Genomic DNA, 56312 nt, shown 5'->3' on the forward strand with positions numbered 1-56312 from the left:
CTCCACGGTGCAACCTGAACCGAACTCGAGGTCAAGGCCGATACGTCCGAGGAACGCGTTTTGCCGAATCGGCAAACCTACTTGCCAGACGGTTACGAGTGGGCCACAGTGGACGCATGACTACACACCTCGACCATGACGTCATCATCGTCGGCGGCGGCCCGGCTGGACTAGCAGCGGCGGTGACGCTCGGGCGTGCACGCCTGCGAGTCCTCGTCGTGGACGCAGGATCTCCGCGCAACGCGCCGGCCGAGCACGCCCACAACTACCTCGGGCTGGAGGGAGTTCCTCCGCTCGAACTCCTCGCTCGCGGGCGCACGGAAGCGCAGAGTTACGGCGCAGTGATCCAGGAGGGCACGGCGACGGCGGCAACCGCGCACGGCAACCACTTCACCGTCGAACTCGCCGACGGCGCCACCCTCGCCACCCGACGCCTGCTCGTGACTACAGGCCTGACGGACGAACTTCCCGACATCGACGGTCTCGCCGAGCGGTGGGGACGCGACATTCTGCACTGCCCCTTCTGCCACGGCTGGGAAGTGCGCGACAAGAAGGTCGGCATCATCGGGAGCCCCTTCGGCGTTCATCAGGCACTGATGTGGCGGCAGTGGGTCGACGACGTGGTGCTCTTCACCCGCGAATTCACGCCCACCGTAGACGAATCGAAGAAGCTCGCCGCGCGGGGTGTCACGGTGATATCGGATGCCGTACAGAAGATCGCCGTCGAGAACGATGCGCTCGTGGGCATCCAGTTGACCACCGGTTCGGTGGTTCCGGTGGACGCCGTTGTGACCAAGCCGACGTTCACCGCCAACGCCGGCGTTCTGGTGAGCCTCGGACTGGAGGTCACCGACATGATGATGGGCGACGTACCCGCCGGGGCGTCGTTCGTCGCGACGGATCAGACCGGCGCGACGTCGGTTGCCGGCGTCTACGCCGCGGGCAACGTCGCCGCCCCGATGGAGAACGTGATCGGTTCTGCCGCAGCGGGCGTCCGCGCCGCGGGCGGTGTCGTCGCGAGCCTCATCGAGGAGGACACTCGACTGCCCGTCGGCCCGGACGATTCGACCGGCGCCGCGAGCTAAGTGCGGTCGCGCAGCTCGTTCGTCAGCAGCATCAGGGCCGGTGCTGCCGACACGAGTTGCGCGGCAGCTTCGTCGGGAAGTCGGCTCAGCGCCTCGATGATTCGAGCCGACCATGCTGCTTCGATGCGAGTTCGGTTGCGCCGCATCCGATCGGTGACCTCGAGTTGCGTGACACGCCGGTCCGTCGGCGACGGAGTCTTGACCACGAGCCCACGTTCGACGAGGGTGCGGACTGCCGCACTGACGTTGGAAGGCTGCATCGCCAGCATGTCCGCGAGTGCGGACACACCGATGCCTGTGTTCCTGTCGATCTGCTTGAGCACGGTGACCTCGGGCGCGGGGAGCCGTTCGATGCCGAGCTCTTCCACGCGATCCGTGCGCTGAATGATCCAACTCAGATCGTGGAGCACCGAGGCGAGGACTGCGGGGTCGGTCGTATCCGTCACACCGCCATAATACATATAATTTTATAAGCTATTGTCGTAGCCGATGACTACCACCACGCCTTCCCGGACCGCAGCACCGAGCGCCGTACTCATCGGCGTACTCGCACTGCTCACCGCCGTACCACCTCTCGCGACCGACATGTACCTCCCCGGGTTTCCGGCGATGGCAGCCGATCTGAACACCTCGGCCAGCAGCATTCAGCTCACCCTGACCACCTTTCTCATCGGCCTCGCCATCGGACAGCTGATCATCGGACCCCTGTCGGACAAACTCGGCCGCAGAGTCCCGTTGATCGTCGGGGCCGCCGTGTGCCTCGCTGCGGGCATCGCATCCGCACTCGCGCCGTCGGTCGAGTTCTTGATCGCTGCCAGGTTCGTACAAGGGCTCGCCGGTGCAGCGGGGGTCGTGCTGTCGCGGGCGATCATCGCCGACCGCACCGAAGGAAGCCACGCTGCCAAACTGTTCGGGTTGATGATGATCATCGGCGGCGTCGCGCCGGTCATCGCACCGCTCATCGGCGGCGCAGTCGTCGACTCCCTCGGATGGCGCGGAGTCTTCTGGATCATCGCCGGACTGACCGCCGTGATGCTCCTGTGCGCCATCGCATTGGTTCCCGAGTCGCTGGACCGCGAGAACCGCCGCGGCGGAGGCATCGCTCAGATGATCAGCGGCATGGGAACGGTGGTGAAGAACCGCCGATACCTGTCCTACACACTGACGTTCGCCTTCGCGTTCAGCGTGATGTTCGCCTACATCTCCGCGTCACCCTTCGTACTACAGAACATGCTCGGCCTGTCGGCGGGTCAGTACTCGGCGGCCTTCGCCGTGAACGCACTCGGACTCATGGTCGGTAGTGCGATCACCGCGAAGCTCGCCGATCGAATCCCTCTGCAGCGCATGATGACCGCCGGAATTACCGCCCTCGTCGTCACCACCACACTGCTGCTCGTTCTCGTCATGGTCGGGATCAGCCTGTGGCCGACGCTCGTTCTGCTGTTCCTCACCCTGGTGGCCGAGGGTTTCGTCTTCGCCAACGCGACGAGCCTTGCCGTCGCACAGGTTCCGCAGCTTGCCGGCACCGGCTCGGCAGTGCTGGGAGCACTTCAATTCGGTTTGGCCGCAGTCATTTCGCCACTTGTCGGCCTCGGCGGCGAGGAGACGGCCGTTCCCATGGTGATCGCCATGTTCGTCAGCGCGCTCATCGCCGCCGGCGCCTGCTTCGCGAGCCGAAAGGACTGAGGAGACAGAGCCGTCCGAACAGGCGACAGAGGCGCAGCGCTCAGAGGGAGCCGAGAGCCGCCACCAACTGCTCCTCGACAGCGTTCTTCTCCAGGCCGAGGTCGGTGACCAGACCTGCGCCGTTCTCGAACTCGAGCATTGCCAGCAGCACGTGCTCGGTCCCGACGTAGTTGTGCCCCAGACGCAGTGCCTCGCGGAAGGTGAGTTCGAGCACCTTCTTCGAGCCTGCGTCGTACGGGATCAGCGCGGGGGACCGGCCTTCCGACGCGGGAAGCAACGCCTGCGCCGCGTCGCGCACCTGCTGTTCGGTCCGGCCGTCGGACAGCAGGAAACGGGTACCGATCGACTCCTTCTCGGTCAGCAAGCCGAGAACCAGGTGAGCGGGAGCGATCTCGGCATTGCCCGCGGCGTTCGCCTCGTTCTGGGACGCGACAACGACGTTCTTGGCCCGAGGGGTGAACCGCTTGAAGCCCTCGGAGGCGTCCATCGCGGAATCGGATCCGCCCGGCCCCTTCGGCACGAATCGCTTCTGCGCGGCCTGCTTCGACACGCCCATGCTCTGGCCGATGTCGGTCCACGACGCACCCGACCGGCGCGCCTGATCGACGAAGTGACCGATCAGGTGATCGGCGAGATCGCCGAGGGAATCGGCCGCGACGACCGCGTCGGATAGTTGCTCGAGCTCGTCGTCGTGCACTTTCTTGATGGCGTCGATCAGATCGTCGAGGCGGACAGGGAGTTGGATTTTCGTTGGTTCGACCATGCGTCAACCATAGGTTGACGATCGAGCATCGTCAACCCCCAGTTGACGATTTCAGGCGAACAGCCGCGCCGCAGCGACGCCCGCCTCGATGTCGACCTGCCGGGCCCCGAACATCGCCCGCAGCTGCTCCGACGTGACCGCCGGACCCGCAGCCACCGCGGCGGCCACCGCCGACGCGTCGACTACCGCGGTGACACCGTGGTCTCGTGCGATGCCGTTCAGGAACTCGGTCAGATGCTCGGTCGTCGCCTCCGCACTGACGGGCGGGAGATTCAGCATCACGAAACCGTCGGGAACGCTGTACTCGGCGCGTGACCAACGGCCGTGCTCGAAGACGTAGACGAACCCCAGCCACATGCCCGACCGCTGAATGTCCGCGATGTAGTCGGCCACCACGTCACCCGTCCAGGCAGGCAACCCGCGCAGAAGGTCCGTCTCGGGTTCACCGAAGTACTCGGCGGCCGCGCCGAAGTACGTTTCGCTGTACTCGTGGTCGTACCCCACGAGAACAGCCCGAGAGATGCCACTCGAACCTCCAGCGGAGGCGTCGGCGATTCTCAGTGCCGCCCAATTGCCCCCGCCGTCGTCGTAGTGCCACGTCCCACCGTTCACTGCACCGCTACCAGGGCGAGCGTGGCAGTGGTCCGGCCGGCCCTGCGCCGCCGTGAGGGCCGCACACGACGCCCACCGACCACGCATGTCCTCCGGCCCCGGCAGATCAGGATGCGGCAGACCAGGCATGGGCGAGCCGCCGCTCATGCCACGGGGGCCGTTCCGGCCATCATGATCTGCTCGACGGCGCTCATGAAGTCCTCCGGTGCCTGGATCTCCGTGGACGCGGCGATGGTCGTCGCCGCCGTCAACACCGGTTGATCGCGCTGGTCGAAGATCTCGTTCTCCACGACCATCAGATCCGCGCCCACGGCCCGGCGCGCCGACACCAGTGACACTTCGCAGCTCAACCGATCCCCGGCCAGCAACGGGCGATGAAAGGTGAATCGCTGATCCACCTGAAGGATCTGCGGCATCGCGTAGCAACTGAGCGTTTCCTCGAACAGCCGCCGCTGTGCCACGAACGCGATGAGCGACATGAAGGTCGGCGGCGCGACGAGGCTGCTGTGGCCGAGAGCCGTCGCCTCGTCCTGGTCGAAGTGCGCGGGGTGGAAATTCTGAACCGCGTTCGCGAACTCCGAGACCTTGGCCTTGCCCACCTCGTACACATCGTCGATTCGGTAACTCTGCCCGACCACGGCCCGTACCTGCCCAGGGACGTCCTGTGATGCGGCGTCGTCCTGCGATCCTGTGCCGTCCGATGCACTCATGGTGTCCGATTTTACGCGTCTGTCAGGAGTGCACACTCCCGACGGCTCCCCGGCGCAGGGCTTCCAGGCCCAGCGGTACGACCACTGCGATCACGACGTGCATGAGCGAGAGGGTGACCGTGCTGGCCGCGTCGAAGTCGGCGGCGAGGGTCATCGCGATGGTGCCCAAGGGAGCAACGACTCCGACGACCTGCGCGATGCGGATGACGGGAAGCCACTTCAGCGACACGAGGGCGGCGACGCCCATTCCCACGACCATGGGTACGACCGTCAACATGACGACTCCGCCCGGTGCGACCGCCATGGTGGTTCCGGCGTCGGTCAGTTCGAAATTTCCACCCGCCGCCAACCCGATCACCCAGAGCACGAGATTGAACACGAGTGCGAGCAACACGGAGAACAACACTGCACGCGGCCGCGACAACGACCGAGCAGAAATACCTGAAATCGACGTGGTCATGGGTGACTCCTGCCTGTACGCAAGGACCAGGGGCGCCTTGCTTCGACAGATCTGACCCGTACCGATCCGAGAACTCATCGCACACCGACGCGGGACTCGTGACGAGGTTCCCAGCACAGTGGAGGGGTCCTACAGTAATCTTCCCGACAGGGCGAACTTGACAGCCGGTTCGTGGACTACAGCAGCAGGTGAGGGGGCCTTCGATGAACACGAAGGCGCCGTCGATGCATCGAACGCTTGCCGGGGCGCCGAAGTTCGTCGGCTTCGCGAGTGTTCTCGCTGTCGGCGCCGTGCTGTTTCTCGTCGGTGACGCGTCGGTTCGGTCGATGGTTCTCGGCACGTTCGCCATCGGAGCCATCCTCGCGATCGGCGTCGGCATCCGCAGACACAAGCCGGCCGACGCCACCTCCTGGTGGTGCCTGTTCGGGACCGCAATCCTGTTCCTGCTGGGCGTCAGCCTCCGCGGGGACCCGAGTATCCATCCCTCGGGCGTGACGGCGCTGTCGAACACGTTCATGCTCGGCGGCTACGTGTTGATCGCCGTCGCACTGGCCCGCTGGATTCTCGAACGCCGCTCCCGCGACGACGTGACGCCGCTGATCGACGCGACGTTGACCGCGATCGGTGCGTTGTTCCTCTCGTGGGTCCTGCTGATCTCGCCCCTTCTCGACACCGAGATGGACACTGCCGTGGCCGTTCTCAACGGCATCTACCCTGCCGTCGACGCAGGCATGATCACGCTGACGGCGTATCTGTTGATGTCCTCCAAGCGCGGCAACACCTCGCTACGGTTGCTGATGCTCGCGTTGCTGTCGGTGTTCGTCGGCGACATCGCCTACGCCCACTTCCTGTCCCGGGCATCACCACTGTCACCTGGCCTGCTCGACGGCATCTACCTCGTCGGCTACGTCTCGCTCGGACTCGCAGCGCTGCACCCGCAGATGGCCACGATGGCTCAGCGTCAGCGTGCGACACCCCGTCATCGGCGTCGGTCCGCGTTCCTCTTCGTCATGCTGTTGGTGTGCGCGGCCATCCCCGTCCTCGGAACGTCGTTGTCCACCGCCGATCTCGCGGTCCGCTCCACACTGCTCTCGGCCATCCTCATCGGCAGCTTCCTCCGCGGCGAACGCGCCATGAGCCTGATGGAACGCAGCGAGGACGACGCCAGATATCGCGCAGCGCACGACGCACTGACCGGCCTACCCAATCGCACCATGTTGCCCGACGAGTTCGAGCGCCTCGGCGCGCGGGACGAGCCGGGCAGAATTTTCATCCTGTTCGTCGACCTCGACAACTTCAAGGTCGTCAACGACTCCTACGGGCACCGCGTCGGTGACGAGATGATTGCGGCGACAGCGCACCGAATCCGGTCCACGGTCCGCTCGGTCGACACCGTGGTTCGCTACGCGGGGGACGAATTCATCGTGATCGGCCGCTGCACTCGACCAGAGATGGAAGCACTGGCGAAGTCGATCGTCGACCGAATCGCCGAGCCGTTCGTTCTCAGTGCCGCCAGCGCGTACATCACCGCGTCGGTCGGCATCGCCGCGACCACCAACCGGGCGCATCGTCTCGACGACCTCATTCGCGAGGCCGACACCGCGATGTACCACGCGAAGTCGCAGGGCGCGTCGCGCATCGCGTACTTCGACGAGTCCCTACGGGCGTCGTCCACGGCCGCGATCGAAACGGCCACCGCTCTGCGCGGCGCCGTCCGGCGCGGAGAGTTGGTGGTCTATTACCAGCCGATCGTGATGACCTCGACCCGCGCCACCGTCGTCTACGAGGCTCTGGTGCGGTGGCAGCACGGTGGGCGACTGCGCGGACCAGGCGAGTTCGTCGCCATCGCGGAGTCGACCGACCTGATCGGCGAGATCGGCGCTGCCGTCCTGCGAACCGCCCTCACGGACCTGGCGGCATTGCGGGCGCAGGGCCAGGACGTCACGATGTCCGTCAACATCTCGCCCGTTCAGTTGCGCGACGAGTCACTGCCGGTGCTCGTCGGACAGTTGTTGGCCGAACTCGGATTGCAAGGCTCCGATCTGGCACTGGAAGTCACCGAGACGGCGTTGATCGACGACGTGTTCGCCGCGAAGAAGATCCTCGACCGCCTCGCTGCACTGGATGTGCTGATCGTGTTGGACGACTTCGGAGTCGGTTACTCCTCGCTCAGTCGCCTCCGTGAACTGCCCATTGCGCTGCTGAAGATCGACCGCTCGTTCATCGCCGAGATCGGAACCGATACGTCGGGCGGCTCACTGGTCTCCGCGATCGCCGCGATGGCGCGCGCACTACCCGTCTCCATCGTCGCGGAGGGCGTCGAGACCGAGCATCAGGCCCGCGCCATCGAGGCATTGCACTGCCGGTTCGCCCAGGGCTACCTGTACGGGCGGCCTGCTCCGCTGCAGCACTGGCTGAAGCAGGGCAGCGGCTCCGCCCCGTCGTCCGTGCCCGTCCAGTAGCACTCAGGCACCCCAGCACCGGCTATTTCAGTCGGTATCCCATCCCGGTCTCGGTGAGCAGATGACGCGGCCGGGATGGATCGTCCTCGAGTTTCTGGCGCAACTGGGCGAGATAGATTCGCAGATAATGCGTCTCACGTTCGTGCTTCGGACCCCACACGGTCTTCAGGATCTCGCGCTGGGACACCAGCTTTCCGCGGTTGCGGGCCAGTAGCTCGAGCACTCCCCACTCGGTGCGGGTCAGATGAACGACGTCCCCGCCGCGGGTGACGGTCTTCGAGGACAGGTCGACCGTGAACGAATCCGTCTCCACCACTGCGTCTTCCACCGCCCTCGGGCCTCGACGCAAGGCCGCCCGCAACCGCGCCAACAACACGTCCATCTCGAACGGCTTGGTGACGAAGTCGTCGGCCCCGGCGTCCAGTGCGTCCACGGTGTCGGCGGAATCCGTTCTCGCCGAGAGCACGACGATCGGAACGTCGGTCCATCCGCGCAGACCCCCGATGACCTCGACACCGTCGAAATCCGGCAGACCCAGGTCGAGGAGTACCACCTCGGGGTGGAAATCCGCCGCCACCCGCAGCGCTTCGGCTCCCGACGCCGCAGCCACGACGTCGTATCCACGCACTTTCAGGTTGATGCGCAACGCGCGAACGATCTGGGGCTCGTCCTCGACCACCAGGATGCGAATGCTCGGTGATTCGGTCACTGCGCACCCTTCGGGCTCGGCGACGGAACGGGCCGAGCTGCCGACGACGTCGGTTCCGGAGACATGAGCTGCACGGCCACCGTCAACCCTCCGCCCGGGGTGTCGAGGGCGCGGACGGTGCCGCCCATCGCTTCGACGAATCCGCGCACGACGGACAGGCCGAGGCCGACGCCTGCGCTGTTGTCGGTGTCCCCGAGTCGCTGGAAGGCGTCGAACATCGTCTGCTGAGCCGCTCGAGTGACACCTGGCCCGTTGTCTGCGACGGTGATCGTCGTCCCACCTCCGCTGTCCGTTGCACGGATGAACACGGTACTGCCGGGAGCGTGTCGGACGGCATTGCCCACGAGGTTGGCCAGCACACGCTCGAGCAGGCCCGCGTCGGCGAGTACACAGGCACTGCCGACGTCGGTGACCGTCGACGACGGGTCGGCCTCCACGCCGATCAGTGCCCGCTGCACCGCGTCCTCGACGTAGACCGGTGCGAGGGAGGGCCGCACCACACCTGCCTGCAGCCGGGAGGAGTCCAGCAGGTTCTCCACCAGAGACGTCAGCTGATCCGCCGACTCGTCGATGGTGGCGATCAGTTCGGCGGTGTCCTCGGCGGAGAACTCCACGTCGGTGCTGCGGAGCGACGACGACGCGGCTTTGACAGCGGCGAGCGGGGTGCGCAGATCGTGACTGACGGCGGAGAGGAGCGCGCGGCGCAATGCGTCGGCCTCGGCCAGAGCTGTTGCGCGACTGGCCTGCTGGGCGCGGCGGGCAGCGAGATCGACCAGGACGGCCACCGCCACTGCGACGACCAGCAGCACCACGGTGACGAGAAAGTTCTCGGGCTCGGCGATCGTGAGGCTGTAACGGGGTTCGGTGAAGAAGTAGTTGAGCAGGAACCCGGAGATCAGGGCCGACAGCGCTGCGGGTACGACGCCCCCGAGAAGGGACACGCACAGGACGACGACGAAGAACAGCGCGCTGATTCCACTCGAGTCGAAATCGGTTCCCAGCACGTCGATGAGTCCCGCCGCGGCACACGGAACCACCACTGCAGCAGTCCAACTCACTACTGCTCGTCGAACCGTGAGCCGAACGTTCACGGCCGTATCTCGATGTCGTCGACGTGCACGTCGACGTCGTCGCGCGTCAGCGACACACCGAGGATCTCGGCCACGATCGACATGGCGATGCGCGCCAGATCGTTTCCGACAGCTTGAAGGTCGCTGTCGTACGCACCGACCACCGAGAGCGAAACCCCGGTGCACTTGTGCTCGTCCGTGTGCACGGCGATCTCGGTCGGCTGACACCCGTGAACTCCGGACAGTGCCCGAAGCACTGCCGTGCGCACGACGTGATCGCTGACGCGCAGAGTGTCGGATCCACGGCCTTCCGGCGCCGTGGGGAACCGCGCATCCACCGGCCATGTCCGACGGGTCGTCGCACGGACCTTGGAGATGATGGAGTTGCTGATGTCGAACCAGCGCGGCTCCTCCGGCGCCTCCCGCAGCTCCCGCGCCGCGCGCTGCAACACCCAGTCGTCCGGTTCCGACGTCATAGCTGCATCACTGCCATGCCGCCAACCTTTCACTCAATGTTGCTCGGGCGCGAACCAGGTGACCGCGTACCGCGCTTGCCGACAGTGTCATGATCTGCCCGATCTCCGGATGTGTCATCCCCTCCACTTCTCGCAACAGCCAACACGCTCGCTGGCGGTAGGGCAGTTCGGCCAACGCACGCCCCAGATCCGCCATGAAGTCGTCGTTCGTGACGCTGACCTCGGGATCCGCGCGTGCATCCGTGCTTCGGCGCTCGAACACCCAGTCCTCGGCAGGTGCGACCGCACGCTTGCGCCGGTGATCGACGACCTTGTGCGAGACCATCGAGAACAACCAGGTCCGCAGTTTGGAGTCGCCCCTGAACGTATCCAATCCCTTCCATGCCGCGACGAAGGCGTCCTGGACGACTTCCTCGGCTGCACCGTGATCGGAGAGCATGTTGCGGGCGTAGCGGAACATCTCCGGGCCGTACCTGGCGACGATCAGCTCGAAGGCGTCGGTGTCGCCGAGTGCTGCATTGCTGACGAGCACGTGATCGGACAGCGGCCCGCCGTCGGACATGACACGGCCGGGTGGATCGTCGGTCATCGAACCGTGTCCGCCATCGGTGCCCCCGTCCTCGAAGTGCTCGTGCCACGTGTGTCCACCTGGACGAGATGCATTCGACACCGTTGTACCAGCGAACCATGGTTGTGATGCACATCACTATTTTCGGACGTGCGCTTTCTCGACTTCGCTACGACCTACTTGACGTCACAATCGATTCGCGAGAGGACAGAACATGAGCACCCAGACGCTGGACAAGTCGACAGACGCCGCATCCGGAACGGCTGCCAAGAGCGCGACCACCACGTCCGCACTGGTCAGCACCACCGGACGCACCACCATCGCCGACACCGTCGTGTCGAAGATCGCCGGCATCGCCACCCGCGAGGTCCAGGGCGTCCACGACGTCGGCGGCGGCACCTCCCGCGCCATCGGAGCGCTGCGCGAGCGCATCCCCGGTGCACGCGTCAACCAGTCGCAGGGTGTGTCGGTCGAGGTCGGCGAGCGTCAGGCCGCCGTCGACATCGACATCGTCGCCGAGTACGGAGTGTCGATCGCAGACCTGGCGTCGGGCATCCGTCGCAACGTCATCACCGCCGTGGAGCGGATGACGGGCCTCGAGGTCACCGAGGTCAACATCGTCGTGCACGACGTCTTCCTCGACGAGGGTGACGACGAGTCCGGGCAGGAAGTGTCCGGGACGCGAGTTCAGTGACATCAGGACCCGATATGAGCGCACCCGACGTCTCGGAAGTCATCGCCGACGTGGTGACGGCGACGGCGGGCGTCGCGGGTCTGCACGGCGGTATGTTCGGTGAAGCCGCGACATACCTGCCGGGCAGGCGCGTCTCCGGCGTTCGGATCCGTGAGGACGGCAGCGTCGACGTGCACGTGATTTTGCGTGCAGGCAGCCCGATTCCGGCCACCGCCGACGCGATCCGAACGGCCGTCGCTACCGTGGCCGACGGCCCGGTTCACGTCACCGTCGAGGACGTAATCCGCTGATGATGCGGTCCACTCACGCATGAGCCGTTCGGCCGAACACACCGCCGCTCGCCGCGCGGTGGCCAGGAAGCACCATCCGGACGTCGGCGGCGACCCGGCTGTATACGCAGCCGAACTCGCCGCCGTCGACCGAAGGTTCTCGCGCGCGCCCACCACGATTCGTCGGCGCACGTGGAAGCACCTCTACCGCAGGATCTTCGGGCCCGCAGGGCGGCTGCGGTCCAAACGTTACTTCGACATCTAGCCCTCACATCTAGCAGGAGCATCATCATGACGACGTCCACCATCGGTTTGTTCGTAGGACTTCTGTTGGCCATTGCGGCCGCTGCCGGCGGATTCACCGGGTTTCTCTTCGCCGTGATCCTCGCCGTCGTCGGTTTCGCCGTCGGCCGCTACATCGACGGCGAACTGGACGTGTCGATGTTCCAGAGCCGCGACGGGTTCTCGCGTGGCCGCCGCCATGACCGCTGACGAACGAGGCCACCTCGAGGTACGAGTTCGAGCCGTCACCCGCATCGCCGAGATCACGGCGAGCCGGGTGGACGGCGTGGAACCCGTCACCGGTGGCCTCACGTCGAAAGCCCTTCCGCGCGTGGAGGCAACTGTCCGAGACGGAAAAGTCCGGGCGACGGTCGAAGCCGCCACGCGATGGCCGACGCCCATCGCCGACGTCGCTGCGAGAGTGCGAACCAGCGTGGCGGACGACCTTCGACAATCGAGCGGGCTGGAGGTCGACACCGTGGATGTCGTGATGCGTTACGTTGCGCCGGAGAAAGTCACGAGTTCAGGAAGGCGAGTCGAATGACCACACAGGTATCGCCGAAGGCGGCGCCTCGCGCGAGTGCAGTCGCCGTGGTTCTCGCGCTGGCCCTCTGTGTCGTCGGCGTCGTTCTGGGTCGCGACGCGTCGATCGAGTTCGGTCTCGTCGACGGTGCACCCTGGATCGCGCCTGCGATCGACTGGCTACTCGGTGTCACCGTGCTCGGTGCGATGCTTCCGATCGGCATCGTCGCCGCGGTGATCGGGCTGGTCCTGCTCGTCTGTGCGGTGTTGCCGCGCAGCCGAACTCACCGACCGTCGGGTTCCGATGGCGTCTGGATCGCCAAGGGCTCGGCGCGGGTCCGAAGTTCGTCGATCGGTGTCGGCACCGCCGCTGTCGATCGTCTGGTCACCGCGCTGGTCGGCCTCGTTCTCGGCGCAGCCGGATTGGCGGCTGCCGCATGGGAACGCGACCGGCTGCCGCAGTTCGCGCACGACGCCAGGCGGACGGTCGAGTCGTGGAACCCCGCCGGGTGGGCAGACACGTCGTGGTGGCCGTGGGCGCTCACCGGCGCCACCGTCGTCGTATCCGTCGCCGGGCTGTACTGGCTGTGGGCACACCGGCCCCGGCGTGCCGCCTCCTTGATCGGCAGCGACGACGCCAGGGTGGACCTGACCTCCGCCGCACAGAACGCGGCCGCCGCATTGGCGTCGTCACCCGGGGTCGATGCGGCCAGTGGTCGAGTGGTGGACACCGGCACGGGCCGCCTCCTTCGAATCTCTGCCCGCGCGAGCGACGCGGGCACACCGTCCGCGGACCTCCTCGCGTCGGCCGTTGCTCTCCGCGAAACCTGTGCCGGCGCCATGTCCGGCCTCGAGGTGGACACCCAGGTGCTGATTCAGCCGGGTCGGGCCAGGTAATCGAGGGCGAGGGCATCCTGAGAATCGATCAGGTGCTCTGGGCAGGTGGGCGTCGACGAGAAGAGCCGTCGTTCGGGCTGCACTCTCAGGTTGGGCACGTACAGTCACGCCATCGTCCGTACAGCGTTCGCCGAACGCCGGCTCGCCACGAAGAGAGTTACCTATCGCCTCACCGACATCCACACACGACGCCCATCACGCTGCCGCAGGAATCGCGTGGGTCCTGTGCTTCGCCTACTTGCTCGCGGAAGTGTTCACCGCAGCAGCGTGGAGTACCCCGTACAGCTTCGAGGACAACTCGATCAGCTCACTCGGGGTGACGACGTGCCAGGTCGGTTCCTGCTCACCCCTGCACGACGTCATGAACGCCGCGTTCGTTGCCCTGGGAGTCCTGACACTCGTCGGAGCACTGTTCCTGCACCGCCACATCAGAAGTGGACGAGTGAAGAAGGCGATCCTGTCACTGGCCGTGATCATCGCGGTCAGCACCGCGGCGACCGGACTCTTCCCCGCCGACGACGGAACCATCCTGCACTGGGCCGCCGTGCTGCCCGGCTTCATCGCTCGGCACGTGGTTCTGGCGTTGATCGCCTGGCACTTCTGGCGTGAGCGACGAGTGGTCGCACTCTGGTCCGCAGTCTGCGCGCTCGTCGGTGTCGTCGGTGCGGTCCTGATGCTGGCGCAGACATTCGGATTCGGCCTGGGAGAACGCCTGGCGCTCTACCCGATGCCCACATGGATGGCCGTCACCGGCACAGCAGTACTCGTCGCGCTGGCCCGTCGAACGGTGTTACGGCGATTCGACGCACGATGGCTGCATGTCGTCTTCCGCGCGTCAGCCGAATCGAGCCCGAAGATCGGCGCCCGCAGCAGCGGCGCCGAACAACCAGCCCTGCCCTAGCGTCGCGCCGAGGCCGAGCGCCCGCACCCGATCCCGCTCGGATTCGATGCCCTCCGCAAGGATCACTGCACCGGTGGACGCGACGTACCGTCGGACTGCCGACAATGCGCGCATGCTTCCGAACGCACGGGGCCGGCGCAGCACCGACGCATCGAGCTTCACGATGTCCGGCTCTACGATCGGCAGCGCTTCGAGAGTGCCGCGGTTGGCACCGACGTCGTCGAGAGCGATGGAGAATCCCCGCCGTCGGGCCGACGTCACCATCGAGCGGAGCCTGTCCGCGTCTCCGACGAGACCGCGTTCGGTGATCTCGAGAACCACCCTGCCGTCGCCTTCCAGGGCGTCGAGGTGCGCCTCGGTGCGTTCGATGTCCGTGATTCCCGACGGCTCGTAGTTCAGGTACAACGCCAGTCCGCGCCGCAGATCCGCCGAGCGTGCTTCCTTCAACGCCGCGGCACGGCAGGCGAAGTCGATGTCCGACACCACACCACGCGTGCGCGCGAGAGCGAACACCTCGGCTGGATCGACCCCGACGACCGTCGGCCACCGAGCGAGCGCTTCGACTCCGACGACATCACCGGTCCGCAACGCGACCACCGGCTGGAAGCACGGAACCATGTCGTCGATCGCGACGAGTGCGGCGCGAGCGGACAGAGACGTGACCGGCGCCATCACACCGATCTCTTCGGGTCGAGCGAGTCCGCGATCAAGGCAGCATGGAGCGATCGGAGTCCGGACGACTTCATCGGATCGATGCCGGTGATCTGCTGAATTCTCTTCAACCGGTAGTCGACGGTGTTCGGGTGCACCACAAGCTGTTTCGCTGCTTTTTTACGGTTGGCCTCGGTGGAGACGAACACCTGAAGGGTCGGCAGCAGATCCGGTACGCGCCGCAGTGGATCCAGCATCCTCTCGAGGTGGCGACGGCCGACACCCGGCCGCGCGATCTGGAACTCCAACGCCAAGTCGGCGATTCGATACACGCCGGGTCGATAGTCCAAGCGCTGCACCAGCCTGAGCAACTCGTAGGCGTTCTCGGCGGCAGCTGCGATGCGCGACGCCACCGATACCGCCGCCGAGGCGGACACGGGGACTTCGCCCGCCTCCGTCAACCGGGTGATCAGGGATTCGACGACACCGGCCACCGGATCCGGCACGAGGATCGTTCCGCCGGTTGCACTGAGGATCGCCAGCGGCGGCTCGGCAGCGTGGAAGTCGGAGAGCGCGGACCGTATCCGTTGCAGTTTGCGCGTCGCCGCTGCCTCTCGCGCGACAGGGGCGCCCACCTCGTCGGCGTGCGGAGGAAAGTGCAGCGCGACGACTTCGTATCGCTCGGCGAGCTCGGTGCCGTACCTCTCGGCGATGGACGGGGCACTCCGGTCTCCGGTGAGCAGGGCGGTGACCAGTGCCTGCGTCTGGTCCTGACCCTGCGCGGCCACGGCCTTGTATTCGTCGAGATATCCCGAGGACACCGCCTCGGACACCACGTCGAGCAGACCGAACATCAGCACCGCGCCGTCGACGAGCGCGCCGTGCTCACCGTCCACCGCGCGCCCGGCGATCATGCGAAGGCATCGCGAGAACCCTTCGTGGAACGCGTGCTGGATGGCGGCCAGTGGAACGCCGAGTCGAGCCCACTTGCCCGCGGACCGGCGCAGACGGCCGAGCGCTTCGGTCGACGGTTGTACGCCGCTATCCAGAACGTCTGCCGCCAGCGCGACGCATTCTGCGGTCACCTCGGCGACGACAGTCCGGCCGGACCTCCCGGTCAGCTCACGACACTGGGTGGTATCGAGCACGTGGTCGATGATCTTCTGCGTCGAATCCCGCGCGACTCGAAGTTGATGGGATGCCGGACGTCCTCCCAGGCTCAGTCCCTCTGCCGAATCGGAGGACACCATCGTGGTTGCCATACGCTTCTCACCTTCCGAAACGTTCGGGGCGGCCGGGGCCTCCGCTGTTGTCGTAGAAGGTCACGATAGAGCAACAAACGGACCGAGAGAATGTTTGGGTGCCGAAACGCGGATCCAGAGTTGGATTCGAGGACTTGTACTCACCCCTTCGGCCCTGCAATTGTGACGAGTCCCCAGCAGAACTGGACATATTCACATTTCAACAACGCGCACGAGTTTCAGAATCACGGACCGAAGATGTCCGCAATCCGCTCTAGCTTGAGCTTCATGGACATCAGCGACTTCACCATCGACGTACCGCAAACGGACCTGGACGACCTCACCGCCCGCCTGACGCGCACCCGCTTCCCGAACGGCCACGCAACCGGATGGGGAACGGGGACCGACCTCGACACGATGCGCCGCCTCACCTCCTACTGGGCACAGGATTACGACTGGCGCCGCGTCGAAGCGCGACTGAACGAGTTCCCACACCATCTCGCCGACGGCACCCTGCATTTCATCCATGCCCGATCCGATCGTCCGGACGCCCGACCGATACTGCTGCTCCACGGGTGGGCAGACTCGTTCGCCAAATACGTAGGAATCATCGACGCGTTGCGCAACCCCGTGAACGCCGACGCCCCGGCGTTCCACGTGGTGGTGCCGTCCCTGCCCGGATTCGGGTTCTCCGAACAGCTGCCCGACGGCGACGCGGGTCCGGAGACCACGGCCGCACCGCTCGTCGCGCTGATGGAGACCCTCGGGTACGACCGGTACTTCGTCCACGGCGGCGACTGGGGCAGCGTCGTCGGCCAGGAAGTGGTGCGCGCGAACCCGGACCGCATTCTCGGATTGCACCTCACGGACATTCCGTTTCCCAATTTATTCATGGTCGACCGAGAGTCCGTCACCGACGACGAGAAGGCCTTCCTGGACGCGCTCGACTCGTGGAGCGAGAACGACGCCGCCTACGTCTCCATCCAGTCGTCGAGGCCCTTGACACTCGCCTACGGTCTCAGCGACTCGCCGGTCGGCCTCGCCGCCTGGATCGTCGACCACTTCGGTCGCCTCTCGGACTCCCTACCGAGCGACGAGGACCTGATCACCAACGTCATGACCTACTGGGTGCGCAACTCCATCCACTCCTCGACGCGCCTGTACAGCGAAGGCGCAGCCTGGGACGAGGAGAGCGGCGATCAGGACCGGGCAGATACCGAAGACTGGGCAGATACGGGAGACTGGGACCCGGTCATCCACGTTCCGACGGCAATCGCCGTGTTCCCCAAAGACATCGGCCGGCCACCGCGCGAATTCGTGGAGCGCTTCTTCGACGTCGTCCGCTACACGGTCCACCCTCGCGGTGGACACTTCGCCGCCCTCGAAGTGCCCGAACTCGTCGTCGCAGACATCCAGGCCTTCGCCGGGAATCTGGAGGTCGAGTAGGCCGGCGTACGGATTCTCGTTACGTGTCGATTTCGAGAATCCTCGATCGTCATGTCTACGTACAACCACGAAGATCCGGTACAAAATGGACATCGACGCTAGGAGAGACACATGCGCTACACCCTGATCCTCAACAATGCCGAGCCCGAGGAGGGCGTCCTCGACCAGGAGACGATCGCCCAGATGCAGGAGGCGTTCGGAGCGTACGGCCGCGCACTCGAGTCCGCCGGTGTGCTCGTCGCCGCGGAGGTTCTGACGTCCAGCTCGTCCGCCAGAACGCTGTCTCTGCGCACCGGCGAACTGCAGGTTCAGGACGGCCCCTTCGCGGATACGAAGGAAGGCGTCGGCGGTGTCTTCGTGATCGAGGTACCCGACGAGGACGCCGCGCTCATGTGGGCCGAACGGTGCCCCGGCGCGCAGTACGGAGTGCTGGAAGTTCGAGCGGCCGCCACCTCGTTCGTCGACGGCGCGTGGACCTGAGAGGCCGACCGATGAGTGCAGTGCAGGAGTCGGCCGAACATGCTGTGCGCACGTCGTACGGCCGGCTCCTTGCCCTCCTCGCATCCGCGGACGGCAACATCGTCGCCGCCGAAGATGCCCTCGCCGACGCCCTGGAACGGGCGCTGACCACCTGGCCACGCGACGGCGTGCCCACCGATCCCGACGCCTGGCTCCTCACCGCCGCCAGGAACAAGCGTCGGGACGTCTGGAAATCGGCGGCACATCGAACCTCGGTAGCGCTCGATCCCGTGGTCCACGCCGAATCGCGTCTCGACGACATCGATGTCGATGCGCTGCCGGACAAGCGGCTCGAGCTGATGGCCGTGTGTGCCCACCCCGACGTCGACCGTGCGGTCAGGACACCGCTGATGCTCGACGTCGTGCTGGGGTTCACGGCCAAGGACATCGCGCAGGCGTTCGCGCTACCCGCCTCGACGATGGCGGCACGCCTGGGCCGAGCGAAGAAGCGCATCCGGGATGCGCACATCCCGTTCGAACTACCCGATCGGAGTGCCCTGCCGGCACGGGTCGACGCGATTCGTGAAGCCGTGTACGGCGCGTTCGCGATCGACTGGAACGCCTCGGGATCCGAAGTGCGAGAAAACATGATCGGTGAGGCGCTGCACCTCGCCGAGACACTGTGTGCAGTGTTGCCAGAGGACGCGGAGGCGCACGGGCTTGCCGCATCGATCGGACTGTCCGCCGCTCGGATGCCGGCACGCTGCCGAGACGGGGTACTGGTTCCGTTGGCCGAGCAGGACTTTCACCTGTGGGACGCAGACCTGTTGCATCGCGGGGAGCAGCATCTCGTCGCGGCACACCGCCTGGTGGCCGCAGGCTCCAGTGCACTCGGGCGTTTCCAACTGGAAGCAGCTGCCTCTGCCGTGCACTGTGGTCGCCGAAAGACCGGCCGAACGGACTGGACCGCGTTGCGCGAATTGTATTCCGCACTACAGACATCGGCACCGACAGTCGGCAGCGCCGTTGCGCTCGCCGTCGTCACCGCAGAAACCGACGGCGCCCTCGCTGCACTCCGTCTGCTCGATCGAACGAACGGAACCGAGCGATTCCAGCCCGCATGGGCGGCGCGCGCTCACCTGCAGGCTCAGCTGGGTAACGTCGACTCCGCCCGATCCGCCTACGAGAAAGCCATCTCCCTCACCGCAGACCCTCCCACCCGTGCCTATCTGGACAAACAGTTACGTCGGCTGTGAAACCGAGGCGGATTCACAGTCCTTTCGTGCACCGCGATGATTTCCATCGCGCCGTCGAGTCCACCTCTGCGCAAGGACAAACATAGACCTTGGAGGTAACCATGACCGAGGCACATGTCACCGGAGTGAGAATGGTGGCGATACCCGTCGCCGACCAAGACCGTGCAATCGAGTTCTACTCCGTTGCACTGGGTTTGACGAAGTCCGCGGACCGTGTGATCGAGGAAATCGGATCGCGTTGGGTGCAGATGAGCGCTCCCGGTATCGAGATCGCGCTACTGACGGAGTACCCGGGATTCTCCGCGGGCCGCGATACCGGCGTGCGGTTGGTGACAGCGGACGCCAGAGCCCTGCACGCCCACCTCGTCGGGCACGGGGCGAAGGTGAACGAGCTTCTCCTCTGGGAGGGGCTGCCGCCGATGTTCGAGTTCGACGACATCGACGGCAACACCCTCTACGCAGTGCAGTGAAAACAATCGGCCTTGCTCCTAGGCTGCTTCGCGGTCCTCGTGCTGTTTCGCCTGCGTGAGTACGGCGGATCTGTCCGTGTACTGAAAATGCGGGCGCTTGTCTCCGATGTACGAGCTCATCCACGACACCACGGCCACGTAGCGGTTGCGGAAGCCCACCATGTACATCAGGTGCACCGCCAACCACATGACCCACGCGATGGGACCCGACATGTCGACCTTCCCGAACAACCGCACCACTGCGCTGAACCGGCCGACGATCGACATGCTTCCCTTATCGGTATACGCGAACGGGATTCCGGCGTCCACCTTTCCGGTGATGACCTTGGCAACGTGGCGGCCCTGTTGCATCGCCACGGGCGACTGACCGGGCAGACCGTTCAACGAGGTCACGTCGCCGATGGCGTAGATGTCCTTCGCCGTACCGACGGTCAGGTCGTCGTGGACGAGAAGCCTGCCGGCACGGTCGGTCTCGCAGCCGGTGCGTTCGGCGAGCGTGGCCGCCAGATCGCTGGCCTGCACGCCGGCCGACCAGATGACGGTCTTGGCGGCGATGGTCCGCGACGTTTTCGAGTCCACATCCTGAACCGTGACCGTGTCGTCGACGATGTCGGTGACCATGGCCCCGGTGACCACCTCGACGCCCGACTTCTCCAACTTGGCGCGGGCGTAGGTACTGAGCTTGCCGCCGAACGCAGGCAGCACGTCCTTGACGCCGTCGACGAGTGTCACCGTCACGTCGTCCGGATGGATGTCCGGGAAGGATCCGGCGAAGTACCGCTGAGCGAGATCCCTGATCTGCCCTGCCAATTCCACACCGGTGGCACCGGCACCGACCACGACGAAACTGAGCAGCTCCTTTCTCGCCTCCTGGTCGGAGGTGTGGTGCGCAGTCTCGTAGCAGCGCAGGATCTGCTCACGCAGAGCGACGGCGTCGTCGACGGTCTTGAGAGCGAACGTGCGGTCCTTGAACTCGTCGCGTCCGAAGTACGCCTGCGTCGCGCCCGTCGCGACGATCAATCGGCCGTACCCGATGGTGTGGCTACCGCCCGCGCCGATGTAGGTGACCTGGTGCAACTCGGGGTCGACGTCGACGACCTTGCCGAGCCGGACATCGGCCGATTCGTAACGGGCGAGGATGCGCCGGACGGGTGGAGCGATCTCGCCGGTCGACAGCATGCCGGTCGCTGCCTGGTAGAGAAGCGGTTGGAACAGGTGCTCCGTCGTGCTGGAGACGAGCGAGAACTTCACGCCGGCCTTGCCCAGAGACTTGGCCGCAGCCAACGCTCCGAATCCCGATCCCACGATGACGACCTCGTACGTATCCACTGGTTTTCCTTTCCAATCGAGCAACCACACTCCATGAAACGCCCCGGCCAGTGGTCTATCAACGGGTAATTTGGAATAGTATCGATGAGTAAAACTCATGAATGGAGCGCTGTGGAACTTCGGCAACTGAAGTACTTCCTCGCCGTGGGCGAGGAGCTGAGCTTCTCGCGCGCCGCCGAGCGGTGCTATGTCTCGCAGTCGGCGATCAGCCTCCAGATCGGCAAACTGGAACGCGAGATGGGCGAGTCACTGTTCGAACGGTCGTCGCGCTCGGTCCGATTGACCGTTGTCGGAACACAATTGATGTCCATCGCACGGCACATGGTCGAGCTCGAGCAGTCCGCGCTCGCGTTGACGGCCAGGCGCCGGAATCAGCTGCGCCTGACCGGCAACATGACGTTCGCAGCCAACGCAATCGCCGCGATCGTCCAAGTACGCGAGCGGCATCCGGAAGCCGAGATCGACTTCGTCCTGAAACGATTCGCCGAACAGATCGAAGCCGTCACGTCGGGCGACTGCCAGGTGGCCTTGATCCGAGGCAACGTCGAGCGCTCCGGTCTCGAGGTCACCGAGCTGTGGAAGGAGAACCTCGTCGTCGTACTCGCCGACAGTCACCCACTGGCATCCGGGCCGGATCCGCGACTCGAGCAGCTCGCTCAGTACCCACTGCTCCTCCCCAAGCGCAGCGAGCAGATCCTGCTGCATCGGGTGATCGAAGGAGCCATGAAAAGAAGTGGTCGACGCCTGGCCTTCGGCCCACCCGTCGCCATGGACCACACGGCAAGCGCGGAGTTGCTCAACCACCCCGAATGCTGGTCCATCATCTACGCGAGCACGGCCGAGAGCACTCCGAAGACCGGGCTGGTGTTCCGCACCGAAGCGCAGCGCAGACTGAAACTTCCCGTCTCCGCGGTGGTCGACTCGTCCATACCCCCGACGGACATTCAGAGGGATCTCATTGCCGCACTTGCCGATACGGCGCCGTCTCCGGTGCCACTCTGACGATCGGGGTCACAGGATGCCGGACTCGCGCATCTGCTGCACGACGAAGGCCCCGGAGTAGACGTCGATGTACGTCCGCTCCGTCTGAAGCGGCGAGAACGCAACACCGAACCGAACCGGGCCCGGCTCCGACCTCGACACCGCGATGTCGACCGAGTACCGACCGTCGGGGGTGCTCACATCACCGGCGCGATACAGGTAGTCGTTGACGCCCACCCGAACATCACGCTGCTCCGCCCTCTTTCCCGTACCGGTGATCTCCCGGAATGCGATGGGGTCCAACCCGACACAGGAGTAGACCCGCGCGAAGACGTCACCCTCCGGGTCCACCCAGCCTCCGCCGAGCGCCCCACCCGCCTGCGACAGCCACTCGTCGGACCACTCGGGAGCGGCCTCTCCCGTCACCCGCAGATCCGACGCCACCGCGTCGCTGCAACTGGGGTCGCCCGGCTGCGGCGCGGCGCACCCACCGATCGCAGCCACAGCGACCAGCACGAGCACAGGCGCGACAACATTCTTCACCGCTTCCACCACCTCATCCCCGACCGACGACGACACTCGTCACCGAAAACCATACCTGTCGGATTGTTCCTGAAGTGCGCCATGGCGTGAGCCGGCAGCAGCCAGCAACGCGTCGAGCCGTGGCTGCCACTCGGAACGATCGTCGGCGAAACATCTCGTCAACACCTCGATCATCGCTGAAGGCGCGACCGATGCGCCGGGCGAGGCACCGAGCAGGCCCGCGATCGATCCGTCCCTGCCGGTGACGATCTCCGTGCCGAACATCAGATCACCGCGAAATCTGCTGCGCGGCTTGATCAGCTGAGCTCGTTGACCGGCCTGAATCAGACGCCACTGCGCGGGGTCGGCAGCGGGGTAGAACGTTTCGAGCTCGGCAAGCTTGCGCTTCGACGACGCCAGAACCTGCCCGACGAGATAACGGACGAGGGGGAGGTTGCCGATACCGACCGACAACAGAACGGGCAGGTTTCGAAGACGGACGGTACCGAACAGATCGCGGAGGCGACCGTGTTTCAGCAGGCGGGTGCTGAAGGTCGCGTACGGCCCGAACATGAGCGACGTCGTGCCGTCGACATGCCTTTTGTCCAAGTGCGGCAACGACATCGGAGGTGCACCGAGCGACGGTCTGCCGTAGACCTTCACGCCGTGCCGCGCGACGACCTCCGGGGCATCGGTGTACAAGAACTCGGCGCCGAAGGGAAATACCCCGTACCCGCGTATTTCGGGAACACGAGCCTTCTGCAACAGACGCAGTGCGTACCCGCCGGCTCCGACGAACACGAACCGCGCGCGAACCTCGAACACCCGCCCGGTCGATCGGACTCGACCCGATAGATGCCACAGACCGTCCGACGTGCGGCGCAGACGCGTCACCTCGTGGCCGGTGCGGATCAAGCACCCACTCGCCTCCATCGTCCGGCCGAGCGATTCGGTGAGTGCGCCGAAATCGATGTCGGTACCACCGGCGTCCCACGTCGCCGCGATCCGCTCGTCCGGCGCGCGACCGTCGACGAGCAACGGCGCCCAGCCACGAATTCGATCACGATCCTCGGAATACTCCATACCCTGAAACAGAGGGTTCGACGTCAGCGTCTCCCATCTGCGTCGCAGGTAGTCCACATCGGCATCGCCGAACACCACGTCCATATGAGGCACTGCCTTCAGGAACGACGGATCGAGGTCACCGCTCCGCGCCAGCGAGTCCCAGAATGCCCTCGACACCGCGAACTGCCGCGCAACCTGCTCGGCCCGGGACGAGTCGTCGGCGTCGGGCATGTAGTTGAGTTCGCACAGACCTGCATGACCGGTACCCGCGTTGTTCCACGGACCCGAGCTCTCGCCGTCCAGCCGGTCGAGTCGCTCGAACAACGCGATCGACCTGTCCGGCAGCACCTTCTGGATCAGCGTTCCGAGGGTCGTGGACATGACGCCGCCGCCGACGAGCGCGACGTCCAGGATTTCCGCATGTGAAGTCATGCCGTCAATGCTGGCGGCGACGAGACCGTTCCGTCCAATGAGATGTTCGAGCAATTATCATCCGGAAATGGATGACTACTCGTTCGACCGCCCGGGGTCCGTAGCGCCTCTGCTCGCCGCCTTCGACGCCGTCGCCGCGGAAGGCCACGTCACCCGCGCGGCCGCCCGGCTCGACGTGCCCCAATCCTCGGTCAGCAGGCGGGTGCACAGCCTCGAGCGCATCCTCGGGTTGGCGCTGATCCAACCGGTGGGTCGCGGGGTCACTCTGACCGCGTCGGGCCGGGAGTTGTTCGACCGCACCCACCATGTGATGCGGGAACTCGACGACGCTGTCGCCGCGGTGCGGTCCGACGCCGATCCGGACAGCGGAGTCGTCGGGTTCGGATTCCCTCTGACGCTCGGATCGCGTTCGGTGGCCGCCCTTCTGACGGACTTTCATGCACTCGCCCCCCGCGTCAGGGTTCGACTGGTGCAAGCACACGGCGAAGCCCTCGCGGACATGATTCGCGACGGCCGACTGGATCTCGCCGTCATGATTCCTCCGCCCGACGACCTGGACGTGACGGTCCTGGGCAGCCAGCAGATCTTCGTCCACGTAGCGGCCACACACCCGTTGGCGTCTCGTCGGGCACTCGCGGTCGAGGATCTCGCCGACGAAGCCTTCGTGGCCAGCCCGCCGTCGTTCCAGCTGCGCACCCTGCTCGACACGTGGTGCGCGGAAGCCGGATTCGTCCCGCGGGTTCCCTTCGAGATCAGTGAGATCGACACCATCGAGGCACTCGTACGAGCCGGGCTCGGGATCGCGCTTCTACCGAAGCCGGAGGTCGCCGTCGCCGGCGTGACGACCGTTCCCCTGACCGGTGACCGCACTCGATCGGTCGGGCTGGCGACAGGCCGACGCCGACCGACAGCTCCCGTCGCGCGCTTCCATCGTCACGTCACCCGACAAGCGGATCACCTCGCACTTTAACCCTAAAGTTCCTCGTTAGGGATGTATGCGGTATTTTATGCACAAACAAGGAGTGCACATGACCGGGATATACAAGTCGGAGCAAGGCGCGAAACTGATACTTCAGCGATACGACGAAGTGCTCGATCACTGGCCCGTCCCTTCCTCCCGCCACCGCATCCCGACACAGGCAGGGGAGACCTTCGTCGTGTCGAGCGGACCCACCGATGCATCGCCGGTGGTTCTGTTGCACGGCTCGGGCGCCAACGCGAACACGTGGGCTGTCGACATAGCGACGTGGTCGACCGACCACAGAGTGCACGCCGTCGACTTGCTCGGAGAACCAGGGCACAGCGCTGGAACACGCCTTCCGTTGGATTCGGACGACACGGCAACGTGGCTCGACGAAGTCCTCGACCACCTCGGCGTCGACTCGACCGCACTGGTAGGAATGTCACTCGGAGGCTGGACCGCACTGGATTACGCGATACGCAGGTCGGCGCGCGTATCGCGGTTGGTAGTGATGTGTCCGGGAGGAATCGGCAAGCAGACATGGGGGTGGATACCCAAGGCAATGATTCTTCGGGCCTTCGGGGCCAGGGGCACACGCCGAACCGTCCGACTCGTCACCGGACTGGGCGGTGCGGAGACCGACCACATCCTCGGCGACGTGTCGTTGACCTTCACCCACTTCCGCCCCAGGACAGAGAAGCTACCGATCTTCTCCGACTCTGCACTGCAGGGCATTTCGATCCCAATGCAGGTCATCCTCGGCGCTGACGACGTGATGATGGACTCGACCGAGACTGCCGATCGTGTTGCGCGCTGCATTCCCCACGCCTCGGTGAACGTTCTCCCCGGCGTCGGGCACGCGATCCTGGGGCAGACAGATCCAATCCACGAGTTCCTGCGCACTGCGTGAGGACTCGGAGCCGGCCTACCCGAGAACTCCGATGTCAGAGAACATGACCCGAGGACAGCTCGATGCCTCGCCCGACCCGAACGACGCTTTCGCGCAGAACCAGATAGGCCGACTCCAGATCCACGTTCGTCGCCAGCAGCGTGCCGTCCGAGAATTGAATCCCACCGTGCTCACCGGAGGAAATCCGTACGACGGTCGAGCCGATTGCCGGTGAACCGGTCGGTGACGCAGGCGCGGCGGACGTTTCAGGCGCGTCCAGCGTCTCGATGATGCCTCCGGGAAGGCACAGCACCGTCGCACCGTCCGGCGCGGTGTACTCCCAGGACTCGACTTCCTCCCGGGGAGCTGCGGTGACGGCACTCCCGTCGTCGAACCGCAGCGTCAGCGTGCCGTCCGCGGCCAACTCGGACATCGTGCACCGAGTGGTGAGCAGGGACGTCAGTGCACGCAGCCCCTCGAACTGGTTGTCCTCGTCGAACCGTGTGTCACCGATGTCGAGCTGACTGAACGCCACCGCCGAACCGTCGTCGAAGCCGATACTCAGATCGAAGTCGAGGTGAACGTTCCGCACTGTTGCGTTCTGCACGTCGACACTCGTCACCGGGGAGGTCCACCGGACGCGAGGTGGACGGCGCGCTCGAACACGCCGGCCAGATCGGTTGTCTGCGGACCTGGTTCCAGTACCAGGGTGGTCGCACCAGCCTCTGTGTACTCGTCGAGGTCGTCCACCAGGTCCGACACGTACAAGACGATGTCGTGGCCCGGCCCACCACCGATGTGGCCGATCGCGTCGCGGACCTGCTGCGGCGTGGTGGAGCTGGTCAGTATCGTCCCGCGGCTCGTCTCGCCGCTCACAGCAAGGGTTTTGGGGCCCGTCGCACCGACCAGAAGCGGCGGAGGCTCCGCCGGTGGCCAATCCAAGCGGACGTTGTCCAACGAGACGTAACGGCCCCGAACGTCGACCGTCTCACCAGCCAGCAAACTCGTCAGTGCCGTCATCTGCTCGCGAAGAAGAGTCAGCGGGGACTGCACTCGCGCCCCCACCTGCCCCATCCAATCCTGCACACCGTGACCCAACCCGACCCGCGTCCGTCCCGGATACAGCCGAGCCAGAGCAGCGACCTCCATCGCCGTGGCCGCGACGTTCCGCAGAGGGGTGGGCAAAACTCCGATCCCGACGTTCAACCGTGGCGTCACCGCGAGAACAGTTGCGGCCATGGAGATTCCCCCGGAGAAGAAACAGTCCTCCCACAGCCAGATCTCATCCACCCCGGCCTCGTCGGCCGCACGCGCCGCGTCGACGATGGTCTCCGGCGGCAGTTCCGGCCTCAGCACAACACCGAATCGCGTCATCACATCCCTCTCTCTTCCACTTCATCCTCCACTCCCGCCCCACCGAAGGTCATTCCGCAGGCTCCACTCCCGCCCCACCGAAGGTCAGGATCGACGCCTACAAAGCAGAAGAACCCCGCCGACGGCAACGGCCACGCTGACCACGCCGGCGACCCCGAGCCACAGCGTCGCCCCGATCGCAGGGGAATCGGCCTCCAGCACGGTGGGAGTGCCGTAGGAGCACTCGGCAGCATCGAGCGTCGTACGATCGGTCGTCGGCGCCGTCGCCGAACAGCTGTTGACCTGCAAACGATCCCGCGACGACTCACCGCGTTGGGCGAAGAAGATGTACTCGTCACCGACCGCCAGCGTCGAGCCACACGCGGCCGACTCCGCGGCCGTCGACACCACGGCGTCGGCCTCCACGTCACCGTCGTAGATCTCGCTGACCCGAACGTCGTAGGTGAGTGTGCTGCCGTCGTCGCGGACATCGGTCGCCACCCCGACGAAGACCGCGCCGTCGGGAGACGAGTGCTGTCGAACACGGTCGCTCACCTGAGACAGGCCGTAGGCACACGTGCAAGCCTGCGCGACGGGGGGAGTGATGCCGGTCGCCAACCCTGCCGCCACGGCGCCGACCAACACGACTCGCCCTGCGATCCGCCCCGTACGCACGAGACCAGCGTCGCACGCCACGTCGGCGCAGTCCATGCGACCTACCGCGGACGGTCGGTCGTGAAACTCGAACCGCGACCCCAGACGAACCACACGATCGTCCCCAGAAACGGGAACGCCAGCACGATCAGGACCCAGATCGCTTTGCCCGCGGTCGTGTAGTTCTTCGACTGCAGAATGCTGACCAGGGCGGCGACGAACAACGCGAACGCCGCGACGACAAGTATCAGAATCAGAACCCCGAAACCGAGGCCGAAAACCGTGGTGGCCGTGTCGTCCTGCGCGCTGAGTTCCAGCAACATCGAACGTTCCTTTCGTCGAAGCGGTGATGTGCACTCCACCCTACGAACGCAGGCGCCGTCACACATCGTCGTTGCGATGTACATTCCGTACACCTTCGGAACGACTCGACCCCGACCTCGGGTGCTGTGGCACGATCGGACGAATGGGGCGTGACGACTTTCTGACGGCAATCGAAACCAATCCGGTGGTCGTCGAGATCCTCGAGCGTGGACCAGAACTCGGGCTCACCGACTGGTATCTGACGGCAGGTGGCCTGTTCCAGACCGTCTGGAACCACGTCGCCGGCTCCGATCCTCGAGCCGGCATACGCGATTACGACTTTCTCTACTACGACGGCACGGACCTGTCGTACGAATCAGAGGATCGCGTCATTCGACATGCGGACACTCTGTTCGCCGATCTGGGAGTCGACGTCGAGGTCCGCAACCAAGCCCGCGTTCATCTCTGGTACGAAGATCGCTTCGGCGCACCGGTGAAGCCGTTCCGAAGCACGGAGGACGGGATCGACCACTTCGTGTCCACCACCTGCTGTTTCGGGGCCCGCAGCGAGAACGACGGGACGACGACGGTGTATGCACCCCACGGATTCGACGACGTGTTCGCCGGGGTGATCAGGCCGAACCCGCTGCTTCCGATGCGGCACGTCTACGAGTCGAAGGCCGCCCGGTGGACATCGATCTGGCCGCATCTGACGGTTCTCCCGTGGCCGGAGTAGATGCGCCGTCCTACCCGTAGAAGGTCGCCGGGTCGAGGCCGTCGATCGGCAGCCGAGCAGCGTCGGCGTCGGGCGAGCTACTCACCCCGCGCAACTCGACCGCCGATACCGGGCGCTCGTCCATGCGTCGAGCAATCTCGAAGAACACCGCAAGCACGTGCACACAGGGACTGGTTCGTTTCGTGCAGTCGCAGTCGGCGGTCAGCTCGTCACGACTCGGACCGACGGGCATGCCTGCCTTCGACCATTCGGCGTGGACGGAATCCGGCACGTCGCCGGCGGGTAGACCGCGCAGCGCTGCTCGGGCCGACTCCGCAGCGTCGTCCGCCCAGAGGGGACAGTGCAGGCTGACGTGCTGGTCACGCGCCCCGAACACGGTTGCTCTGATCGACCCGGCCGAGATCACGACGTCACCGACCTTGTCGTTCCGAACCAGTGATCGAGCCCGAGGAAGAGCTGGATTCGGTCGGGTGATGGACGTCGGCTGCGCCAGCCGTACCCAGTCACGCCCCCACGCGGTGACCCCGAGATCGTCACTCATCGGCCCGCCCCGATCTCGAGCAGCTCGCGAAGCTGACCGTCCGACAGTTTCGCTAGATCGCCACCGATGTCGAGCGTCGCTTCGCTGGTCGCGATGTCCGCGAGGTCACGCTTGTGTCCGTGCATGTCGTCGATCGACTGCTCGAGGGTTCGTTCGGTGAGCAGTGTGTGCACCGTGACGGTCTGCGTCTGCCCGATTCGGTGAGCGCGATCGCTCGCTTGGCTCTCCACGGCCGGGTTCCACCACCGATCGAAATGAACCACGTGCGACGCACGAGTGAGGTTGAGGCCGAACCCGGCCGCGCGCAGACTCAGGATCAGAATCGGTGGGCCGTCGCCCGATTGAAACTCGTCGACCATCGTCTCGCGGGCCGCAGTGGACAGACCGCCGTGCAAGAACGGCACCGGATGTCCGGTGACCTCGTCACCGAGATGCCGGGACAACAACTCGCCGGTCCCGCGATACTGCGTGAACACGAGCGCCGCCTGCCCGTCGTCGACGATCTCCGACAGCATCTCCGTCACCCGATCGAGTTTGCCTGATCTGCCCTGGATTTCGGCACCGGTACCGTCGACGAGCTCAGGATGATTACAGATCTGTTTGAGGCGAGTGAGCAACGTCAGGATCCGTCCCCTGCGTCCGATCCCTGTCCCGAATCCTTCGGTCAACGAGCTGTCGAGGTGACGCCGATACAGTCGCTCCTGCTCCTGGGTGAGCGTGCAGACCACCGAATTCATCACCTTGGCAGGGAGTTCGGGTGCGACATCGACCTTGCGCCGTCGCAGAATATGCGGCCCCACGAGCTCACGAAGCCGACCCGCCGCGGCGTCGGACCGCTTCTGCTCGATGGAGACGACGAACCGTCGCCGGAAGCGCGCACGTGCTCCCAGAACGTCGGGTGAAGCGAACGCCATCAGGGACCACAGTTCGTCGAGTCGATTCTCCACCGGAGTACCTGTCATCGCGATGCGCAGGTGCGCCTGCAGCCTCCTGGCCGCGCGCGCCTGTTGCGAATCCGAGTTCTTGATCTGTTGCGCCTCGTCGAGAACCACTGTGTCCCAGTCTACTTCCGTGATCATGTCCGCATCGCTTCGCAGCGTCGGATAGCTGGTGATCACGACGGAACCCGGCCCGACGTGCTCGAGGCTCCGCGTCCTCGACGCCCCGTGATGAACGTGAACCTCGATGCCCGGCGCGAACTTGGTCAGCTCCCGAGCCCAGTTGCCGACCAACGACGTCGGGCACACCACCAGGTGCGGCGCATCGCGTCGCAGCGTGAAGACGGCGATCGCCTGCACCGTCTTTCCCAGGCCCATCTCGTCGGCCAGAATTCCCCCGCCGCTCGTTGCCACTGCGTTCATCCACGCGACGCCTGCCCGCTGATACGGCCGAAGTTCTGCCCGCAGAAGCGTCGGCTCACCCGCCCGCCGATGCAGCGCCGCGTCGACGGTGGACGCTGCAGACCAGATCGTCGTCGTGTCGAGTCCGACCGCCGCGTGTCCGGCAATCGGCACCGACGAGACGAGGCCCTCCACGTCCCCACCAGCCGCAGCCGCCACTGCTATGCGCGCCCAGACCCGCAGCGACCGACTCGCGCGATCTCCCGGTCGCCACGTGGTGAACGCAGTGAGCGCGTCCGGCGCGTCCACCAGTGCAACCGGGACCGACAGCGCCTGCACCGATCGGGAGGCGGCGTCGGGCAGTGCGATGGTCAACGACGCCGGCGTTCCTGCAGGTAGTCCGGCCGCGACGGCATCCTGAGAGGGGCTGCCCGTGCCCCACCAGGCAAACTTGTTCAACTCGATCGAGTAGCACGCTTGCAGTGTTCCGGGGAGGTTCGCATCGACCGATGGTTCGTGGGTTCGGGCGTCTACCGTCGTGAAAATGTTCGTGACCTCCGGTCAGGGCACTGTGAGGTCCGACAAACCGCGTCGGACCCAACCTGGTGGGCGGTGAGGGATGGCGGGTTCCGATCGTTCGGCGATCAGCAGTGGGACAGCGCGGTCGGCCACCATCCGTGGGCTGAAGACCGTCGAGAGTAGACCGAAGTGCCGGAGTGTGCAATTACCGATCCGTGCGGCCGGGGTACCTCACTTTTCTCGCATGTCACAGAGTTTCTCGCAGCGATGTACTTACCTGCCGAGTGCCCCTATAACTCTTCCTATGAACAATCCCTACACACCCGAGTCGGGCGAGGTGCCGAGGGAACTGGCGGGACGCGAGAAGTACCGGTCGGCGTTCATCTCTCTGCTCGACGGCCTCGAACGCGGTCATACCGCACGGTCGCAGCTGATCACCGGCATGCGCGGCACCGGTAAGACCGTACTGCTCCGCGAGTACGTCTCGATCGCGCGGTCGAGGCGTTGGGCGATCGTCGACATCGATGCGGTCCGACGGGACGACGACGGATTCCGACGACAACTGGCCTTCGAATGCCGCAGTGCCTTGCTGGCCGTATCCGCCCGCGGGCACTGGGGATCGGAGGCGAAAAGAGCGTCCGGCGTACTCGGCTCGTTCGCCTCGGTGCTCGGAGCGAGCAGCCCCCTCACCGCGGAATGGACCGAGACAACGCCCGGGGCAGCCGACACCGGGCAGCTGTCCGCGGACACGACGGCAACCCTCCTCGCGCTGGGAGAGGCCGCGCGTGCCCACGACACAGGCATCGTCTTCGTGATCGACGAGCTACAGCGGCTCACCTCGGCACAGCTCTCCGCGCTGATCGACGCGTTCCATCGTTGCTACCTGCGCGAACTGCCCATCACGGTCGTCGGTGCAGGGCTCACCGATCCCGTCGACGAGATACCGGAGGGCGCGCAGCCGCCGAACAGACCGACAGTGGACGAGGTTCGAGCGCGCGCGGACCGCCTGTTCGAATTCCCGGTTCTCGGTGCTCTCGCCGACGCCGATGCCGCCGCCACGCTGCGCAGTGGAGGGTCGTGGACGGACGGAGCGGTCCTGACCGCGTCGACGATCACGGGGAAATTTCCGGCGCTGCTGCACGCCCTCGGATTCGTCGTCTGGGACGCTCGCAACACCGACGTCGTCACCGAGGCCGACATCGAGAACGCCGTTCCCGAATACGAGAAGTTCGTCGACGAGAACTTCTTCCGTCGAGACCTCGGTCGCGTCGACGACGTGGACCTCGCGTACTTGCGCGCAATCGTGGATGCTCCCGCCGAGATCGACACCGCACGAGCCCTCGAACGTACCGTCGCGCAGTGCACGCGAACACGGGCGGGTTTGGTGGACAAAGGGCTGCTGCACATCACGAAAAACAACGAATCGGTCTTCACCACACCGCACTTCGAGAGTTTTCTGCTACGAACGATGCCGACACTGGAGGTACCTGCCCGCAAACAGCGCCGTCGACGCTACGACCCATGAACGGTCTCACCGGTTGGTGTACTCATCCGGGTCCTCTACTTGGCAGAAACGCAGCACGTTCGACGACGGATCGATCACGGTCACCGTCGGCCCACCCGGCGCATCGGTGTCCAGACCCGGCCGCATCGACCGATACTCGGCGGCGTCGAGCTGCCGATGGAACGCCCGAATGTCCTGAACCGGAATCCACACGACAGTCCCTGGTGTTCCATCTCCATGATGCTCCGACAGATCGAGCACCGAACCGGAACGACGAACCCTCATGTACAACGGCATCCCGGGCTCGAACCTGTGCTCCCACTCCACGTCGTAACCCAGATAACCGATGTAGAACGCCCGCGTAGCCGCGTCGTCGAACATGCGAAGAATCGGGATGCTCGGGCCCAGAGCGATACCTGCGTCACCGGGCCGTTTCTTCCACTTCACGTGCACTCACCTCACGTTCGCGTCGCCGGGACAACAGTACAAGCTTCTCGGCATGTCACGTCGAGCGCTGGATCCACCCGCTCTAGGCCCCGCTCCTGCCGGCGACGGCGACGATGGTCTCGGCCAATTCGCCCTTGGCCTGATCCGGGGACAGGTCACCCGTCGCGGCCGCACGAGACAGCGCCTCTGCCGCGCCGAAGATCGCGGTGATCGAGGGTACGGACACCCCCGTCGACGATTGGACGAACGGGGCAAGGATTTCGCGGCACCGCTGCGAATAAGCTTGGTCTGCAGCGCGTTTGACCTGCTCGAGCTCCGGCGATCCTTCCAGCGCAGCGAGTACTCCGGTGAGTTCACGGCCCTGCGCGAGCGTGCACCCGACGTACGAGTTGGCAATTGCCGCGGCACGGCCGTCGAGCGTCGCTTCTGCGTTGTCGAGGTACTCCTCGAGCATGGCCGCCTGACGGTCGTCGAACTCCTGGAAGAGCGCGGCCAGCAGCACCGCCCTGGACGCAAAATGGCTGTACACCACGGGTTTTGCAACTCCCGCCCGTTCCGCGAGCCGACCGAGTGTGAGAGCGTCGGCGCCCTCTGCTCGGACGAGCGCCCACGAGACCTCGATCAATTGGTCGTACCTTTCGGCACGCGACAACCTGGTCCGAGCCATCCACACACCTCCTTGCGCTATGTACCAATAGTAACCTACCTTTGGTACATAGCGTTCTTCGCCCAACGAAAGGATCTCCGTGAGCAGCCTCGTCGTAGTCTCCCATTCCGACCCGAACTCCCTCACCCACCACGTCGCACGCTCGACCATCGACGCACTCGTCGACGCGGGCGACACGGTGGAGTTCGCAGACCTCGCCGCCGAGAACTTCGACCCCCGCTTCACCCGGGCCGACCTGGACCTCTTCCGCGGAACCGGAACCCTCGACGCCGATATAGCGTCCGAGCAGGCCCGCGTCGACCGCGCGGACCACCTCGTCCTCGTCTTTCCCATGTACTGGTGGTCCATGCCCGCTCAGCTGAAAGGCTGGATCGACCGCGTGTTCATCAACGGATGGGCCTTCGACGACAGCCCCGACACCGGGTTCGTCAAGAAACTGGGTCGACTCACCATCCACCTCGTCGCCGTTGCAGCCGACGACGCCGACAGCTTCGGGCGCCACGGCATCGACCAGGCCTTCGCCATCCAGATCGAACGCGGCATCGTCGAATACGTCGGGGCAACACTCGGATCCTCGACCTTCCTCCACGAATCCGAAACCAAGAGTCGCGAAACCCTTGCCGCCGAGGTGAACGTCATCGCCGACGCTATTGCAACCCGAGTGTCAGGGCGTGCCACCGTCGATGCATAGAGGTCAGGGGCTGGGCAGCGGCATGGATTGCCCGATACTTCGCCTGTTCGACGGGATCCCGCCGATTCGGCCGGGTATCGGGCAATCCGTGTCGGGCCTTTTCACGGGCTGATGTGTTTCACTGATCAGGTGACCACGTTCGTACAGCTTCGGTGGCGGCCCTGAACCCGCGGCCCTGACCTGTGCACTCCTTCGGCCGCCTCATGTCGGCCGACGATTCTCACCTGTACGTCGCGTGCGTGGTCGACGCCTGAGGTGGCCCCCATCCCGAGAGGACCACCCCATGACCCTCGACGTAGTGATGACCGCCAGATCGTTCGACGAATATCGTGCGATGTTCGGCCTGACCGACTCCGATCTGTCCCGTCGCATCCTCGACTGCCCTGCGGGCGCCTCCGGGTTCACCTGCGAGGCAACCGACCGCGGCAGCGACGTAACAGCCTGCGACGTAGCGTATTTCGCGGACGACCCGGAGGGACTCGCGTCCGTTGCACTGTCCGAGACTGATCGCGGGCACGCATACGTACTCGCGCACGCCGACCACTACGCGTGGACGTTCTTCGCTGGACTCGACGAACACCGACTCGCCAGACACACCGCTGCGCAACAGTTTTCGGCCGATATACGACGGCACCCCGGCCGGTACGTTCCCGGGCGGCTACCATCGTTGCCGTTCAGCGATGCCAGCTTCGATCTGGTGCTCAGCTCCCACCTACTGTTCAGCTACGCGGACACCCTCGACGCCGCGTTCCACCTCGATACGATCGTCGAACTCATGCGAGTCACGTCCCACGAGCTGCGAATCTTTCCGCTCGTCCCGGTCGGGTCGTCGGAGCCCTATCCTCGGCTCGCCGAGTTGCTCGACGAACTGCGCAACCGAAACATTCACTGCCGCACAGCGAACGTCGACTACGAGTTCCAACGGGGCGCCACGCAGATGCTCGTATGCCACCACGGCCCGTCCAGCTGAACACCCAGCGCGGCGATCAGCCCCTCGCCATGTCCACGAAACGCGACAGGTGCAGCTGGTGAGCCACTGTGATGGTCGCCGTCGGACCGTTACGGTGCTTACCCAGAATGAGGTCGGCCTCGCCGCCACGGGGGTCGTCGCGTTCGATGGCGTCGGGGCGGTGCAGGAGGATCACCATGTCGGCGTCCTGCTCGAGCGATCCGGACTCACGGAGGTCGGACACCATCGGCTTCTTGTCGGTGCGCTGCTCAGGACCACGGTTGAGCTGACACACGGCAACCACCGGGCATTCGAGTTCCTTGGCGAGAAGTTTGAGCTGACGGGAGAAGTCCGAGACTTCCTGCTGACGCGACTCGACCTTCTTGCCCGACGACATCAGCTGAAGGTAGTCCACGACAATCAACTTCAGACCGTTGCGCTGCTTCAGACGCCGAGCTTTGGCGCGAATCTCCATCATCGTCAGGTTGGGGGAGTCGTCGACGAACAGCGGCGCCTCACTGATCTCGCTCATCCGTCGGGCAAGCTTGGTCCAGTCGTCGTCCGTCATCTTTCCCGAACGCATGTCACCGAGCTTGATCTTGGCCTCCGCCGACAGCAGACGCATCACGATCTCGGTGCGGCTCATCTCCAGCGAGAAAATGACACTGGGCATACCGTGCTTGATCGAGCACGACCGCATGAAATCCATACTCAGGGTCGATTTGCCCACACCAGGCCTCGCCGCGACGATGATCATCTGACCAGGGTGAAGACCGTTCGTAATTTCGTCGAGCTCGGCGAATCCGGTGGGCACACCGAGGGAGATACCGCCGCGACTGGCGATGGAGTCGATCTCGTCCATCGTCGGCTGCAGCAGCTCCTCCAAGGGGAGGAAGTCCTCGGAAGTACGACGCTCGGTGACCTCGTACACCTCTGCCTGCGCACGATCCACGACCTCGGCGACGTCCTGGCCGTCCGAACCCGCGTACCCGAACTGCACGATGCGGGTGCCGGCCTGCACGAGCCTGCGCAGGATCGACTTCTCGGCCACGATCTCCGCGTAATAACCGGCGTTCGCCGCAGTGGGAACAGTCTGCGTGAGTGTGATCAGGTACGGAGGACCCCCGATCCGCTTCAGGTCACCGCGACGATCCAGCTCCGCCGAGACCGTCACCGGGTCAGCGGGCTCCCCGCGGCTGTAGAGGTCGAGAATGGCGTCGTACACGCTCTGATGCGCCGGGCGGTAGAAATCGCCGGGACGGAGCACCTCGAGCACGTCGGCGATGGCGTCCTTGCTGAGGAGCATGCCGCCCAGAACCGACTGCTCCGCCGCCATGTCCTGCGGGGGTTGACGACCGAAATCTTCGCCCGGGGCTTCACTGGGCGGCGGCTCGGAGGAGTAGTCCGATTGCCCTCGATCGTCCACAACTGCCACGTGAAGTCGACCGTCCTTTCCCCGTACGAAACCTCGCAGCCGACTACCGCACGACTACGTACCGACACAATTTCTACCCCTCGCCACCGACAAGAATCCCGCACGCGCACCCACGATCGGGCACCTCCGTGCGTCACCCCTTCTGCCGGTGGAGACACGCTGCTGGGACGTTAGGCGCAATCGTTTCCCGTCACAACACAGCCTGTGGATGAACCTGGGGATCGAATGTGGATAGTGCTGAACAACTGTGTTGACCATCTGGGGATAACCTGGGTATAACTTTCCGAATATCGACCATTCCACCAGTTCAAAGGGTGTACATAAACTTTCTGTCCTGTGTATGAATTATTGCGCGGCGTGTCGCCCAAGTTGACAACTCGGGCGTGTTGAGTAAATGCGAAGTGAACAAACCAGTGATTCACGTCACAGTGTCTGGGAACACTCACAAAACCAGTCGTCAGCCCGGTTTCGCTGCATCCCGCCCGAATCCGCGCCCGCCGCACGCCACCCCACCCCGCCTGCCACACCGCCGTGCACCGCCCCCTCTCGGACCGCCCCGCCCCCCGGCTCCCGCCCCGGACCGAACGTGGCGTTCAGTCACTCCAAGTGACCGAACGGCACGTTCGCTCACCAATCGGGCGGACGACACACGCCCCCATCCGCACCCAATGTGGCGTTCAGTCACTCCAAGTGACCGAACGGCACGTTCGCTCACGAACCGGGTGGACGACACACGCCCCCATCCGGACCCAATGTGGCGTTCGGTCACTCTGAGTGACCGGACGGTACATTCGGTCCGAAATGGGGGCGTAGGGCGTGAGACGCGCTGGAGGCCGAGGGCCGGGCGGGTCAGGCGGGCTGGATTTCGGCTGTGTCGAGGACGGTGATGTCCTTGGTGCTGATTTGGAGGACGCGGGCGGTGGGGATGTCGAAGAAGAGCCCTGTGACCCTCAGTTTCCCCTCTGCGGAGGCGCGGCCGACGACGCGGTGTCGGGTGAGGGTCTGTAGCTGTACTGCGACGTTGACCATGGCGAGCTGGTCGCCTTCGGAGAAGCCGAGTTCTGCGGCTGCGCGTCCGACGGGGTGCCCGCTGCGGTAGGCCTCGAGGCTTGCGAGGCCGTGTTCGAGCCATTCGACGACGCGTTCGTCGCCTGCTTTGTCCGGTCCGGCGAGGACAGCTTTCATCGCACCGCAGCCGGAGTGGCCGCAGACGACGACGGAGCTGGTGCCGAGGACGTCGACGCCGTAGGCGAGCGAGGCTTCCACCGAGGTGTCCTGACCCTGTGCGGGGATCATGTTGCCCATGTTCCGCACGGTGAAGAGGTCGCCCGGTCCGCTGCTGGTGATGGTGTTGGGCATGACCCGCGAGTCGACGCAGCACAGGAAGAACGTGTCCGGGTCCTGGAATTCGGTGAGGCCCTGCAGGTGCGGCTTGATGGCCTCGGCGTGGGTCCGGTGGTACTCGGCGACGCCGGACAGGACCGGTCGCAGTGCGGGCGGGTTGTCGTCGACCGCACTGTCTTCCTTCAGCTGCCATGCCGACCACGGGGCCAGCGAGCCACGGACGCTTGCGAGTCCGCGCTTCGGCGGTGCTTCGGCTGCGGCTGCGAGCGAGGCGGATCCGTTCTCCTCGATCTGCACCGTGCCGCCACCGAGCTCGTGCTGACGTACCCATTCGTGCAGATGTTCGTGCACTGCGTGGTCCAGGAAGTCGACGGCAAGTTCCATGTTGACCTTGGAACCGCTTGGTACGGAGGACAACACGTGGGTCAGGCGAGGAAGCGACAGGAAACTCAGCGAACCTTGCATGTGTACGCGCCAGGAACCGTCGACTGTCTCGTCGGCGTGCACGTGCGCCCACACGACGCGACGGAGAACCAGGAAGATGGCGAGCGCCAATCCGATCAGCACGCCCTCCAGCAGGTTCAGTGCAACCACGCCGAGAACGGTGACCGCGTACACCGCGATGTCACCCGTCTTGCGGGCAATCCTGATGTCTGCCAGCTTGATCAGCTGCACGCCGATCATGACCAGTAGACCGGCGAGTGCGGCGAACGGAACCAGCTCGACGACCGAGATGAAGAGAACGGAGAAGACCAGGATCCACAGACCGTGCAGGATCGCCGACGCACGCGACTTGGCACCGGCCTTGACGTTGGTGGAACTGCGCACGATCACACCGGTGACGGGGAGGCCACCTGCGGCACCGGAGACCATGTTGGCCGCACCCTGTCCGAGCAGTTCACGGTCGAAGTTGGTGCGCGGTCCGGTGTGCATCTTGTCCACCGCGACGGCGGACAGCAAGCTCTCCACGCTGGCGATCAACGCGATGGTCAGAACACCGGTGGCGATGCCTGCCCACTGGCCTTCGGGAAGCGCGGGGAGGCTCAGCGCCTCGATCAGGTTGCCTGGCAGATCGATTCGTTCGACGTTCAGATCGAGAACAACGGACAAGGCGGTTGCCGCGACGACGGCCACGAGTGCACCGGGCACCTTCGACACTGCACCCGGCAGCCTCGGCCACAGCAACATCAACGCGATGACGACGCCACCGACGAGGATCGACGGCCACTGGCCGTCGGCAACCGACGTGGGGATGGCCAGCAGATTCTCGACCGCGGAGCTCTCGGATTCACCACCGAGCAGAACGTGAATCTGTTGCAGCGCAATGGTTACACCGATTCCGGCAAGCATGGCATGCACAACCACCGGCGAGATGGCGAGCGCGTGCCGGGCAATTCGGCTCAGACCCAACAGGATCTGCACCGCACCTGCTCCAACGGTGATGAGGCACGTTACGGCCCAACCGAATTGATTGACGAGCTCGGCCACCACCACGGTCAGACCTGCGGCCGGTCCACTGACCTGCAACGGCGATCCACCCAGTGCGCCGGCGAGAATGCCGCCGATCACGGCTGCGATCAGCCCGGCCATCACGGGCGCACCCGATGCAACTGCGATACCGATCGAAAGTGGCACCGCCACAAGGAAAACGACCAGCGATGCCGGTACGTCGAACTTCAGAATGCTCCCGATCCGAGATGGAGACTCGGATCCTTTCGTTGATGACTCGCTGTCCGATGAATCTTTGTCGACTGTCGTGGTCACGGCAGGTCCTCCGGGCGTCTAGGCGTCTGGTCGGTCGTTTGCGTGTCGCGTACGCACATCTGTGTGCTTCTGTCGCCCCTCGTTAAAGGGTACGCAAACCTTGGGTTACGCGCCCGTGATGAGAGTCTCCTCACAATTGAAAACCGTTGCGGCAGTGTATTTTTTGTGACAAACCACGAAAAAAGCCCCACGAACCAAGGTTCGTGGGGCTTTTTCCAGCCGTATCGGGCCAGAAGCTTGAATCAGCTTCCGACGACCTCCAGCTTGAACTTCGCAGCCACATCGGGGTGCAGGTTCACGACGACGTCGTGCTTGCCCGTTGCCTTGATGTGAGCCTTGGGGAGATCGATGCTGCGCTTGTCGACGACCGGTCCGCCTGCTGCCTTGATGGCAGACGCGACGTCCGAAGCCGTCACGGAGCCGAACAGCTTGCCCGAGTCACCTGCGGTCTTGACCGACAGGGAAACCGACTCGAGTCCTTCGATGGCCTGCTTGAGCTCGTTGGCGTGCTCGAGGCCGCGAACAGCGCGAGCTTCCTGAGCGCGGCGGATGCCTTCGACCTGCTTCTGGGCTCCGCGGGTGGCCTGAATGGCCAGTCCACGGGGCAGCAGGAAGTTGCGGCCGTATCCGTCCTTGACCTCTACGGTGTCGCCGGGCGCACCGAGGTTGTCCACATCAGCGGTGAGGATCAGCTTCATGATGATCGCTCCTTTCTTATCGTGCCGTCGCGGCGTAAGGCAGCAGAGCTACCTCACGCGAGTTCTTCACGGCAACGGCCACGTCACGCTGATGCTGGACGCAGTTGCCGGTGACTCGACGCGCGCGGATCTTTCCGCGGTCGCTGACGTACTTACGCAGCAGCGTCGTGTCCTTGTAGTCGATCTGTGTGTTCTTTTCCTTGCAGAAGGAACACGCCTTCTTCTTGAGCACCTTGTCGCGCAATGGCGGTTTCGGCATGGTCTTTCTCCGTTACGTCTGGTTGTTCTCGATCACGAAGGATCTAGAACGGAGGCTCGTCGTCCCCACCGCGGGACCCACCGAAGGAGCCCGACGCCTGCGGGGCACTGCCCCAAGGGTCGTCTCCGCCGGAATTGGATCCCGAGTTGGAGTTCGAGCGTCCGCCGCCCGATCCACCCGAGGAACCACCGAAGCCGCCGCCTCCGCCACCTCCACCACGATTGGCCTTGTTGACCTTGGCGGTGGCGTAGCGAAGCGAGGGACCGATCTCGTCGACTTCGAGCTCGACGACAGTCCGCTTCTCACCTTCACGCGTTTCGTACGAACGCTGCCTGAGCCTGCCGGTCACGACGACGCGTGCCCCGCGGGTCAAGCTCTCGGCCACGTTCTCCGCAGCTTCACGCCAGATGTTGCAGCGCATGAAGAGTGCGTCTCCGTCTTTCCATTCGTTGGACTGACGGTCGAACGTGCGCGGTGTGGACGCAACAGTGAAGTTGGCCACGGCCGCACCGGCCGGGGTGAAACGAAGTTCTGGATCTGCCGTCAAGTTCCCGACGACGGTGATGACGGTCTCGCCTGCCATGGTTCCTCTTTCAGTAGTAAGTCTTTGTTGATGCCAGCCTAGAGGCGAGCAACGACAATTACTTGCCCTGTCGCAGGACCTTCGTGCGCAGAACGGACTCGTTGAGTCCGAGCTGGCGGTCGAGCTCGCTGACGGTGGCAGGCGCGGCGTTGATGTTCACAACGGCGTAGATGCCCTCGGCGTGCTTGGCGATCTCGTAGGCCAGACGACGCTTGCCCCAGACGTCGACCTTGTCGACGCTGCCGCCGTCCTTGCGAACGACGTTGAGGAACGTATCGAGCGACGGAGCGACAGTGCGCTCGTCCAGATTGGGGTCGAGAATGACCATCAATTCGTAATGACGCATAAGACCTCATCACCTCCTGTGGACTGAGTGAAAACGGCCGCGGACGATCCGCGGCAGGAGGGTCGTTGCGTCAGCAACCCTTGGAGGGTACACGGCCATGCCCTGACCTGCGAAATCAGACGACGGTTCCGACGACCGCCTCGGCTCGTCCTAGGCTTACCTCATGCATCCGGGTGGACGGTCGTCTCGTGGGCGTCGCCTGCCATCGGCTGCCGCGTCGACGTCGACGATGATCGTCCTGGTCGCGTCCTGTGCGCTGACGTTGATTCTCGGCTACCTCAACAAGGCCCGCTGTGCCGTGGCGCCGTTCTACGACAACGGCCGGAGCACGACGTTCGACTCCGTCAAGGACAGTTGGGTCTGCTACTCCGACATTCAGTTCCTGTGGCTCGGCCGCGACATCGACAACCACGTGTTCCCCTACCTTCACGGGGCGATCACCTCCAACGGGGTGTTGACGGGTGGAACGGTCGAGTACCCCGTGCTGAGCGGGGTGTTGATGTGGCTGGGTGCGGTACCGGCCCACACCGACGCCGAGTTCCTCCTCTACACGGCTCTGCTTCTCGCGCCGTTCGGGCTGATCACGGCCTGGATGCTGGGCCGATTGGCCGGCAAGTCCGCGTTGCTGTGGTCGGTGGGTCCACCGTTGGTCATGTACGCGTTCCACAACTGGGAACTGCCCGTGGTCGCGACGGCCGTCGGTGCAGTGTTCGTGATGAGCATGCGGATGTCGTTGCGGGTGAAGGCTGTTCTCGCGGCGATACTGCTGGGAGTGGGATTCTGTCTCAAGCTGTACCCGGGCGCCTTCGTCCTCCCACTCGCCGCGTACGTCGCGTACGGCGGCGCGACGGGCCGGGTGCCGGGAACCAAGTTGGACCTGCGCGGCGCGCTGTCCGTCCTCGCCGCTGCGGCAGGAACCGTCGTCGTCGTCAATCTTCCCTTCGCGGTCCTCGGATACGAGGGATGGAAGGCGTCGTTCGCGTTCCAGAGTCTGCGGCAAGCCGACATCACCACGAACTCGATCTGGTACTGGGGTCTGCGGCAACTGTGGGTGACCGACGCGATGACGGCGGAAAGTCACGAGCAGGCCGAGACGGCGTTCCAGAACACCGTCGACATTCTGTCGCCCCTTCTGGTGTTCGCGGCGTTCGGTCTTGCGCTGTGGATGGGTGTGCGTCGCGCGAGTACCGAGCACGTGTACCCGTGGGTGGCTGTCAGCGGATCCATGCTGTGCGGATTCCTGCTGCTGCACAAAGTCCATTCACCTCAGTACACGTTGTGGCTCATCCCGTTCTTCGTCCTGCTCCGAGTGCCGTGGGCTCTGGTCGCGGCCTACCTGGTGGCCGATCTGTCGATGGGCATCGGCGTCTTCCGGTACTTCGCCGCGCTCGCTCAGGGCGCCGATGCGGGTACCGAGGAATTCTTCGTCGAATTCGGGGTCTGGGGTCGCGCAGTACTGCTGGTCGTCGCGTTCTTCGTGTTCGCGCGGGCCCGGCCCCGTTTCGATGCGTCCCGCCGCGACGGCGACGTCCCGGCGCCCGACGTTCCCGCCTCGTCGACGTCGTCGACATCCGCTGCTCCCTGACCGAGTCCTGACTTCTCCCCGTTCCACACCGCAGACGTAACGAACCGGTCGCGTTGTTCGACATTCGTCTCAGGCAGCCGAGTTCACCTCGGCTGAGACATCAGAGGTGGGGCAATGACAGTGGTTCCGGGGGCGACGACACCGCACATCGCGGCGGATGAACCGCATTCACCAGCAGCAGGGCAACCGCTGCCGGCGCAGACGTCGATGGGCAGCGACACCGTGCCCGACGCCGCGGCAGGTCGCCGACGGATCGGCCTGGTCGAGGACCACGAGTCCGTCGCGGTCGGTCTCCGCGCCATTCTGTCCGACGAAGCCGATCTCGAGCTCGTCGCCGTGACCACCACCGTCGACGAGCTCGTAGGACTCGGCCACCGGCTGGATCTCGTCGTACTCGATCTTCGGCTGGGTGACGGTTCGTCGCCGAGGTCCAACGTCGAGAGGCTGCACTCCGTCGGCGTGCAGGTCCTCGTCTACACCGGTGCCGAGAACCCGTTCCTCGTGCGTTCCGCCGCGAGGGCGGGCGTGCTCGGCGTGGTCCGCAAGTCGGAACCCGCCGCCGCGATCGTCTCGGCCATTCGCCGGGCAGCCGCAGGTGGTCAGGTGGTCACGACCGACTGGGCCGCGGCCATCGACGGTGATCCGCATCTTCCCGACGTCGGACTCAGCCCACGCCAACGCGAAGTCCTGGCGCTGTACGCATCCGGCGAGAAAGCTGCTCGCGTCGCTCGGCTGGCCGGGTTGTCCGAGCAGACGGTCAACGACTACCTCGTGCGTATCCGGAACAAGTACGCCGAGGCAGGCAGGCCAGCGCCGACCAAGACCGATCTCTACAAGCGGGCCGTGGAAGACGGCTGGCTCCCGATGCCGGAGCCACCCAACCAGAACTGACGGGCCACCGCGCCTGTACGTCATCTCGGTCACAGTGCACGCCGTGTACATGGTTGTCGTTTCAATGCCCCTAGTTTTCAGGGCAGACAAACCTGGCAGTCAACTGTGAAGATCATTTACGCGAATGGTTGTGCCAAGCCACAACCGCAGGAACCTCGGGGAGAATTCACATGACAGTCAGCATCGACGCTTCAGCCTTCGACGCCTCGGCCTCGGGTACGGGCAGCGGGCTCGGCAACGCAGCTCCGCGACGGACCATGTCTCTCGTCCCACCGCCCATCCAGCTGCCTCCGACCGGCGGATCGCGCGCAACCGGACCGTTTCTGCCTCGGCCCATGCTCACCCAGCGCGAGATCGAGGTGCTCACCGGCTGGATCAAGTGCGACTCCAAGGTCGAGGTCGCTAAGTCGCTGTTCCTGTCGCTGGGAACTGTCAACACTCATCTCACGCGTATTCGCGCGAAGTACGCCGCTGTTGGCCGTACCGCGTCCACCAAGGCGTCGCTCGTTGCCCGTGCCCTGCAGGACGGCCTGATCGACATCGCCGATCTCTGACGCCCACCATCTGCCGAGCTCACGAATCAGCACAGCTCTCGAATCAGCACAGCTCGCGGAACGGCGATCCCGGGAGATACTGATCCCACTCCTCCCGGGTGATCGTCGATCCTCCACCGGCGCAGATCCTTTCGACCACGTCCTCGGGATCGGTCCGCCATACTCGTAGGTCCTTCTCCGGTCCACCGCCGATCACTGCGGCACCGCCTGCGGTGAACACGGCGTCGTTGACGCGGTTGCCGTAGGCGGTCAGCGTGGCGAACGTCCGCGGATCGAACGGGTCGGAGATGTCCCACATCCACATCGACTGACCGTCGACGCCTGCAACGAGTCTGGTGCCACTCGGATCGAACGCCACCGAATACACCGCCTCCCTCGGACCGACGATCTGGGCGACGTGGCGCGGCGTCGTCGGATCGGCGACGTCCCACAGTCGGAGCGTGTGGTCCGCACTGCCCGCGGCGAGCAGTCGCCCGTCGGGTGAGAACGCCGCTGCCTGCGCGTCGCCGGAGAAGCCCGCGACAGTCGACACCTTCACCGGGGCCGCCGGGTCGCTGACGTTCCACAGTTCGACCTCGTCGTTCAGCGTCGGAACGGCCAGCGTTCGTTCGTCCGGACTGAAGGCCATGACCTGCGGATTGTTGCCGACGTCGAAGCCGGACAGCCGCGTGGGCCGCGACGGATCGCGGACGTCCCAGAGTTCGACGTCGGGAGTGTTCTGCGGGGACACGGCCAGCAGATCACCGGTACGGGTGAACGCCAACGACGCCACGAGCGAGTCGACGGCGGCGTGCGGGGTTCCGAGCGCAATCGGATTCTGCGGCGCCCGGACGTCCCACAGTTGGAACGCTCCCGACGACGTGCCACCGGCGGCCAACGATCCATCCCACGACAGCGCCGCCGCACCCGTCAGCGGGTCGGCGGTGGTCGGGGACAGCGGCCTCGCGGACGCGATCGGTCGGTCCGGATCTGTGACATCCCACAATCGAAGGCCGTCGCCGCGCGAACCGACGCCGGCGAGGACTCGTGTTCCGCTGCCGTCCGTCGGGTTGATGAAGACGGTGTCGGTCTGTCCTGGCATCACCGGTCCAGGCAGGGGCCAGACGCGGGTGACTCCGTCCTGCCCCGCCGTGATCAGAGCGGAATCGTCCGGTGCGTAGTCGACCGACATGACGACCGTCGATCCCGGCAATGTTTCACGTAGAACACCCGTCGCCGCATCCCACGTCTTGATCGAGTTGTCGGAACTGACGGCGGCGAGTTCCGATCCGGTGCCGTCGAATGCCACGTCGTTGACGTAACTGGTGAAGCCGGTCAGCGGTGCTAGTGCGGCGAGGCGACCACCGGGTTCGACGGCCCAACGCGCCACGTCTCGACCTGTCGTTCCTGCAGCGATCGTGCGACCGTCCGGGGAGTACGTCACCGACAGGTAGTCGTAGGTGCCGCCGTCCGACGGAATCTCGAAGGAGGTCGTGGTCAGCGCCGGCATCTCCCACACCTGCAACCCACGAGCCTTGCCCGCCGCGACCAGTGCCGATCCGTCGGGAGAAAACGCCACGGCATTCATCGGGACCGACGTCGCCGGAACGACGGCGAGAGTGGGCGCCGCCGGGTCGGCCACGTTCCACACCGAGACGGCGCCGCCGCCGGACACCAGCGCCAACGACGATCCGTCGGGCGCGAACGCCATCGCTTTCGCCGTCGTCGCGTCGTCGCCGACGGCCGACAGGAGCGCCGGCGAATCGACGTCGGCAATGTCCCACAGGCTTGTTCCCGACGCACCCGACACCGCCAGAGTCCGGCTCGTCGGCGCGAACGCGACGGTGAGCGCGCTGCCCGGTTCCCCGATGTCGACGGTCCCGCGGGCGCGAGCCGGTGCACCGAGCGACCACAACCGGACCGTGCCGTCGGCGCCCGCAGCCGCGAGAACCTCCCCGGTGGAATCGACTCGCGCGACGGTCTCGCCCGACACGCCGGGCAGCCGGACAGGAGCATGCACCGCCGAAGCGTCGAGCAGCGCCGATCTCGCTGCCGTCGCCGGATCGATCTCGTACGCAGCGAGGGCCAGATGAACCGACAGGCCTGGGTCGAGTGCGCGGAAGCGCTCGGCCGAGCCCGCCAACTGACCCGCCAACGCGGCTTCGGCCTCGATGCGCCTGTCGTCCGCATCGCTGCTCGCCGAGAACGCGACCACCGCCGACACCACCGCCACGACCGTCAGCACCGCGAGCGCTGCGGTCAACACCTCGAGCACTCGCCGACGCCTGCGCTGCTGCGACTCGGTGTGAGCGACTCGCCTCTCGCTCGCGGCGAGGTAGTCACGTTCGACGACGTTGAGGTCACCCTCCCGGTCGCCCTCGGCGAGCGAATCGTGCAGGGCATCGAGGCGACTCGCGGGCAGAAGCACCGTCGAGTCGCGCCCACTGTGATCCCACAGCACGGCAGCGTCGGTGAGGCGGCGATGCACCAGATGCCACTGCCGGTCCCCGTCGATCCATCGGCGAAGCCGATCCCAGGCTGTCAGCAGCACCTCGTGTGTCACCGACACCGAGTCCTCTTCGACGGTGAGAAGACGCGCCGCCGCGAAACGCTCCACCACCACTTCGACGTCGGCGTCGGTGCCCTCCCCGCGGAGAAGTTCGCCGCGGTCCACGCGTCGACGCGTCAGGACGTCGTCCTCGATGTTGACCAATCGCACGAAGACCAGGGCCGCGGCGATCTGCTGAGCCGGGTCGAGCGACGAGTAGACGGCCTCGGCGGACTGGCCGACAGCCCCCGGTATCCCGCCGGTGGAGAAGTAGTCGTCGACGGTCATCGTCGGGCCCGTCGCCGTCGACCACGTCGCGAGCAGTGCGTGCGACAGCATCGGGAGTGCACCCTGATCGTGCGCGAACACCGTGCCCGACGGCTCCATCTCCGACAACAAGGTCCGAAGCAGTGCGTCGTCGACGCCGATTCCGGCCTTGCGTGCGGGTTCGACGATGGCGTCCCGCAGCTGGTCCGGACGAAGGCGACCGAGCACGATCGGATTGTCGACGAGGCCGGGCCTCAGGACGTCCTCGGCCACCGCGTTCTGATAGAAGTCGGCGCGCAGACCCATCACGACGACGGCACCCGCCACCACCTTCCGCTGCACCGCAGCCAGAACGGCGTGCCGCCGATCCGCGCCGGCGAGCGTCCACAACTCCTCGACCTGGTCGAGGACGACGACACTGCCGTCCGTTCGGTCCGTCGGATTGGAACTCGTGGTTGCCGTCGTCGACCAGGCTTCGATGCCGGACAGTCCGGTAAGCACCCGAGCACCGTTCACCCCGGCGCCGCCGAGGGACGCCGCCAAACCCGCCCGCAGTACCGACGACTTACCCGATCCCGATGCCCCGAGGACGAAGACGACCCCGCCCCCGTCGTCGGCGACGCGACGTACTTTCTCGCGAAGCTCGGCGACGACGTCGGACCGCCCGAAGAACCATTCCGCGTCCGACGCCTCGAACGATTCGAGGCCCTTGTACGGCGCCCGGCTGCGGTCGGGGCGCTTGCCCGACGCGGGGCGCACCCGGACGACGGCGTCCCACCACAGGGCTCGTTCGTCCGCGTCGCCGACGCCGCACTCGCGCAGGACCCTGTCGAACATGTCGGCGCTGGCGTCCATCGGAAGGTGTTGGCCGGAGAACCATCCGCTGATGGTGCCGTGGAGGGCGCCGGACAATTTCACCAGTTCTCGATACGTCTTGCCCGAGTTCTCCCGCACCGAGCGCAGGCCCGCGGTCAGTTCGGCCTTGGTGGTGATGGTGCGGGGATCGGGCTGGACCGCTGTCATGGCGGAACTATAAGCGAACGGTCGGTTTCACGGTGGTCGAAGTAGGTCTCGGTGTATTGACCTGTACGGACCCCCTGGTTGGGCTGGCCGGACGGCCGTCACGGCTACAGGATCGGACCACGGCGGTCGGGCGTCATCGATGTTTTCAGTGATTGTTTTTCAAGTCCGGGATTCTTCTCGTCTGGGGGTACTTTTCCGTGTTCGTTGCACCGATGCGTACGCACGCACCGACGTCTGTTTCATCGATCGGAGAACGTAGTAAGCACGTGTATCGCAGACCACCGCTCAGCGCGCGGGAAGTGGAAGTGATGATCGCCTGGTTCGCGTCGGACTCGAAAACCGTCGCGGCTGCATCCGTCCACATTTCCGTGGGAACCATCAACACTCACCTGACCCGGATTCGTCAGAAATACTCCGCCGTGGGCAGGCCTGCACCGACGAAGGCCGCCCTGTTCGCGCGTGCGCTACAGGACGGCCATACGAAGCTCGACGATTGGTGAGGACTAGACGTGCATGTGCGTGTCGGTGCCTGCGGCTTCCAGCTTCCGGTTCCGTACCACTGAACTGATGAACGCCGCACCGATGAAGAACACACCGACCAATCCGGTGATGATCTCGTTGATGTGCACGCCGATGGACACCATCAGGATGATCGCCAGTGCACCGATCGCCCAATGCGCCCCGTGCTCGAGGTACACGTAGTCGCTGAGCGTCCCCTTGCGGACCAGGAACACCGTGATCGACCGAACGAACATCGCGCCGATGAAGCCGAGGCCCAGAGCGATGATGATCGGGTCCGCGGTGATGGCGAACGCGCCGATGACGCCGTCGAACGAGAACGACGCGTCGAGCACCTCGAGGTAGAGGAACAGGAAGAAGCCGGCCTTGCCGGTTGCCTTGGCAAGCTCGCTCGGTCCGCCCGAGCCCTCCTCGCCCTCTTCCTCGACGTGGAACAACTCGCCGAGGCCATTGACGGCGATGTAGGTGATCATGCCGAGTACACCGGCAACCATGACTGTGGAGATCTTCTCGTCCTCGGCGAGGAACTCGGCCGTGAGGACCAGGATGATGCTGGCGACGACGACTGCGAGTTGATCCAGCCGGCCGATCCGCGCGAGTGGCTTCTCCAACCAGCTCAGCCACGTGATCTCGCGATCCTCGAAGATGAAGCCGAGGAACAGCATCAGCAGGAACATGCCGCCGAACGCCGCGATCTGTGGGTGCGCGTCCGTCAGAAGCGTCTCGTAACTGGGACGACCGTCGTCGAAGTACGCGGCGTCGTTCGGCGGCGGGTTGAGTGCGAGATCGATTGCGGCGACGGGGCCGAGACCCGACGCAGCCCAGACGATGACCAGGGGAAACAGCAGCCGCATACCGAAGACCGCGATGATGATGCCGATGGTGAGGAAGATCTTCTGCCAGAACTCGCTCATGCGGCGAAGAACGGTCGCGTTGATGACCGCGTTGTCGAAGGACAGCGACACCTCGAGAACGCCGAGGATCAGCACCAGGAACAGTGCCTGCCAACCGCCGTAGAGGAAGGCGACGATCACCGAAACGATGGTGACGCCTATGGACCAACCGAAGATGCGTAGAACCACGGGCGTGTGGCCTTTCTGTAGCCGGCGCAGGTATTGGGACGAACCGGGCTGTGTCTACACACGACAAACCCCGCCTCAATCATGAAGGAAGAGGCGGGGTAGTCCCAATCTTGATCTGGGCTTTACTACACGTTTACTCCGAAATCGCGGGCAATTCCGGCGAGGCCGGACGCGTAGCCCTGGCCCACTGCACGGAACTTCCACTCGGCGCCGTTGCGGTAGAGCTCACCGAAGACCATGGCCGTTTCCGTCGACGCGTCCTCGCTGAGGTCGTAGCGCGCCAACTCCGACTGATCGGCCTGGTTGATCACGCGGATGAACGCGTTGCGGACCTGACCGAACGACTGCGAGCGTGCGTCGGCGTCGTAGATCGACACGGGGAACGTGATCGTGTCGACGTTCGGCGGCACGGCGGCGAGGTCCACCTTGATCTGCTCGTCGTCGCCATCGCCTTCACCGGTGGTGTTGTCACCGGTGTGCTCGATGGAACCGTCGGGGGACTTCAGGTTGTTGAAGAACACGAAATGCTGATCGCTGAGGGCCTTCTTGTCGGCACCGAGCGCGATGGCGCTGGCGTCGAGGTCGAAGTCCGTCCCGGTCGTCGATCGGATGTCCCATCCGAGGCCGACCGTGACTGCGGTCAGGTTGGGAGCTGCCTTCGTGAGTGAGACATTGCCGCCCTTGCTGAGGCTGACGCCCATGACTTTCCTTTCGCCGTGAGTTCCCCTACCGAGGAACACCGTAGTGTCTCGCGTGCCCGATTGGTCACTTTCGTCTTCGGTTCACAACGCTAACGCGCACCACACACCGCGAAGTTCCCGTCAGTACTATCGGGCTGGTGACAAGTCGCCGACCTGGACTCTTCCGCCGCTCGGGCGAGTCGGATCCGCGTGCGCGCGAGGCCCACGCATCCCAGGCACAGAGCACGGCCGTCGCTGCTTTTCTCGATATGGACAAGCGCCAGTCCATCGCGTCGTCCGGCGTCGACGCCGTCCGGTCGATGTACCCCGATCGGGATCCGACCACCGCGTGGGCACCGGCCGAGAAGGCCTGCTTCGACGCAGGCGCGGCATACCTCGCGGCGATGGAACAGTACGACGGCATCGAGACCGGACCGGCCCAGGCTGCGTTCCAGAACGCCGCCCACCTGCTGGGCGAAGCAGCCAAGGCCGTCGACCGGTTCTACGCGGCCCATCGCGACGACCTCGAACAGGCACGATCCGCGCTCGCCGCGACACCGCGATTGGCTCAGGACGCCACAGCGCTCGCCGAGAAGGCTCAACTGGCCGTCGCGTCGGCCGATCCTGCATTCGTCGACTACCCCTCGATTCGCTCGGCGTGGCGCGGCGTCGACACCGCGGTCGCTGCCCTCGACGCCGCGATGAGCTCGAAGGACGCCCCGCGAGCCCGTACCGCCGCGGCGGCGGTGCGGGAAGCCGCCGAAGAACTGGAATCCGCGGTTGCCGCAGCACCGGGCCGCGTCGCCGATGCCAGAGCCGCGCTGACGTCGGTGAAAACCAGAGTCGAAGCGGTACGCACCCGATTCGATCGTCTCGCCCCCGCGTTCTCCGCGTTGCTACGCGAGTTCAACGTCGCCAGTTCCGCGGATCTCTCGCACAACGAACAGCACAGCGCCCGGCACATCGAGCAGGCCGAGGAGGACCTGTCCGCGGCCCGCGCGTCGTTCTCCTCGTCCAACCCGGAGCAGGCGCTCGAGTACATCGCCCAGGCGCGTAGCCACCTGTCCGACGCCGAGGAACTGGTCGACGCCGTCACCGATCGCCTCGAACTGCTGCGTGAGGTGAAGCTCGACCCAACGGGCGAAGAACGCGGGGTGCGCTTCAAGTTACGAGATGCACAACAGCTCGCCGTCAATCGTTCCCTGGTTGCCGAATGGGGGTCGGTGTTGGATGCTCAGCTGGCTCGAATCGACCGTGCAACCGCAACGCTGACAGGAACACACCCCGACTACTGGTCCTACCTCCAGGACCTGAGAAGTATTTCCGGCTTCATCTCCGGGGTGATCGACCGAATGCGCGGCTCGGCTCGCTAGATCACCTGTCACTACCCGCGAAGGATCTCGGTGCAACATTTCAGACATCTCGACGGGGCAGTCCTGGATCGACTGTTCCTGCACGCGCCGGAAAAGATAGACACCGCGGGCGATCTCGGCCTCGTCGCCGTCGGTCTCGGGGCAACCCTCTACATGCCCGCGACCCGCGCGGACCTGACCGAGACGTTGATCAAGCGCAGTGCAGAAGGCGTGTGCTCGCTCGTGATCGATCTCGAGGACGCGGTCGCCGATCACAACCTCGAAGAGGCGATCGACAACGCAGTCGCGACCCTCGACGCCCTCGACGCCGACGACGTCCACGGCTCGCTCGTGTTCGTCCGCGCACGAACCGCGCAGCAGATCGAACGCATCTGCACCTCGCTCCGCACCGACGCGTCGGCGTTGGCGGGGTTCGTGATTCCCAAGTTCACCGCCGCACGAGGAGGTGCGTTCCTCGACGAGGTCGCTCGCGGTTCCACCCGCCTCGGCCGACGCCTCTTCTCGATGCCGGTGTTGGAGTCACCTGAGGTGGTGTTCCGCGAAACTCGCGACACCGAGCTCGTCGCGATCCGCGCTCTGCTGCAGGATCATCGAGAACAGATCCTCGCCGTGCGCATCGGGGCCACCGACATGTGCGGGATGTTCGGGATCCGTCGCGACCGAGACCTCACCATCTACGACGTGCGCGTCGTCGCCGACGTCATCAGCGCCATCGTCAACCACCTGGGCCGGAGCAACGAATCCGGGTTCGTCATCACCGGACCGGTGTGGGAGTACTTCGCCGACCACGAACGCATGTTCCGGCCCATGCTTCGCCAGACACCGTTCGCCGAGCAGGAAGCCGTGCGCTTCCGCCACCAGCTCGTCAGCCATGACCTCGATGCGCTGCTTCGCGAGGTTGCCCTGGACCGCGCCAACGGAATTCAAGGAAAGACCGTCATCCATCCGTCGCACGTAGCGGCGGTGCACGCACTGTCGGCCGTCACCCACGAGGAGTACCACGACGCTCTCGACATCCTGGAATCCGACGCAGGCGGTGTGCGGGCGTCCGGATACGGTAACAAGATGAACGAGCTGGGCCCGCACCGCAATTGGGCGCACCAAACCCTGCTGCGCGCCCGCGCGTTCGGGGTGACCAACGAGGGCATCACCTTTGTCGAACTACTGAAAGAGCTAGCAGAGCGATGACCGACCCGACCTCGGGAATACACCTGACCGCCACGAGCACCTCGTCGGACTGGACCATCGAGGAGCTCGTCCGACCGGGACTGCGGCGCAATCCCCGCCGCGCACATCTGCTGGTGTCGGAGGTACTCGGCAAACACATTCCGGTCGATCCTTCCGTCGTGACCGGTGCTGCCGACGCCTTGGGAGACCTGGTTCTCGAAGCAGTGGGCGGATCCGACGTCGACGTCCTCGGTTTCGCGGAAACCGCAACGGGACTGGGCCACTGTGTCGCCGCACGCCTGAACGCGCACTGCTACCTGCACTCGACGCGGCGAGACGTCCCGGGAACCGGTGTGTACGCCGAGTTCCAGGAAGGCCACTCCCACGCCACCGACCACCAACTGTTACCCACGTCGCCGCGCGTTCTCGACCCACAGCTGCCACTCGTTCTCGTCGACGACGAGATATCCACCGGTAGAACAGCACTCGACGCTGTTCGAGCTCTCCACGCCGTGACGCCACGCACCCGGTACGTCATCGCCTCGCTCGTGGACATGCGCACCGACGAGCATCTCGCGGAATCCGCCGCAGCGGCCGAGGAATTGGGAGTCACCCTCGACTCGGTGAGCCTCGCCCAGGGCCGCGTCGCACTGGCGGACGACCTGATCGAGTCCGTCGTCGCGTTGCCGGAACCGGCGTACAACCCCGTCGCCGACCACGCAGGCACCATCACGCGCGTCGACGCGCACTGGCCCGAGACGGTCCCGGACGGTGGCCGTCACGGTTTCCGTGCCGGTGACACCGCGTCGTTCGTCGCCGCGGCCGCCGAGGTCGCCGACGCCGTCGCGTCGGCACTCGAGCCCGGGCGGCCCGTCGTCGTACTCGGGCACGAGGAACTGATGTACCTGCCACTGAAAGTCGCAGCCGCACTGTCGGACCGTGGGCACCCGGCACTGTTCCAGACCACCACTCGGTCGCCGGCCTACGTGCTCGACGAGCCGGGCTACCCCCTTCGCCGAGGGTTCGAGTTCCTCGCTCCGGAAGACGACGAGGCCCAAGCCCGCTACGTCTACAACGCGTCGGGACCGGAGAACGCGCAGATCGTGCTGATCGTCGACGCACCCGCGGACACCGACCGTCTCTTCGCGTCCGGCGGCGTCGCCGACGTCGTGGCCGCATCCGGCTCCGACGTCCTGGTCGTCGTGGTCAACGGCGCGGATCCACAGCGGCTCATCGTGTCTCGACGCGCGACACCTCTGACCGGACCGGACTTCGGGTCCTACGCACCGAACGAGGTGACGTGGCTGCTGAAGGACCTCTCCGACATCTCCCTGGAAGCGGACGTCGCCGAACGCGAGCGGAGAATCCAGGAAGGTACGGCCCACTACGCCGAATCGTTGCCCGTCGAGTACCAACCCGACGCCGCATATCGCGAGTTGTTCGAAGAAGTTCTGCACGACAGCGCATCTCGATTGGCTCTTGCCGTCGGCACCGTCACCGAGCTCGTACTCGCCGAACGGGGACACGACATCGTTCTCGCGTCGCTCGCACGCGCGGGCACACCGGTCGGCATCCTGATGCGTCGCTGGGCTCACGAGATGCACGGCATCGAGATCCCGCACTACGCCGTGTCGATCGTGCGCGATCGCGGAATCGACTCCGTGGCACTGAAGTACCTGGCCGACCACCACGACTCACGATCGGTCGTCTTCGTGGACGGCTGGACCGGCAAGGGCGCTATCGCACGCGAACTCTCGGCCGCACTGGCGGAATTCGACGGAGCCGACTTCGACGACGACCTCGCCGTCCTGGCCGACCCCGGCCACTGCGCGAGAACGTACGGCACCAGAGACGACTTCCTCATCGCGTCGGCCTGCCTCAACTCGACGGTGTCCGGCCTCGTCTCCCGCACCGTCCTCAACGCAGATCTCATCCGCGACGGCGATTTCCACGGAGCCAAGTACTACGCGGAACTCGCCGCCGACGACGTCTCCAACCACCTCCTCGACACCGTCTCCGCACGCTTCGCCGACGTACGCGACGCCGCCACCGCGGAGGCCTCGGCGATCGGGAAGTCGGATCGGACGCCGACGTGGACCGGGTGGGCGTCGGTGGAGAAGGTGCGCGAGGAGTTCGGCATCTCGCACGTCAACTTCGTCAAGCCAGGAGTGGGAGAGACCACCCGGGTCCTGCTGAGGCGCGTTCCCTGGCGGGTGCTGGTACGTGATGCGAAAGCTCCCGAGCACAAACACATTCGGATGCTCGCCGAGGCGAGGGGGGTTCCCGTCGTCGAAGTTCCCGATCTCGCGTACTCCTGCATGGGACTGATCAAGGACGTCACGTGAGCACTGCCCTGATCTCGGTGGACCTGGATCGCACGATGATCTATTCGTCGGCAGCTCTGGGCTTTCCGCTGGACGCGTCGGTCACCTGCGTCGAGATGTACGACGGCGGGCCGTTGTCCTACATGAGCGTGCGCTCGACGGAACTACTGCAGAAACTGGCCTCCGAGGCAGTGGTCGTCCCGACGACGACGAGGACCGTCGAGCAGTTCGACAGGATCGATCTGCCCGGCGCACCGTGGCGATACGCCATCACCACCAACGGAGGCAACATCCTGGTCGACGGCGTGCCCGACGCCTC

59 protein-coding genes and 1 pseudogene (1 of these 60 cut by a window edge) are annotated in these 56312 nt (G+C 65.2%); 29 read left to right on the plus strand and 31 right to left on the minus strand.

The features are described 5' to 3' along the window. Positions 1-116 precede the first annotated feature (116 nt). Positions 117-1085 (plus strand): NAD(P)/FAD-dependent oxidoreductase, encoded by a 969-nt coding sequence (locus H292_RS0103215; protein WP_020110394.1) that lies wholly within the window; start codon positions 117-119, stop codon positions 1083-1085. Here the strand turns inward: H292_RS0103215 and H292_RS0103220 are convergent. After that, positions 1082-1531, minus strand: coding sequence for a MarR family winged helix-turn-helix transcriptional regulator (locus tag H292_RS0103220; protein ID WP_020110395.1), 450 nt, complete (start codon positions 1529-1531; stop codon positions 1082-1084). The genes H292_RS0103215 and H292_RS0103220 overlap by 4 nt on opposite strands. Positions 1532-1574: 43 nt before the next feature. On the opposite strand from H292_RS0103220, the gene H292_RS0103225 reads away from it, so the two are divergent. Then, positions 1575-2771: a multidrug effflux MFS transporter gene (locus H292_RS0103225; protein ID WP_020110396.1), complete on the plus strand. Its 1197-nt coding sequence runs from the start codon at positions 1575-1577 to the stop codon at positions 2769-2771. A 40-nt stretch (positions 2772-2811) separates the two neighbouring features. Here the strand turns inward: H292_RS0103225 and H292_RS0103230 are convergent, their stop codons facing one another. The 4 genes from H292_RS0103230 to H292_RS0103245 are packed head-to-tail and all read right to left on the minus strand — an operon-like array spanning position 2812 to position 5316. After that, positions 2812-3534, minus strand: coding sequence for a Clp protease N-terminal domain-containing protein (locus tag H292_RS0103230; protein ID WP_020110397.1), 723 nt, complete (start codon positions 3532-3534; stop codon positions 2812-2814). A gap of 51 nt (positions 3535-3585) precedes the next feature. Next, complete coding sequence (locus tag H292_RS0103235) at positions 3586-4293, minus strand: hypothetical protein (RefSeq protein WP_051127721.1); 708 nt, start codon at positions 4291-4293, stop codon at positions 3586-3588. After that, positions 4290-4856, minus strand: a complete 567-nt coding sequence (locus H292_RS0103240) for an FAS1-like dehydratase domain-containing protein (protein WP_020110399.1) — start codon at positions 4854-4856, stop codon at positions 4290-4292. The genes H292_RS0103235 and H292_RS0103240 overlap by 4 nt, the downstream gene beginning before the upstream one ends. Before the next feature lie 22 nt (positions 4857-4878). After that, positions 4879-5316, minus strand: coding sequence for a DUF6069 family protein (locus tag H292_RS0103245; RefSeq protein ID WP_037159318.1), 438 nt, complete (start codon positions 5314-5316; stop codon positions 4879-4881). A 203-nt stretch (positions 5317-5519) separates the two neighbouring features. On the opposite strand from H292_RS0103245, the gene H292_RS0103250 reads away from it, so the two are divergent. Continuing rightward, positions 5520-7778, plus strand: a complete 2259-nt coding sequence (locus H292_RS0103250; protein WP_019665206.1) for a putative bifunctional diguanylate cyclase/phosphodiesterase — start codon at positions 5520-5522, stop codon at positions 7776-7778. Between the two features lie 22 nt (positions 7779-7800). On the opposite strand, the gene H292_RS0103255 is transcribed toward H292_RS0103250, so the two are convergent. The 4 genes and pseudogenes from H292_RS0103255 to H292_RS0103270 form a co-directional block, all read right to left on the minus strand. After that, complete coding sequence (locus H292_RS0103255; protein WP_019665205.1) at positions 7801-8487, minus strand: response regulator; 687 nt, start codon at positions 8485-8487, stop codon at positions 7801-7803. Further along, positions 8484-9557 (minus strand): annotated as a pseudogene (locus H292_RS0103260) (sensor histidine kinase); the annotation flags it as partial. The pseudogene H292_RS0103260 and the gene H292_RS0103255, both read right to left, overlap by 4 nt. Positions 9558-9574: 17 nt before the next feature. Continuing rightward, a complete protein-coding gene (locus H292_RS0103265; protein ID WP_019665203.1) occupies positions 9575-10033 on the minus strand; it encodes a hypothetical protein in 459 nt (152 codons plus the stop codon). 7 nt (positions 10034-10040) lie between these two features. Then, entirely contained in the window at positions 10041-10622 is a 582-nt protein-coding gene (locus H292_RS0103270; protein WP_019665202.1) for an RNA polymerase sigma factor, read from the minus strand. Between the two features lie 193 nt (positions 10623-10815). Here H292_RS0103270 and H292_RS0103275 point away from each other — a divergent pair, with 193 nt between their 5' ends. From H292_RS0103275 to H292_RS26730, 7 genes are all read left to right on the plus strand, one after another. Continuing rightward, the gene (locus H292_RS0103275; RefSeq protein ID WP_019665201.1) at positions 10816-11295 is read left to right on the plus strand and encodes an Asp23/Gls24 family envelope stress response protein; all 480 of its coding nucleotides are present in this window, start codon (positions 10816-10818) and stop codon (positions 11293-11295) included. 14 nt (positions 11296-11309) lie between these two features. Then, entirely contained in the window at positions 11310-11585 is a 276-nt protein-coding gene (locus tag H292_RS0103280; RefSeq protein ID WP_020110402.1) for an Asp23/Gls24 family envelope stress response protein, read from the plus strand. A 19-nt stretch (positions 11586-11604) separates the two neighbouring features. Continuing rightward, entirely contained in the window at positions 11605-11829 is a 225-nt protein-coding gene (locus H292_RS0103285; RefSeq protein WP_019665199.1) for a hypothetical protein, read from the plus strand. Between the two features lie 26 nt (positions 11830-11855). Beyond that, entirely contained in the window at positions 11856-12056 is a 201-nt protein-coding gene (locus H292_RS0103290) for a DUF2273 domain-containing protein (RefSeq protein ID WP_019665198.1), read from the plus strand. Next, positions 12046-12390, plus strand: coding sequence for an Asp23/Gls24 family envelope stress response protein (locus tag H292_RS0103295; protein ID WP_230621082.1), 345 nt, complete (start codon positions 12046-12048; stop codon positions 12388-12390). Before H292_RS0103290 ends, H292_RS0103295 begins: the two co-directional genes overlap by 11 nt. Next, the gene (locus tag H292_RS0103300) at positions 12387-13265 is read left to right on the plus strand and encodes a hypothetical protein (RefSeq protein WP_020110404.1); all 879 of its coding nucleotides are present in this window, start codon (positions 12387-12389) and stop codon (positions 13263-13265) included. Before H292_RS0103295 ends, H292_RS0103300 begins: the two co-directional genes overlap by 4 nt. Before the next feature lie 250 nt (positions 13266-13515). Continuing rightward, a complete protein-coding gene (locus tag H292_RS26730) occupies positions 13516-14166 on the plus strand; it encodes a DUF998 domain-containing protein (RefSeq protein WP_051127722.1) in 651 nt (216 codons plus the stop codon). Here the strand turns inward: H292_RS26730 and H292_RS0103310 are convergent. Further along, positions 14101-14838: an EAL domain-containing protein gene (locus tag H292_RS0103310; protein WP_020110407.1), complete on the minus strand. Its 738-nt coding sequence runs from the start codon at positions 14836-14838 to the stop codon at positions 14101-14103. The two genes, H292_RS26730 and H292_RS0103310, sit on opposite strands and share 66 nt — an antisense overlap. Beyond that, the gene (locus H292_RS0103315) at positions 14838-16079 is read right to left on the minus strand and encodes a PucR family transcriptional regulator (protein ID WP_020110408.1); all 1242 of its coding nucleotides are present in this window, start codon (positions 16077-16079) and stop codon (positions 14838-14840) included. Before H292_RS0103315 ends, H292_RS0103310 begins: the two co-directional genes overlap by 1 nt. Positions 16080-16346: 267 nt before the next feature. Here H292_RS0103315 and H292_RS0103320 point away from each other — a divergent pair, with 267 nt between their 5' ends. The 4 genes from H292_RS0103320 to H292_RS0103335 all read left to right on the plus strand — a co-directional run bounded on the left by H292_RS0103320 (position 16347) and on the right by H292_RS0103335 (position 19689). After that, positions 16347-17504, plus strand: a complete 1158-nt coding sequence (locus H292_RS0103320; RefSeq protein WP_020110409.1) for an epoxide hydrolase family protein — start codon at positions 16347-16349, stop codon at positions 17502-17504. A gap of 111 nt (positions 17505-17615) precedes the next feature. Next, entirely contained in the window at positions 17616-17984 is a 369-nt protein-coding gene (locus H292_RS0103325) for a YciI family protein (protein WP_020110410.1), read from the plus strand. 11 nt (positions 17985-17995) lie between these two features. Then, positions 17996-19219 carry an RNA polymerase sigma factor gene (locus H292_RS0103330; RefSeq protein ID WP_020110411.1) on the plus strand — a complete coding sequence of 408 codons (1224 nt, stop codon included), beginning with the start codon at positions 17996-17998 and terminating at the stop codon, positions 19217-19219. Positions 19220-19320: 101 nt separating this feature from the next. Then, the gene (locus H292_RS0103335; RefSeq protein WP_027498584.1) at positions 19321-19689 is read left to right on the plus strand and encodes a VOC family protein; all 369 of its coding nucleotides are present in this window, start codon (positions 19321-19323) and stop codon (positions 19687-19689) included. An 18-nt stretch (positions 19690-19707) separates the two neighbouring features. Here the strand turns inward: H292_RS0103335 and H292_RS0103340 are convergent, their stop codons facing one another. Further along, the gene (locus H292_RS0103340) at positions 19708-21018 is read right to left on the minus strand and encodes an NAD(P)/FAD-dependent oxidoreductase (RefSeq protein ID WP_020110413.1); all 1311 of its coding nucleotides are present in this window, start codon (positions 21016-21018) and stop codon (positions 19708-19710) included. An 84-nt stretch (positions 21019-21102) separates the two neighbouring features. Between H292_RS0103340 and H292_RS0103345 the strand changes: the two genes are divergently transcribed. Then, complete coding sequence (locus tag H292_RS0103345) at positions 21103-22020, plus strand: LysR family transcriptional regulator (protein ID WP_230594030.1); 918 nt, start codon at positions 21103-21105, stop codon at positions 22018-22020. A 9-nt stretch (positions 22021-22029) separates the two neighbouring features. Here H292_RS0103345 and H292_RS0103350 read toward each other — a convergent pair whose 3' ends face one another. Continuing rightward, a complete protein-coding gene (locus H292_RS0103350; RefSeq protein ID WP_231383739.1) occupies positions 22030-22542 on the minus strand; it encodes a hypothetical protein in 513 nt (170 codons plus the stop codon). Positions 22543-22581: 39 nt separating this feature from the next. Next, complete coding sequence (gene mqo / locus H292_RS0103355) at positions 22582-24018, minus strand: malate dehydrogenase (quinone) (RefSeq protein ID WP_231383740.1); 1437 nt, start codon at positions 24016-24018, stop codon at positions 22582-22584. Between the two features lie 67 nt (positions 24019-24085). Here mqo and H292_RS0103360 point away from each other — a divergent pair, with 67 nt between their 5' ends. Then, complete coding sequence (locus tag H292_RS0103360) at positions 24086-24988, plus strand: LysR family transcriptional regulator (protein ID WP_020110417.1); 903 nt, start codon at positions 24086-24088, stop codon at positions 24986-24988. 58 nt (positions 24989-25046) lie between these two features. Next, a complete protein-coding gene (locus H292_RS0103365) occupies positions 25047-25889 on the plus strand; it encodes an alpha/beta fold hydrolase (RefSeq protein ID WP_027498585.1) in 843 nt (280 codons plus the stop codon). A 34-nt stretch (positions 25890-25923) separates the two neighbouring features. Here the strand turns inward: H292_RS0103365 and H292_RS0103370 are convergent, their stop codons facing one another. The 4 genes from H292_RS0103370 to H292_RS0103385 form a co-directional block, all read right to left on the minus strand. After that, positions 25924-26490 carry a DUF6188 family protein gene (locus H292_RS0103370; protein WP_020110419.1) on the minus strand — a complete coding sequence of 189 codons (567 nt, stop codon included), beginning with the start codon at positions 26488-26490 and terminating at the stop codon, positions 25924-25926. After that, positions 26487-27242, minus strand: coding sequence for an LLM class flavin-dependent oxidoreductase (locus H292_RS0103375; RefSeq protein WP_020110420.1), 756 nt, complete (start codon positions 27240-27242; stop codon positions 26487-26489). Before H292_RS0103375 ends, H292_RS0103370 begins: the two co-directional genes overlap by 4 nt. An 84-nt stretch (positions 27243-27326) precedes the next feature. Then, positions 27327-27896, minus strand: coding sequence for a hypothetical protein (locus H292_RS0103380; protein ID WP_231383741.1), 570 nt, complete (start codon positions 27894-27896; stop codon positions 27327-27329). 41 nt (positions 27897-27937) lie between these two features. Beyond that, positions 27938-28198, minus strand: coding sequence for a PLD nuclease N-terminal domain-containing protein (locus H292_RS0103385; protein WP_019665173.1), 261 nt, complete (start codon positions 28196-28198; stop codon positions 27938-27940). A gap of 143 nt (positions 28199-28341) precedes the next feature. On the opposite strand from H292_RS0103385, the gene H292_RS0103390 reads away from it, so the two are divergent. Continuing rightward, positions 28342-28914, plus strand: coding sequence for a nucleotidyltransferase family protein (locus H292_RS0103390; protein WP_020110422.1), 573 nt, complete (start codon positions 28342-28344; stop codon positions 28912-28914). A gap of 10 nt (positions 28915-28924) precedes the next feature. Here the strand turns inward: H292_RS0103390 and H292_RS0103395 are convergent, their stop codons facing one another. Then, the gene (locus tag H292_RS0103395; protein ID WP_019665171.1) at positions 28925-29455 is read right to left on the minus strand and encodes an SWIM zinc finger family protein; all 531 of its coding nucleotides are present in this window, start codon (positions 29453-29455) and stop codon (positions 28925-28927) included. Continuing rightward, the gene (locus H292_RS0103400) at positions 29452-31254 is read right to left on the minus strand and encodes a DEAD/DEAH box helicase (RefSeq protein ID WP_020110423.1); all 1803 of its coding nucleotides are present in this window, start codon (positions 31252-31254) and stop codon (positions 29452-29454) included. The genes H292_RS0103395 and H292_RS0103400 overlap by 4 nt, the downstream gene beginning before the upstream one ends. Positions 31255-31618: 364 nt before the next feature. Here H292_RS0103400 and H292_RS0103405 point away from each other — a divergent pair, with 364 nt between their 5' ends. Further along, on the plus strand, positions 31619-32839 hold the full coding sequence (locus H292_RS0103405) for an ATP-binding protein (RefSeq protein ID WP_020110424.1): 1221 nt from the start codon (positions 31619-31621) through the stop codon (positions 32837-32839). Between the two features lie 6 nt (positions 32840-32845). Here the strand turns inward: H292_RS0103405 and H292_RS0103410 are convergent, their stop codons facing one another. Next, a complete protein-coding gene (locus H292_RS0103410; protein ID WP_155949753.1) occupies positions 32846-33265 on the minus strand; it encodes a glyoxalase superfamily protein in 420 nt (139 codons plus the stop codon). Positions 33266-33347: 82 nt separating this feature from the next. Further along, entirely contained in the window at positions 33348-33932 is a 585-nt protein-coding gene (locus H292_RS0103415) for a TetR/AcrR family transcriptional regulator (RefSeq protein WP_020110426.1), read from the minus strand. Positions 33933-34011: 79 nt separating this feature from the next. Between H292_RS0103415 and H292_RS0103420 the strand changes: the two genes are divergently transcribed. Further along, a complete protein-coding gene (locus H292_RS0103420; protein ID WP_019665166.1) occupies positions 34012-34623 on the plus strand; it encodes an NAD(P)H-dependent oxidoreductase in 612 nt (203 codons plus the stop codon). A 283-nt stretch (positions 34624-34906) separates the two neighbouring features. Next, the gene (locus tag H292_RS0103425; protein ID WP_020110427.1) at positions 34907-35593 is read left to right on the plus strand and encodes a methyltransferase domain-containing protein; all 687 of its coding nucleotides are present in this window, start codon (positions 34907-34909) and stop codon (positions 35591-35593) included. 16 nt (positions 35594-35609) lie between these two features. Here H292_RS0103425 and dnaB read toward each other — a convergent pair whose 3' ends face one another. The 6 genes from dnaB to rpsF form a co-directional block, all read right to left on the minus strand. Next, positions 35610-37007 (minus strand): replicative DNA helicase, encoded by a 1398-nt coding sequence (dnaB, locus tag H292_RS0103430; RefSeq protein WP_027498586.1) that lies wholly within the window; start codon positions 37005-37007, stop codon positions 35610-35612. A gap of 849 nt (positions 37008-37856) precedes the next feature. Next, complete coding sequence (locus H292_RS0103435) at positions 37857-40115, minus strand: SulP family inorganic anion transporter (RefSeq protein ID WP_020110429.1); 2259 nt, start codon at positions 40113-40115, stop codon at positions 37857-37859. A gap of 242 nt (positions 40116-40357) precedes the next feature. Beyond that, a complete protein-coding gene (gene rplI, locus H292_RS0103440; protein WP_019665162.1) occupies positions 40358-40813 on the minus strand; it encodes a 50S ribosomal protein L9 in 456 nt (151 codons plus the stop codon). A 16-nt stretch (positions 40814-40829) separates the two neighbouring features. After that, positions 40830-41072, minus strand: a complete 243-nt coding sequence (rpsR, locus tag H292_RS0103445) for a 30S ribosomal protein S18 (protein WP_019665161.1) — start codon at positions 41070-41072, stop codon at positions 40830-40832. Between the two features lie 43 nt (positions 41073-41115). Continuing rightward, positions 41116-41655: a single-stranded DNA-binding protein gene (locus H292_RS0103450; RefSeq protein WP_019665160.1), complete on the minus strand. Its 540-nt coding sequence runs from the start codon at positions 41653-41655 to the stop codon at positions 41116-41118. 58 nt (positions 41656-41713) lie between these two features. Further along, positions 41714-42001: a 30S ribosomal protein S6 gene (rpsF, locus tag H292_RS0103455; protein WP_026347802.1), complete on the minus strand. Its 288-nt coding sequence runs from the start codon at positions 41999-42001 to the stop codon at positions 41714-41716. Between the two features lie 229 nt (positions 42002-42230). On the opposite strand from rpsF, the gene H292_RS0103460 reads away from it, so the two are divergent. The 3 genes from H292_RS0103460 to H292_RS0103470 all read left to right on the plus strand — a co-directional run bounded on the left by H292_RS0103460 (position 42231) and on the right by H292_RS0103470 (position 45031). Continuing rightward, positions 42231-43586 (plus strand): glycosyltransferase family 87 protein, encoded by a 1356-nt coding sequence (locus tag H292_RS0103460; protein ID WP_020110430.1) that lies wholly within the window; start codon positions 42231-42233, stop codon positions 43584-43586. Between the two features lie 207 nt (positions 43587-43793). Continuing rightward, the gene (locus tag H292_RS0103465; RefSeq protein WP_170947527.1) at positions 43794-44477 is read left to right on the plus strand and encodes a response regulator transcription factor; all 684 of its coding nucleotides are present in this window, start codon (positions 43794-43796) and stop codon (positions 44475-44477) included. Positions 44478-44647: 170 nt separating this feature from the next. Further along, positions 44648-45031 carry a response regulator transcription factor gene (locus tag H292_RS0103470; protein WP_020110431.1) on the plus strand — a complete coding sequence of 128 codons (384 nt, stop codon included), beginning with the start codon at positions 44648-44650 and terminating at the stop codon, positions 45029-45031. Positions 45032-45074: 43 nt separating this feature from the next. Here the strand turns inward: H292_RS0103470 and H292_RS0103475 are convergent, their stop codons facing one another. Further along, the gene (locus tag H292_RS0103475; protein WP_020110432.1) at positions 45075-48848 is read right to left on the minus strand and encodes an nSTAND1 domain-containing NTPase; all 3774 of its coding nucleotides are present in this window, start codon (positions 48846-48848) and stop codon (positions 45075-45077) included. A 266-nt stretch (positions 48849-49114) separates the two neighbouring features. On the opposite strand from H292_RS0103475, the gene H292_RS0103480 reads away from it, so the two are divergent. Further along, a complete protein-coding gene (locus H292_RS0103480) occupies positions 49115-49348 on the plus strand; it encodes a LuxR C-terminal-related transcriptional regulator (RefSeq protein ID WP_020110433.1) in 234 nt (77 codons plus the stop codon). A gap of 3 nt (positions 49349-49351) precedes the next feature. On the opposite strand, the gene H292_RS0103485 is transcribed toward H292_RS0103480, so the two are convergent. After that, entirely contained in the window at positions 49352-50449 is a 1098-nt protein-coding gene (locus H292_RS0103485; RefSeq protein ID WP_019665153.1) for a DUF475 domain-containing protein, read from the minus strand. A gap of 125 nt (positions 50450-50574) precedes the next feature. Then, entirely contained in the window at positions 50575-51150 is a 576-nt protein-coding gene (locus tag H292_RS0103490) for a TerD family protein (protein WP_019665152.1), read from the minus strand. A gap of 248 nt (positions 51151-51398) precedes the next feature. Between H292_RS0103490 and H292_RS0103495 the strand changes: the two genes are divergently transcribed. The 4 genes in view from H292_RS0103495 to H292_RS0103510 are tightly spaced (at most 30 nt apart) and all read left to right on the plus strand, a layout consistent with a single transcriptional unit that may run on beyond the window. Next, complete coding sequence (locus tag H292_RS0103495; protein ID WP_020110434.1) at positions 51399-52502, plus strand: hypothetical protein; 1104 nt, start codon at positions 51399-51401, stop codon at positions 52500-52502. Positions 52503-52532: 30 nt separating this feature from the next. Further along, the gene (locus H292_RS0103500) at positions 52533-53690 is read left to right on the plus strand and encodes an HpcH/HpaI aldolase/citrate lyase family protein (protein ID WP_020110435.1); all 1158 of its coding nucleotides are present in this window, start codon (positions 52533-52535) and stop codon (positions 53688-53690) included. Next, positions 53687-56014 carry a phosphoribosyltransferase gene (locus H292_RS26735; protein ID WP_020110436.1) on the plus strand — a complete coding sequence of 776 codons (2328 nt, stop codon included), beginning with the start codon at positions 53687-53689 and terminating at the stop codon, positions 56012-56014. Before H292_RS0103500 ends, H292_RS26735 begins: the two co-directional genes overlap by 4 nt. After that, positions 56011-56312: the beginning of a hypothetical protein gene (locus tag H292_RS0103510; RefSeq protein ID WP_020110437.1), read on the plus strand. 511 nt of this gene lie beyond the right edge of the window; 302 of the gene's 813 nt are visible here — the first part of the coding sequence; it begins with the start codon at positions 56011-56013; its stop codon lies beyond the right edge, outside the window. Before H292_RS26735 ends, H292_RS0103510 begins: the two co-directional genes overlap by 4 nt.

The organism is Rhodococcus sp. 114MFTsu3.1, assembly GCF_000383555.1.
GTDB classification, from domain to species: domain Bacteria; phylum Actinomycetota; class Actinomycetes; order Mycobacteriales; family Mycobacteriaceae; genus Rhodococcoides; species Rhodococcoides fascians_E.

Bases quoted from the DNA above. Each gene is read 5' to 3' on its own strand.
- H292_RS0103215 (WP_020110394.1), top strand. From the start codon at position 117: ATGACTACACACCTCGACCATGACGTCATCATCGTCGGCGGCGGCCCG.
- H292_RS0103225 (WP_020110396.1), top strand. From the start codon at position 1,575: ATGACTACCACCACGCCTTCCCGGACCGCAGCACCGAGCGCCGTACTC.
- H292_RS0103230 (WP_020110397.1), bottom strand. From the start codon at position 3,534: ATGGTCGAACCAACGAAAATCCAACTCCCTGTCCGCCTCGACGATCTG.
- H292_RS0103235 (WP_051127721.1), bottom strand. From the start codon at position 4,293: ATGAGCGGCGGCTCGCCCATGCCTGGTCTGCCGCATCCTGATCTGCCG.
- H292_RS0103240 (WP_020110399.1), bottom strand. From the start codon at position 4,856: ATGAGTGCATCGGACGGCACAGGATCGCAGGACGACGCCGCATCACAG.
- H292_RS0103245 (WP_037159318.1), bottom strand. From the start codon at position 5,316: ATGACCACGTCGATTTCAGGTATTTCTGCTCGGTCGTTGTCGCGGCCG.
- H292_RS0103250 (WP_019665206.1), top strand. From the start codon at position 5,520: ATGAACACGAAGGCGCCGTCGATGCATCGAACGCTTGCCGGGGCGCCG.
- H292_RS0103265 (WP_019665203.1), bottom strand. From the start codon at position 10,033: ATGACGTCGGAACCGGACGACTGGGTGTTGCAGCGCGCGGCGCGGGAG.
- H292_RS0103270 (WP_019665202.1), bottom strand. From the start codon at position 10,622: ATGACCGACGATCCACCCGGCCGTGTCATGTCCGACGGCGGGCCGCTG.
- H292_RS0103275 (WP_019665201.1), top strand. From the start codon at position 10,816: ATGAGCACCCAGACGCTGGACAAGTCGACAGACGCCGCATCCGGAACG.
- H292_RS0103280 (WP_020110402.1), top strand. From the start codon at position 11,310: ATGAGCGCACCCGACGTCTCGGAAGTCATCGCCGACGTGGTGACGGCG.
- H292_RS0103285 (WP_019665199.1), top strand. From the start codon at position 11,605: ATGAGCCGTTCGGCCGAACACACCGCCGCTCGCCGCGCGGTGGCCAGG.
- H292_RS0103290 (WP_019665198.1), top strand. From the start codon at position 11,856: ATGACGACGTCCACCATCGGTTTGTTCGTAGGACTTCTGTTGGCCATT.
- H292_RS0103295 (WP_230621082.1), top strand. From the start codon at position 12,046: ATGACCGCTGACGAACGAGGCCACCTCGAGGTACGAGTTCGAGCCGTC.
- H292_RS0103300 (WP_020110404.1), top strand. From the start codon at position 12,387: ATGACCACACAGGTATCGCCGAAGGCGGCGCCTCGCGCGAGTGCAGTC.
- H292_RS0103310 (WP_020110407.1), bottom strand. From the start codon at position 14,838: ATGGCGCCGGTCACGTCTCTGTCCGCTCGCGCCGCACTCGTCGCGATC.
- H292_RS0103315 (WP_020110408.1), bottom strand. From the start codon at position 16,079: ATGGCAACCACGATGGTGTCCTCCGATTCGGCAGAGGGACTGAGCCTG.
- H292_RS0103320 (WP_020110409.1), top strand. From the start codon at position 16,347: ATGGACATCAGCGACTTCACCATCGACGTACCGCAAACGGACCTGGAC.
- H292_RS0103325 (WP_020110410.1), top strand. From the start codon at position 17,616: ATGCGCTACACCCTGATCCTCAACAATGCCGAGCCCGAGGAGGGCGTC.
- H292_RS0103330 (WP_020110411.1), top strand. From the start codon at position 17,996: ATGAGTGCAGTGCAGGAGTCGGCCGAACATGCTGTGCGCACGTCGTAC.
- H292_RS0103335 (WP_027498584.1), top strand. From the start codon at position 19,321: ATGACCGAGGCACATGTCACCGGAGTGAGAATGGTGGCGATACCCGTC.
- H292_RS0103345 (WP_230594030.1), top strand. From the start codon at position 21,103: ATGAGTAAAACTCATGAATGGAGCGCTGTGGAACTTCGGCAACTGAAG.
- mqo (WP_231383740.1), bottom strand. From the start codon at position 24,018: ATGACTTCACATGCGGAAATCCTGGACGTCGCGCTCGTCGGCGGCGGC.
- H292_RS0103360 (WP_020110417.1), top strand. From the start codon at position 24,086: ATGGATGACTACTCGTTCGACCGCCCGGGGTCCGTAGCGCCTCTGCTC.
- H292_RS0103365 (WP_027498585.1), top strand. From the start codon at position 25,047: ATGACCGGGATATACAAGTCGGAGCAAGGCGCGAAACTGATACTTCAG.
- H292_RS0103375 (WP_020110420.1), bottom strand. From the start codon at position 27,242: ATGACGCGATTCGGTGTTGTGCTGAGGCCGGAACTGCCGCCGGAGACC.
- H292_RS0103385 (WP_019665173.1), bottom strand. From the start codon at position 28,198: ATGTTGCTGGAACTCAGCGCGCAGGACGACACGGCCACCACGGTTTTC.
- H292_RS0103390 (WP_020110422.1), top strand. From the start codon at position 28,342: ATGGGGCGTGACGACTTTCTGACGGCAATCGAAACCAATCCGGTGGTC.
- H292_RS0103395 (WP_019665171.1), bottom strand. From the start codon at position 29,455: ATGAGTGACGATCTCGGGGTCACCGCGTGGGGGCGTGACTGGGTACGG.
- H292_RS0103405 (WP_020110424.1), top strand. From the start codon at position 31,619: ATGAACAATCCCTACACACCCGAGTCGGGCGAGGTGCCGAGGGAACTG.
- H292_RS0103415 (WP_020110426.1), bottom strand. From the start codon at position 33,932: ATGGCTCGGACCAGGTTGTCGCGTGCCGAAAGGTACGACCAATTGATC.
- H292_RS0103425 (WP_020110427.1), top strand. From the start codon at position 34,907: ATGACCCTCGACGTAGTGATGACCGCCAGATCGTTCGACGAATATCGT.
- rplI (WP_019665162.1), bottom strand. From the start codon at position 40,813: ATGAAGCTGATCCTCACCGCTGATGTGGACAACCTCGGTGCGCCCGGC.
- rpsR (WP_019665161.1), bottom strand. From the start codon at position 41,072: ATGCCGAAACCGCCATTGCGCGACAAGGTGCTCAAGAAGAAGGCGTGT.
- H292_RS0103450 (WP_019665160.1), bottom strand. From the start codon at position 41,655: ATGGCAGGCGAGACCGTCATCACCGTCGTCGGGAACTTGACGGCAGAT.
- rpsF (WP_026347802.1), bottom strand. From the start codon at position 42,001: ATGCGTCATTACGAATTGATGGTCATTCTCGACCCCAATCTGGACGAG.
- H292_RS0103460 (WP_020110430.1), top strand. From the start codon at position 42,231: ATGATCGTCCTGGTCGCGTCCTGTGCGCTGACGTTGATTCTCGGCTAC.
- H292_RS0103465 (WP_170947527.1), top strand. From the start codon at position 43,794: ATGGGCAGCGACACCGTGCCCGACGCCGCGGCAGGTCGCCGACGGATC.
- H292_RS0103470 (WP_020110431.1), top strand. From the start codon at position 44,648: ATGACAGTCAGCATCGACGCTTCAGCCTTCGACGCCTCGGCCTCGGGT.
- H292_RS0103475 (WP_020110432.1), bottom strand. From the start codon at position 48,848: ATGACAGCGGTCCAGCCCGATCCCCGCACCATCACCACCAAGGCCGAA.
- H292_RS0103490 (WP_019665152.1), bottom strand. From the start codon at position 51,150: ATGGGCGTCAGCCTCAGCAAGGGCGGCAATGTCTCACTCACGAAGGCA.
- H292_RS0103495 (WP_020110434.1), top strand. From the start codon at position 51,399: ATGGACAAGCGCCAGTCCATCGCGTCGTCCGGCGTCGACGCCGTCCGG.
- H292_RS26735 (WP_020110436.1), top strand. From the start codon at position 53,687: ATGACCGACCCGACCTCGGGAATACACCTGACCGCCACGAGCACCTCG.